At 59.1% G+C, this 57,202-nt stretch carries 52 protein-coding genes, 1 other RNA gene and 1 riboswitch (2 of these 54 cut by a window edge); of the genes, 23 read left to right on the top strand and 30 right to left on the bottom strand.

The window, feature by feature from the left end:
• From rsmH to AC13RC_RS11860, 7 genes are all read right to left on the bottom strand, one after another.
• Positions 1 to 705 carry the 5' portion of a 16S rRNA (cytosine(1402)-N(4))-methyltransferase RsmH gene (gene rsmH / locus AC13RC_RS11830; RefSeq protein ID WP_488557231.1) on the bottom strand. It extends 321 nt beyond the left edge of the window, so the window shows 705 of its 1,026 coding nt (coding positions 1-705); it begins with the start codon at positions 703 to 705; the stop codon falls past the left edge of the window.
• 14 nt (positions 706 to 719) lie between these two features.
• Entirely contained in the window at positions 720 to 1,160 is a 441-nt protein-coding gene (mraZ, locus tag AC13RC_RS11835; protein ID WP_488493599.1) for a division/cell wall cluster transcriptional repressor MraZ, read from the bottom strand.
• A gap of 430 nt (positions 1,161 to 1,590) precedes the next feature.
• An RNA gene (rnpB, locus tag AC13RC_RS11840) (RNase P RNA component class A) lies at positions 1,591 to 1,990 on the bottom strand.
• 67 nt (positions 1,991 to 2,057) lie between these two features.
• Positions 2,058 to 3,251, bottom strand: coding sequence for an NAD(P)/FAD-dependent oxidoreductase (locus tag AC13RC_RS11845; RefSeq protein WP_488557232.1), 1,194 nt, complete (start codon positions 3,249 to 3,251; stop codon positions 2,058 to 2,060).
• A gap of 78 nt (positions 3,252 to 3,329) precedes the next feature.
• Complete coding sequence (locus tag AC13RC_RS11850; RefSeq protein ID WP_145316710.1) at positions 3,330 to 3,887, bottom strand: lytic transglycosylase domain-containing protein; 558 nt, start codon at positions 3,885 to 3,887, stop codon at positions 3,330 to 3,332.
• Between the two features lie 267 nt (positions 3,888 to 4,154).
• On the bottom strand, positions 4,155 to 4,916 hold the full coding sequence (locus AC13RC_RS11855; RefSeq protein WP_113332899.1) for an N-acetylmuramoyl-L-alanine amidase: 762 nt from the start codon (positions 4,914 to 4,916) through the stop codon (positions 4,155 to 4,157).
• Entirely contained in the window at positions 4,913 to 5,623 is a 711-nt protein-coding gene (locus AC13RC_RS11860) for a J domain-containing protein (RefSeq protein WP_113332898.1), read from the bottom strand. Before AC13RC_RS11860 ends, AC13RC_RS11855 begins: the two co-directional genes overlap by 4 nt.
• Positions 5,624 to 5,897: 274 nt before the next feature.
• On the opposite strand from AC13RC_RS11860, the gene AC13RC_RS11865 reads away from it, so the two are divergent.
• The 3 genes from AC13RC_RS11865 to AC13RC_RS11875 all read left to right on the top strand — a co-directional run bounded on the left by AC13RC_RS11865 (position 5,898) and on the right by AC13RC_RS11875 (position 9,163).
• Positions 5,898 to 7,109 carry a pyrophosphate--fructose-6-phosphate 1-phosphotransferase gene (locus AC13RC_RS11865; RefSeq protein ID WP_488557233.1) on the top strand — a complete coding sequence of 404 codons (1,212 nt, stop codon included), beginning with the start codon at positions 5,898 to 5,900 and terminating at the stop codon, positions 7,107 to 7,109.
• 120 nt (positions 7,110 to 7,229) lie between these two features.
• A complete protein-coding gene (locus tag AC13RC_RS11870) occupies positions 7,230 to 7,865 on the top strand; it encodes a LysE family translocator (protein WP_069612548.1) in 636 nt (211 codons plus the stop codon).
• A gap of 134 nt (positions 7,866 to 7,999) precedes the next feature.
• Positions 8,000 to 9,163, top strand: coding sequence for a transglycosylase SLT domain-containing protein (locus AC13RC_RS11875; RefSeq protein ID WP_488557234.1), 1,164 nt, complete (start codon positions 8,000 to 8,002; stop codon positions 9,161 to 9,163).
• 28 nt (positions 9,164 to 9,191) lie between these two features.
• Here AC13RC_RS11875 and AC13RC_RS11880 read toward each other — a convergent pair whose 3' ends face one another.
• Positions 9,192 to 10,580, bottom strand: a complete 1,389-nt coding sequence (locus AC13RC_RS11880; RefSeq protein WP_488557235.1) for a serine hydrolase domain-containing protein — start codon at positions 10,578 to 10,580, stop codon at positions 9,192 to 9,194.
• 192 nt (positions 10,581 to 10,772) lie between these two features.
• Between AC13RC_RS11880 and AC13RC_RS11885 the strand changes: the two genes are divergently transcribed.
• The 5 genes from AC13RC_RS11885 (at position 10,773) to AC13RC_RS11905 (ending at position 16,091) form a co-directional block, all read left to right on the top strand.
• A complete protein-coding gene (locus AC13RC_RS11885; protein WP_488557236.1) occupies positions 10,773 to 12,020 on the top strand; it encodes a BtaA family protein in 1,248 nt (415 codons plus the stop codon).
• On the top strand, positions 12,017 to 12,691 hold the full coding sequence (locus AC13RC_RS11890; RefSeq protein WP_113390593.1) for a class I SAM-dependent methyltransferase: 675 nt from the start codon (positions 12,017 to 12,019) through the stop codon (positions 12,689 to 12,691). Before AC13RC_RS11885 ends, AC13RC_RS11890 begins: the two co-directional genes overlap by 4 nt.
• A 214-nt stretch (positions 12,692 to 12,905) precedes the next feature.
• A complete protein-coding gene (locus AC13RC_RS11895; RefSeq protein WP_488557237.1) occupies positions 12,906 to 13,697 on the top strand; it encodes a glycoside hydrolase family 25 protein in 792 nt (263 codons plus the stop codon).
• Between the two features lie 79 nt (positions 13,698 to 13,776).
• Positions 13,777 to 15,021 carry a lytic murein transglycosylase gene (locus tag AC13RC_RS11900; protein WP_488557238.1) on the top strand — a complete coding sequence of 415 codons (1,245 nt, stop codon included), beginning with the start codon at positions 13,777 to 13,779 and terminating at the stop codon, positions 15,019 to 15,021.
• A gap of 143 nt (positions 15,022 to 15,164) precedes the next feature.
• Entirely contained in the window at positions 15,165 to 16,091 is a 927-nt protein-coding gene (locus AC13RC_RS11905) for a DMT family transporter (RefSeq protein WP_488557239.1), read from the top strand.
• A gap of 413 nt (positions 16,092 to 16,504) precedes the next feature.
• Here the strand turns inward: AC13RC_RS11905 and metF are convergent, their stop codons facing one another.
• The 4 genes from metF to AC13RC_RS11925 form a co-directional block, all read right to left on the bottom strand.
• The gene (metF, locus tag AC13RC_RS11910; protein WP_113390590.1) at positions 16,505 to 17,407 is read right to left on the bottom strand and encodes a methylenetetrahydrofolate reductase [NAD(P)H]; all 903 of its coding nucleotides are present in this window, start codon (positions 17,405 to 17,407) and stop codon (positions 16,505 to 16,507) included.
• A 1-nt stretch (position 17,408) separates the two neighbouring features.
• Positions 17,409 to 18,434, bottom strand: coding sequence for an ArsR/SmtB family transcription factor (locus AC13RC_RS11915; protein WP_145316689.1), 1,026 nt, complete (start codon positions 18,432 to 18,434; stop codon positions 17,409 to 17,411).
• A 193-nt stretch (positions 18,435 to 18,627) separates the two neighbouring features.
• Positions 18,628 to 20,277, bottom strand: coding sequence for an energy-dependent translational throttle protein EttA (gene ettA / locus AC13RC_RS11920; RefSeq protein ID WP_488557240.1), 1,650 nt, complete (start codon positions 20,275 to 20,277; stop codon positions 18,628 to 18,630).
• A 125-nt stretch (positions 20,278 to 20,402) separates the two neighbouring features.
• Positions 20,403 to 21,149, bottom strand: coding sequence for a ribonuclease T2 family protein (locus AC13RC_RS11925; protein ID WP_183814420.1), 747 nt, complete (start codon positions 21,147 to 21,149; stop codon positions 20,403 to 20,405).
• Positions 21,150 to 21,314: 165 nt separating this feature from the next.
• Here AC13RC_RS11925 and AC13RC_RS11930 point away from each other — a divergent pair, with 165 nt between their 5' ends.
• From AC13RC_RS11930 to AC13RC_RS11945, 4 genes are read left to right on the top strand one after another with little or no spacing between them, the layout of a single operon-like run.
• On the top strand, positions 21,315 to 22,247 hold the full coding sequence (locus AC13RC_RS11930) for an alpha/beta hydrolase (RefSeq protein WP_488557241.1): 933 nt from the start codon (positions 21,315 to 21,317) through the stop codon (positions 22,245 to 22,247).
• 19 nt (positions 22,248 to 22,266) lie between these two features.
• Positions 22,267 to 23,226 carry a DMT family transporter gene (locus AC13RC_RS11935; protein ID WP_488557242.1) on the top strand — a complete coding sequence of 320 codons (960 nt, stop codon included), beginning with the start codon at positions 22,267 to 22,269 and terminating at the stop codon, positions 23,224 to 23,226.
• Positions 23,227 to 23,244: 18 nt separating this feature from the next.
• Positions 23,245 to 24,447: a succinate--glutarate CoA-transferase gene (gene caiB, locus AC13RC_RS11940; RefSeq protein ID WP_488557243.1), complete on the top strand. Its 1,203-nt coding sequence runs from the start codon at positions 23,245 to 23,247 to the stop codon at positions 24,445 to 24,447.
• A complete protein-coding gene (locus AC13RC_RS11945; RefSeq protein WP_488557244.1) occupies positions 24,444 to 26,102 on the top strand; it encodes a thiamine pyrophosphate-binding protein in 1,659 nt (552 codons plus the stop codon). Before caiB ends, AC13RC_RS11945 begins: the two co-directional genes overlap by 4 nt.
• A 40-nt stretch (positions 26,103 to 26,142) precedes the next feature.
• Here AC13RC_RS11945 and AC13RC_RS11950 read toward each other — a convergent pair whose 3' ends face one another.
• The 3 genes from AC13RC_RS11950 to AC13RC_RS11960 all read right to left on the bottom strand — a co-directional run bounded on the left by AC13RC_RS11950 (position 26,143) and on the right by AC13RC_RS11960 (position 27,822).
• Positions 26,143 to 26,487, bottom strand: coding sequence for a RidA family protein (locus AC13RC_RS11950; RefSeq protein WP_113332882.1), 345 nt, complete (start codon positions 26,485 to 26,487; stop codon positions 26,143 to 26,145).
• An 84-nt stretch (positions 26,488 to 26,571) separates the two neighbouring features.
• Complete coding sequence (locus AC13RC_RS11955) at positions 26,572 to 26,910, bottom strand: protein tyrosine phosphatase family protein (protein ID WP_488557245.1); 339 nt, start codon at positions 26,908 to 26,910, stop codon at positions 26,572 to 26,574.
• Positions 26,911 to 26,982: 72 nt separating this feature from the next.
• The gene (locus AC13RC_RS11960) at positions 26,983 to 27,822 is read right to left on the bottom strand and encodes a DUF4432 family protein (RefSeq protein WP_488557246.1); all 840 of its coding nucleotides are present in this window, start codon (positions 27,820 to 27,822) and stop codon (positions 26,983 to 26,985) included.
• 216 nt (positions 27,823 to 28,038) lie between these two features.
• Here AC13RC_RS11960 and AC13RC_RS11965 point away from each other — a divergent pair, with 216 nt between their 5' ends.
• Positions 28,039 to 29,499, top strand: coding sequence for a L,D-transpeptidase (locus AC13RC_RS11965; RefSeq protein WP_488557247.1), 1,461 nt, complete (start codon positions 28,039 to 28,041; stop codon positions 29,497 to 29,499).
• A 117-nt stretch (positions 29,500 to 29,616) separates the two neighbouring features.
• On the opposite strand, the gene AC13RC_RS11970 is transcribed toward AC13RC_RS11965, so the two are convergent.
• The 5 genes from AC13RC_RS11970 to AC13RC_RS11990 form a co-directional block, all read right to left on the bottom strand.
• A complete protein-coding gene (locus AC13RC_RS11970) occupies positions 29,617 to 30,765 on the bottom strand; it encodes an iron-containing alcohol dehydrogenase (protein ID WP_488557248.1) in 1,149 nt (382 codons plus the stop codon).
• A complete protein-coding gene (locus AC13RC_RS11975; protein ID WP_488557249.1) occupies positions 30,762 to 32,147 on the bottom strand; it encodes an aldehyde dehydrogenase family protein in 1,386 nt (461 codons plus the stop codon). Before AC13RC_RS11975 ends, AC13RC_RS11970 begins: the two co-directional genes overlap by 4 nt.
• A gap of 154 nt (positions 32,148 to 32,301) precedes the next feature.
• On the bottom strand, positions 32,302 to 33,672 hold the full coding sequence (locus AC13RC_RS11980) for a glutamine synthetase family protein (RefSeq protein ID WP_145316668.1): 1,371 nt from the start codon (positions 33,670 to 33,672) through the stop codon (positions 32,302 to 32,304).
• A gap of 148 nt (positions 33,673 to 33,820) precedes the next feature.
• Positions 33,821 to 35,392 (bottom strand): amino acid permease, encoded by a 1,572-nt coding sequence (locus tag AC13RC_RS11985; RefSeq protein ID WP_113332878.1) that lies wholly within the window; start codon positions 35,390 to 35,392, stop codon positions 33,821 to 33,823.
• Positions 35,393 to 35,518: 126 nt separating this feature from the next.
• Positions 35,519 to 36,286 carry an N-formylglutamate amidohydrolase gene (locus tag AC13RC_RS11990; protein ID WP_113390581.1) on the bottom strand — a complete coding sequence of 256 codons (768 nt, stop codon included), beginning with the start codon at positions 36,284 to 36,286 and terminating at the stop codon, positions 35,519 to 35,521.
• A gap of 180 nt (positions 36,287 to 36,466) precedes the next feature.
• Here AC13RC_RS11990 and AC13RC_RS11995 point away from each other — a divergent pair, with 180 nt between their 5' ends.
• The 7 genes from AC13RC_RS11995 (at position 36,467) to AC13RC_RS12025 (ending at position 42,683) form a co-directional block, all read left to right on the top strand.
• A complete protein-coding gene (locus AC13RC_RS11995; protein WP_095435308.1) occupies positions 36,467 to 37,339 on the top strand; it encodes a MurR/RpiR family transcriptional regulator in 873 nt (290 codons plus the stop codon).
• Between the two features lie 188 nt (positions 37,340 to 37,527).
• Positions 37,528 to 38,631, top strand: a complete 1,104-nt coding sequence (locus tag AC13RC_RS12000; RefSeq protein WP_113332877.1) for an ABC transporter substrate-binding protein — start codon at positions 37,528 to 37,530, stop codon at positions 38,629 to 38,631.
• Between the two features lie 73 nt (positions 38,632 to 38,704).
• Positions 38,705 to 39,595, top strand: a complete 891-nt coding sequence (locus AC13RC_RS12005; protein WP_113332876.1) for an ABC transporter permease — start codon at positions 38,705 to 38,707, stop codon at positions 39,593 to 39,595.
• Positions 39,592 to 40,380, top strand: a complete 789-nt coding sequence (locus tag AC13RC_RS12010) for an ABC transporter permease (RefSeq protein ID WP_015340397.1) — start codon at positions 39,592 to 39,594, stop codon at positions 40,378 to 40,380. The genes AC13RC_RS12005 and AC13RC_RS12010 overlap by 4 nt, the downstream gene beginning before the upstream one ends.
• An 11-nt stretch (positions 40,381 to 40,391) precedes the next feature.
• Complete coding sequence (locus AC13RC_RS12015) at positions 40,392 to 41,453, top strand: ABC transporter ATP-binding protein (protein ID WP_113390578.1); 1,062 nt, start codon at positions 40,392 to 40,394, stop codon at positions 41,451 to 41,453.
• A 106-nt stretch (positions 41,454 to 41,559) separates the two neighbouring features.
• A riboswitch (FMN riboswitch) is annotated at positions 41,560 to 41,706 on the top strand.
• Between the two features lie 89 nt (positions 41,707 to 41,795).
• Positions 41,796 to 42,272, top strand: coding sequence for a 6,7-dimethyl-8-ribityllumazine synthase (locus AC13RC_RS12020; RefSeq protein ID WP_113332874.1), 477 nt, complete (start codon positions 41,796 to 41,798; stop codon positions 42,270 to 42,272).
• 60 nt (positions 42,273 to 42,332) lie between these two features.
• Positions 42,333 to 42,683 (top strand): VOC family protein, encoded by a 351-nt coding sequence (locus AC13RC_RS12025; RefSeq protein WP_113332873.1) that lies wholly within the window; start codon positions 42,333 to 42,335, stop codon positions 42,681 to 42,683.
• 39 nt (positions 42,684 to 42,722) lie between these two features.
• On the opposite strand, the gene phnF is transcribed toward AC13RC_RS12025, so the two are convergent.
• From phnF to AC13RC_RS12045, 4 genes are all read right to left on the bottom strand, one after another.
• A complete protein-coding gene (gene phnF, locus AC13RC_RS12030; RefSeq protein WP_488557250.1) occupies positions 42,723 to 43,451 on the bottom strand; it encodes a phosphonate metabolism transcriptional regulator PhnF in 729 nt (242 codons plus the stop codon).
• A gap of 1 nt (position 43,452) precedes the next feature.
• A complete protein-coding gene (locus AC13RC_RS12035; protein WP_113351936.1) occupies positions 43,453 to 44,139 on the bottom strand; it encodes a class I SAM-dependent methyltransferase in 687 nt (228 codons plus the stop codon).
• Positions 44,140 to 44,258: 119 nt separating this feature from the next.
• On the bottom strand, positions 44,259 to 44,654 hold the full coding sequence (locus AC13RC_RS12040) for a VOC family protein (RefSeq protein WP_113390575.1): 396 nt from the start codon (positions 44,652 to 44,654) through the stop codon (positions 44,259 to 44,261).
• A gap of 69 nt (positions 44,655 to 44,723) precedes the next feature.
• Positions 44,724 to 45,170 (bottom strand): tautomerase family protein, encoded by a 447-nt coding sequence (locus AC13RC_RS12045; protein ID WP_113332869.1) that lies wholly within the window; start codon positions 45,168 to 45,170, stop codon positions 44,724 to 44,726.
• A gap of 120 nt (positions 45,171 to 45,290) precedes the next feature.
• Here AC13RC_RS12045 and AC13RC_RS12050 point away from each other — a divergent pair, with 120 nt between their 5' ends.
• Positions 45,291 to 45,896 carry a TetR/AcrR family transcriptional regulator gene (locus AC13RC_RS12050; RefSeq protein ID WP_145632598.1) on the top strand — a complete coding sequence of 202 codons (606 nt, stop codon included), beginning with the start codon at positions 45,291 to 45,293 and terminating at the stop codon, positions 45,894 to 45,896.
• A 66-nt stretch (positions 45,897 to 45,962) separates the two neighbouring features.
• Here the strand turns inward: AC13RC_RS12050 and AC13RC_RS12055 are convergent, their stop codons facing one another.
• From AC13RC_RS12055 to AC13RC_RS12075, 5 genes are all read right to left on the bottom strand, one after another.
• Positions 45,963 to 46,967, bottom strand: coding sequence for an ABC transporter ATP-binding protein (locus tag AC13RC_RS12055; RefSeq protein ID WP_113390572.1), 1,005 nt, complete (start codon positions 46,965 to 46,967; stop codon positions 45,963 to 45,965).
• 12 nt (positions 46,968 to 46,979) lie between these two features.
• The gene (locus AC13RC_RS12060; RefSeq protein WP_488557251.1) at positions 46,980 to 48,044 is read right to left on the bottom strand and encodes a Gfo/Idh/MocA family protein; all 1,065 of its coding nucleotides are present in this window, start codon (positions 48,042 to 48,044) and stop codon (positions 46,980 to 46,982) included.
• Complete coding sequence (locus AC13RC_RS12065) at positions 48,041 to 48,880, bottom strand: carbohydrate ABC transporter permease (RefSeq protein WP_488557252.1); 840 nt, start codon at positions 48,878 to 48,880, stop codon at positions 48,041 to 48,043. The genes AC13RC_RS12060 and AC13RC_RS12065 overlap by 4 nt, the downstream gene beginning before the upstream one ends.
• A gap of 12 nt (positions 48,881 to 48,892) precedes the next feature.
• Positions 48,893 to 49,846 carry a carbohydrate ABC transporter permease gene (locus tag AC13RC_RS12070; RefSeq protein ID WP_145316658.1) on the bottom strand — a complete coding sequence of 318 codons (954 nt, stop codon included), beginning with the start codon at positions 49,844 to 49,846 and terminating at the stop codon, positions 48,893 to 48,895.
• Between the two features lie 201 nt (positions 49,847 to 50,047).
• On the bottom strand, positions 50,048 to 51,307 hold the full coding sequence (locus AC13RC_RS12075) for an ABC transporter substrate-binding protein (RefSeq protein WP_113351930.1): 1,260 nt from the start codon (positions 51,305 to 51,307) through the stop codon (positions 50,048 to 50,050).
• 543 nt (positions 51,308 to 51,850) lie between these two features.
• Here AC13RC_RS12075 and AC13RC_RS12080 point away from each other — a divergent pair.
• Positions 51,851 to 52,735, top strand: coding sequence for a glucosamine kinase nucleotide-binding domain-containing protein (locus AC13RC_RS12080; protein WP_488557253.1), 885 nt, complete (start codon positions 51,851 to 51,853; stop codon positions 52,733 to 52,735).
• A complete protein-coding gene (locus AC13RC_RS12085) occupies positions 52,732 to 53,496 on the top strand; it encodes a GntR family transcriptional regulator (RefSeq protein WP_069612582.1) in 765 nt (254 codons plus the stop codon). Before AC13RC_RS12080 ends, AC13RC_RS12085 begins: the two co-directional genes overlap by 4 nt.
• 129 nt (positions 53,497 to 53,625) lie before the next feature.
• Here AC13RC_RS12085 and metH read toward each other — a convergent pair whose 3' ends face one another.
• Positions 53,626 to 57,202 carry the 3' portion of a methionine synthase gene (gene metH / locus AC13RC_RS12090; protein ID WP_488557254.1) on the bottom strand. The gene runs 200 nt beyond the window's last position, so only the last 3,577 of its 3,777 coding nucleotides appear in the window; its start codon lies beyond the right edge, outside the window — the gene reads right to left on this strand; it ends in the stop codon at positions 53,626 to 53,628.

Genomic DNA, 57,202 nt, shown 5'->3' on the forward strand with positions numbered 1-57,202 from the left:
CTCGGCTGCAAACAATGCCTGAGCCAGCTCACCGAGCTCGTCATTGACGAAAATCCGCAGGGCCTGAAAGACCCGCGTCGCCGGATGAATCTTGTCCTTCGCCTTTCGCGGCGTCACGATCTCGATCAGACCGGCCAGATCGCGAGTGGTCACGAAAGGAGCTTCCGCACGCCGCTTCTCGATTGCATGAGCGATGCGCGGCGCCTGCTTTTCCTCGCCCAGAAACACGAAGATACGAATGAGATCGGCAAGCTTGGCGCGATTGACGACATCGGCGGCCGAGACACCGCTCGCCGACATACGCATGTCAAGCGGGCCGTTTTTGCTGAAGGAAAAACCGCGCTCGGCCTCATCGAGCTGCATGGAGGAGACGCCGATATCGAGCACGACGCCATCGAGACCGCCTTCAGGAGCATGCTCAGCCAGCTGAGAAAACTGCGATTGAATGAGCTTGAGATGGCCGTCATGAGCAGAAACCAGCGCCTGCCCTGCAGCAATCGCTGTCGGATCGCGATCGAGCGCGATCACATTGGCGCCAGCCTTAAGGATGGCTGAGGTATAGCCGCCAGCCCCGAACGTTCCATCGAGGATGACCTTGCCAGGCGCCGGAGCCAGCGCCTCCAACACCTCGCGAAGAAGAACCGGAATGTGACGAACCGGTCCGCCACCGGCATCAGAAGAACCTCCGCCTGAATTCGCCGCCATTCCGTTTCCCCGCTTTATTCCGAGCGCCCGCCCGCCAGCCTGCGCTCCTCTCGTGCCTGCGACTGCAAGGCCAAGAAGGCCTCCGGTCGCCACAATTGAAAATGATCCGCCCGACCGACGAAGGTTACTTCGCTTGCGATGCCGGTGAAGTCGCGAATGAAATCCGTGACCATCAGCCGCCCTTCCGCATCGAGCTTCATGAAGACCCCGCCCCCGTGAATGAGGAGCGACATCTGGTTTGCCGCCGGCGAAAACGGATCGTCCGTCGCAATCTGCCGCTCGAAGCGATCGAGCAGATCGAGACCACCGACGCTGATCGCCGGAAACACAAAATCCTGAAAGCAGTACAGCTCCTGGATATTGCGCTCGACCAACACAGAACGAAACGCCGCCGGCACGGAAACCCGCCCCTTGGAATCGATCCGGTTGGTCGCATTTGACAGGAAGCGGTTCATGACGCGAAACACCCGTCCCCCATGACCCGCAAGCCGCTACTCGCTTACAGGCACAGCCAAAATCGGACACAGCTTCGCAAGCCGAAAGAGCCGACACCCCTTCGACACTCCCAGAACGGGAGCAATCATGGCTTTGCGATAATTGGGCTCTGATTTGCCCTTGTGCAGTGTTCTTTTGGGATACCATGGGACCATATGGGCGTCAATGGGATGAAGCCACGTCAGACGTGGCCGCAGCCTGAATATTCATAAGACGTTAAGTTTAACGAAAGGTTAGGATCGGCTTCAGGATACGTCCCGAAACGGATTGTTTTCACAGGTTAAAACCCTCGCCTATCGAGGGCTGAAAGCCTTGAAATGCAGGGCATTCGGCAGCTTCGAAAATTATTTGGCGGAAGCGTTGAACGCGCCGCCCGAAGTGACGCGATGATTTGCCAGTTGGCCTGTAAGCCGGGTTCTGTATGGCTCCGGCCAAGACCGGAACGTGGCAGCCATTCATCTGGGACGCCGCTTGCGCGACGCCTCTTGCAACCCACCCGGATGACCGGCCCGGAAACAGGCTGGAGCGCTTGCGCGCTCCGTGTCATCCCTATTCGGTTTTGCTCCCGGTGGGGTTTTCCGTGCCGTCGCTGTTGCCAGAGACGCGGTGGGCTCTTACCCCACCCTTTCACCCTTACCCGATCCGAAGATCGGGCGGTTTGCTTTCTGTGGCACTTTCCCTGAGGTTGCCCCCGCCGGACGTTATCCGGCACCGTGTTTCCGTGGAGCCCGGACTTTCCTCACCCCATCGCCTTTCGGCATTGATGAAGCGCGGCTGCCCGGCCAACTGGCACAGGCTCATTAACCGAGACCGCCCGCAATTGCCACCGAAATATGCTGGTTTGCGAAGAGCGGATGTCAGTTGCGGAAATGCGCTGAGAAATCCGTGCTGTAGCCTTCGTCCTTGATTCGGCCTGTAAGCAGCAGTTCCGCCCCGAGCCGTCCGATTTCATCGGAACTCTTGGCGGCCGTACCGCAGCCACCCGTCAGAACCGCAACACGCAGCGAAGAGGTATAGCCGATCATGGGATAGCCCGTTGGCGAATAGGAGACGGCACAGGAATTAGTGAAAACCGGTGGCCGCCTCAGGTCGGGAACGAGCCCATGGAATATCCGCACCAGATGCTCGCGAGCCTTGTCGCGGCCGGCGGTGCGGAACCAGGCACGCAGTTCCGCCTCGGTCGTGAATTGCAAATCATCGGGATCGCCACCGATCTTCATGTAATATTTGCCGTCCGGATAGCGGATCGGCGGCAGCATATAGATGCTGTCCAAATCATCAGCCGCCTTCGATATTAGCGATGGCATGCCGGAGAGGGCTTGAGCTTCCGCCTCGCTCACCTCGAAGAAAGTGATCGTGCGGCCATAAACCTTCATCTCAACAGGTCGCGGCAAGAGATTCTCGGCAATGGAGAAACCGCCGGCAGCGAGCAATATCTTTTCGGCGCTGAATGTCTCGCCCTCGGCGGTCGTCACGACAGCTAGGCCGCCCTCGTCGCGGATCGACAGCGCCGTCTGCTTGATGACGCGCGCGCCTGCCTTTTCCGCCAGCAGGGATTGTGCCTTGACCAGCCGGCGCGGGCTGATATGGCCGGCCCCATGCGGTTCGAAGACCCCTTCGCTTCCCGATGCGAAGGAGAAGAAGGGAAACTTCACCTTGAGCTCGGCATCATCGAGGATATCGGTTTGCACGCCGAGCCGCCTGGCCGCTTCCACGACATCGCCGACATAAGCTATTTCACCGCCCCGCTCCGGCCCGACAACAAGGCAGCCGACCGGAGCATAGAATTGAATGCCGCTATCCCGTTCGATATCCGCATAGCGGCTGATCGAACGGTTTGCGAGACGGGCCCAGTTCGTGTCCGGATCGATCGTGCGGGTGATGCGGCCCTCGTCGTAATGACTGCCGAAGACACCCTGATGGCTGGCGCGATCTTCAGGTTCATCCGGTCCGATGACGGCAACGCCGTCCGTTTGGTTTGCCAGGTGACGGGCAGCGGCTGCCCCCATCATGCCCCGGCCAACGACGATGAACCTGAAATCCGCTGCCATGCTGTAACCCTCATCCATAGCCGCGATTTCGATAGCACGGAAAACGATTCCGCCCTATCCGAAATCCTGGCATGAATGTCAGTCCAGAAGGGCAAGCACCTTGCCGCAATAACGCTTCGAGATCGGGTTCATGCGCGTGGCGCCGTGGCCGGCATTGTATTTGAGGATGGTGTTGCAGGTCGGCCCGCCGCCAAGGTCCTGCGCCATGGCAAGATATTTCATGCCGAACTTGATGTTCGTTTCGGGATCGTAGAGACCCTTGCTGCGGCCGGTATAGCCCATCAGCTTGGCGGTCGCCGGCTTGATCTGCATCAGGCCGATTTCGCCTGCACTTCCACGAGTTTTCGGATTGAAATTGCTTTCGATCTGAATGACGGCAGTGGCGAGTTCAACTGCAACGCCGTTCTGCTTGGCATATTTGGCAATCAGTGCGGAATAGCGATTTTGCCGTGCGAAGGAGGTCTCGGCGTCGCGCAATTCGGCGGGAACATTGGGAACCGGAAAGCCGGTGGTGCGGCTGACGATCTTGAGAGGAACCGTTTTCTGCTTCGCATGGCGCTCGCCTGCAGAGGCAGAATCATATCCCGCCAGCAGCACGCCCACGCATGCCACAGCCGCAACAATCAAATTTTTCATGTAGTCTTTTGTCTCCAGGGGCGGGACCGCGGATAGCGCAAGCCATCACGTCCGGCTGGAGGCAAAAAGAGCCGCCGGAATGCACAGTCCCCATTAGTCGTCTACGGTCGCGCGACACACAAACCCAGACGGCGCGACCGCCGTTCAGCGAGCGTCGTTAGACCAATGCAATGCGGAGATAATAGGGAAAAGCTGTGGCGCAGCAGGGCGTTACGCGTTTTCGCATCTATAGCCGGCTATAAACACCGATGACAGAACGGAACGAATTCAGGAATAGCGCGGCAGCGCGGCCAGCAGGCGATGCAGCGTATCGATCGTCGAAAAATCGGCAATGCCGTCCACTCGCTCCTGCCGGAAATGGCGCTGGAAGGCTTCAACGTCGCCCTTCAGTTTTTCCGAGAATTCGCCATTTATTTCAGTGCTGTAGCCATAGAGCGAGAGCATCGACTGCAAGGCCTCGATCGGCTGACCGACATCGCCCTTCTGGAAGAAGCGACCGCCGGTGATCGAAGCCGGCTCAACCCAGTGCCCGACACCGGCCGCAGCCAGCCGCGCCCAGGGGAATTTCTCGCCCGGATCGACCTTACGCACAGGGGCAACATCGGAGTGTCCAAGCACCCGTTCAGGCGCGATTGCCCAGCGTTGGCCGCAATCGCGACACAGTTCGATCACCGCTTCGATCTGCGCATCGGGGAATTCAGGCAGTCCGCCGGGATGGCCGGCATTGGCGATCTCGATGCCGATCGACGATGAATTGATATCGGTCTCGCCATGCCACGAACTCTTGCCCGCATGCCACGCTCGGCGCTCTTCGGGAACAAGCTGCATGATCCGCCCGTCCTCGAAGACGAAATAATGGCTCGACACTTGGCTCTCCGGACGACAGAGCCAATCGAGAGCGCCCTCAGCCGTGCCCATACCAGTATAGTGCAGAAGGATGATATCAGGCCGACGTCCATCCCGCCTCTCGCCATGGTTCGGCGAAGGCTGCACATGGGCGCGAGCGAAATCGGCCTTGAATGCACTCATGCTGCGCGGCGTTCTTTCTCGATCTCGGCATAAGCCGCATTCAGAGCCGCCATGCGTTCGTTCGCAATGGCATGGAACTCTTCCGGCACCCCACGCGACACGAGGCGATCCGGATGGTTCTCGTAGACGAGGCCATGGTAGCGACGGCGGATCGTCGGGAAATCGTCCTGGCGCGAGACGCCGAGCACCTTGTAGGGATCGCGGCCGCCAACATTCACATGGCGCGCCATGATCTGCTCGAACCGCTCTTCGCTCATATGGAAGATTTCGGCCACATGCTGAAGGAAATCCATTTCCTTCTCATGGATCAGGCCATCTGCCTTGGCGATATGGAAGAGACCGTCGAGTACGTCTTCCAGCACGGGGCAATTCTTCGTGCAGGTCGCGCAAAGGGAGGACAGCCGCTCCGCATAGGCTTCGTAACCGGCCACGTCCTGGCGCGCCAGATTATAGAGACGGGCGACGTTTTTCGCCTGATCGGGCGGAAATTCGAAGATCTCGCGGAACGCGTTGACCTCGTTTTCCGTCACCACACCGTCTGCTTTCGCCATTTTGGCGGAAAGAGCGATTATGGCGACGGAAAATGCCACCTTACGGCGCGTTTCCGGATCGCCTTCAAAGACGGTGCGAATAGCCTCGACCACCGCCGACAGGGCATTGCCGGCAGTGCTACCGATAGCATTCAGCAATTTTTCCCAGAACGACATGCCGGTCTCTATATCCTACTGAAACAGTAGAACACCTTGATCAAATAATGGTTGCCATTGCAAGCAGTCCATTCGTCGCAAGCCCGAAAACACTTTTCACAATTTGGTAATGATGCTGCAAATGCGAACTATCGTCCAATCGCCCCGCCCCGCTTTTGAAGACGGAACAAACCGCCGCTTTCTTAAATTCTTTACTTTACACCCTTGCCTGCCTGTCGCATCCATTCCACCGCAACCATTGAAATGAAGCAGCTTGTCTGCAAGGAGGATCCCCATGGCCAAACAGAAAGTCGCAATGCTCACTGCCGGTGGATTGGCGCCCTGCCTTTCGTCTGCCGTTGGCGGGCTGATCCAGCGCTATAGCGATGTGGCGCCCGATCTCGACATCATCGCCTATCGTTCCGGCTATCAGGGGGTTCTGCTGGGTGACAGCATCGAGGTGACGCAGGCCATGCGCGAGCGCGCCTATCTGCTGCATCGCTATGGCGGCTCGCCGATCGGCAACAGCCGCGTCAAGCTCACCAACATCGCAGACTGCGTCAAGCGCGGCCTGGTCAAGGAAGGCGAAAACCCGCTGCGCGTCGCAGCCGAGCGACTGGCGTCCGACGGTGTGACCATCCTTCACACGATCGGCGGCGACGACACCAATACGACGGCGGCCGATCTTGCTGCCTATCTTGGCGCCAACGGCTATGATCTGACCGTCGTCGGCCTGCCGAAGACTGTTGATAACGACATCGTGCCGATCCGTCAGTCCCTCGGGGCCTGGACAGCCGCCGAAGTCGGCGCTCACTTCTTCGACAATGTCAGCAACGAACAGACCGCAGCGCCGAAAACGCTCGTTATTCATGAAGTGATGGGCCGCCACTGTGGCTGGCTGACGGCGGCAACCGCGCGCGCCTATATCCAGAAGAGCAGCGCGAACGAATATGTCGAAGGCTTCATGATGAACGCCGAGATGAAGGGCATCGACGGCCTCTATCTGCCGGAAATGGCATTCGATATCGAGGTGGAAGGCGAACGCCTGCGCAATATCATGGAGAAGACCGGCCAGGTGACGCTCTTCGTATCGGAAGGTGCCGGCCTCGACGCCATCGTTGCCGAACGGGAAGCCTCCGGCGAAACCGTCAAGCGCGACGCCTTCGGCCACGTAAAGATCGACACGATCAATGTCGGCGGCTGGTTTCAGAAACAGTTCGCAGCGATCATCGGCGCCGAACGCTCGATGGTACAGAAGTCGGGCTATTTCGCACGCTCCGCCCCCGCAAACGGCGAGGACCTGCGCCTGATTCAGGGGATGGTCGACCTCGCGGTGGAAAGTGCCCTCAATAAGGTGTCCGGCGTCACGGGACATGATGAAGGTCAGGGCGGTAAGCTGCGCGTCATCGAATTCCCGCGCATCAAGGGCGGCAAGGCCTTCGATATCTCCACTCCCTGGTTCACCGAAGTCATGGACCATATCGGGCAGAAGTACTCACAAGCCTGACCGATCGGCGATCAATCGGCTTAATCGGTGGTCAATCCGCCTGATTGGCAATCAGGCGGATTGACGGATCGCAAATCCAATGTCTTTGCTGACGGCGGAAGAGGAATAGAGGAGGATTCTATGTCCATCGAAACCTGGCTCGCTTTCGCCGCCGCATCCTGCATCATGCTGGCCATACCGGGTCCGACCATTCTCCTTGTCATATCCTATGCGCTCGGCCACGGCCGCAAGACGGCCCTGGCAACGGTGACGGGCGTGACGCTTGGCGATTTCACCGCGATGACCGCGTCGCTAGCCGGTCTCGGCGCCCTCCTCGCCACATCAGCGACACTATTCACGATTCTTAAGCTGATCGGCGCAGCCTACCTCGTTTTCCTCGGAATCAAGCTCTGGAGAGCCCCGATTGTGACGGGTCCTCTCGGCGACAATGACAATCTCCCAGAGGAAAAACCGTTAAAAATTCTCTTACACGCATATGTTGTAACGGCTCTCAACCCGAAGAGCATCGTCTTTTTCATTGCATTCGTTCCGCAATTTCTCGACATGTCGAAGCCATTTCTTCAGCAAACGCTTATTCTGGAGGCAACTTTCCTCACTTTAGCGGCGCTGAACTCACTCATTTACGTGTTCGTCGCCGACCTGGCGCGCGGCTTCATTCGCAAGGCAAGCGTGCAGCGCGCCGTTAACAGAACGGGCGGAACCCTGTTGATTGCAGCCGGCGCAGTGACCGCCGGATACCGCCGGATGGCCGCCTGAGCCGGTGCAGGGTTGCGAGGCGATCACGGATAGGTTAATGGGGATTCATAATTTTATCGATCCTGTGACCGAATTTGGCGGTCCTGTGGCCGAATTGCATCGAAATTAGGTTTGGTTTTTTCGAAAGTGACAGAATGGTAACGATCGGATTTCCCAGCCTGAAGCGCAGCGTTGCCTTATCGGCAATGATGTGCGGCGCTCTCGCCGGGTGCGCAAGCACTCAGCAGCAGCAGACGTCTCAGGCAGAACTCCCGTCGGCACACGCCAACGTGCCGCATCCGAATACGACCCTGACCGCAACTGGCGCAGCAGCACCTGCAGGCGCCGCAATGGTCGCAGCAGCACCGGGCTTCATCGGCCCGCAGCAGCCGCAACAAATGGCAATGGCAAAGTCCGGCCGCCTTGCTCCGGGCACTGCAAACGTGGCAGCAGCAACGGTAAGCCAGCAGCAGATGGATGCCGCACAGGGACGCTTCGGCGCGCCTGTGGCGAACGCTGCCAATCAGGGAACCGCCGCAATTGCTGCAGCAACGGGCGCGCCCGCCGGCAGCACGTCAGCCGCAGCGGCCTATGCAGCATCCGACGTGCCCCTGGTGCCTTCCGTGGTCGCGATCCCCATGCCCAATCCGGCACGTCCCGGCGATGCTGCCCTCACGCCAGTTTCCGCCTCCGTGGCTCAGAGCGAGCCGACCATTCCGATGACATCGGATGTGGCAGCCATTCAGGTTGCCGTGCCGACGCCGCGTCCGAATTCGATGGCACAGGCAGAGGTCGCCTTCGCCACGCCCGCCCAGATGGGCATTCCGCGCTATGCGGACAACCGCATGCATTATGACTTCAATTTCGACAGCAGCGGCCCGACGGTCGTTCCTGCTGTCATGACCACCACCAACACTCCAAATTACGATTCCGATGTCCCGGCGGCGGAGAAGGGCTACGTTTCGAAGCTCATCCAGAAATACGCCAAGCTTTACGAAATTCCGGAATCCCTGATTCATCGCGTCGTTCACCGCGAAAGCCGTTACAATCCGAAAGCCTATAATCGCGCCGGATATTTCGGCCTGATGCAGATCAAGTACAATACGGCCAAGTCCATGGGCTACGAAGGCCCGCCGTCCGGTCTCCTCGACGCCGAAACCAACATCAAATACGCCGCCAAATATCTGCGCGGTGCCTGGATGACGGCGGACAGCAAGGCTCAGAACAAGGAAGCCAATGCCGTGCAGCTCTATGCCCGTGGCTATTATTACGACGCCAAGCGCAAGGGCCTGACGGACGTCGCCAACGGCAATTACTGATTTTACCAAAACCTTATGAGAAGCCGGCCTAGTTCGCGGCCGGTTTTATTATATCCATGATCCGCTTCACCAGGATTTGCGGTCGATAATACGCCCAGGTCGGCGTCAACCCCATCCGCACGACAACGAGATTGGCCGACGGGACGATTGCGATCGTTTGGCCGTCGTGGCCGGTCATCCAGAAGGTATCTGCAGGCAGGCCAAATTGCACATTGGAGCCGCCGGGGCCTGCAAGCCAGGCCTGAACCTGCGAGTAAACGCCCTCGGAAGCCTTTGTCGGCGTGCGCATGGCGCCGACAAAGCCTTCCGGCAGCAGGCGATGCCCATTCCAGACCCCATCCTGCAGCAGAAAGAGACCAAAGCGCGCCCAGTCCCGGGCATTGGCATAGAGATAGGAGCTGCCGACGAAGGTGCCGCGCTCATCGGCCTCGAAAACGGCGCTGTACATGCCGAGCGGCCCGAAAAGCGCCTCGCGCGGATAGGAGATGGCAGCGCTCAGATTGGGCAGTCGGTTCATCCAGAGGCGCGAAAGCAGCGCTGCCGTACCGCTGGAATAGCTGAAACGCTCGCCGGGCGCAGCCAACTGATGCGCGTTGGCTGCGATACTGGTCACGTCCGGATCGAGATAGAGCATGCGTGTAACGTCCGATACGGTGCCATAGGATTCGTTGAAGGCAAGGCCGCTCTCCATGGCAAGAAGATCGCTGAGCTTGATATCCTTGCGTGGGTCCACGCTCCATTGCGGCAGAAGATTCTGATCGTCGAAGGACATACGCCCGGCCAGCATGAGCCGGCCGATGATGGCGGCATTGACCGTCTTGGTCATCGACCAGCCGATCAGCGGCGTTGCCTTGCTGAAGCCATCGCCATAGGACTCGGCGACAATGCGCCCGTCCTTGACGACAACGATCGCGCGCATGGCAGGCCCGGCGAGATCCAGATTCGATACGATATCGGCGAGCTTCTTCCCGACATCGCCCTGACCGAGGTTTACCGTATCCCCATCCGGCCACACAGCGTCGCTCTTCGGCGCCTTGACCTTGTTGAGGAAGACGGCGCTGCGGGCCGCCTGCAGATCACCGTCCGGCACCAGCGCGCAGCCGAGCGCCCCCCGATAGAGCGCACGGTTCGGCGCAAACAGTCCAAGGAAGCGGGCCGTGACCACGCCCTCGTCCCGGTCGACATAGACGCGAATGAGCTTCAATGCCGGATTGCCGGGAGCCTGCACATCCTCCTCCATCACTTTTTCCGGGTCCCGTTTGGCCACGAACGTATTGGAGCAGACGATCTTTGCCGCGTAGCCATCGCCAACCTTCAGCAATTCCGGCGGGTAAAGAGAGAGCCAGACGGCCCCGCCGGCGACAATGATCAGCAGCAGAACAACCAGAGCCGCGATCACTCTCGATATCAAACGCATATTACATACCCTCCAGAAAGGTAGGCGGAGACAATCAGGAAACGCAGCAAGATGAAAGACCTATGATGGTCAGGGCTCCTTAAATATGTGCAAGGATGCTTTTCCGCCGGATCTGCCAACAGCCCGCGTCATCAGACTGTAGCATTGCCGGGTTAAACGCCCTGATCTTCACAAATCGGTGACAAGACTCAGATGACGGAATTCGCCCCGGATGCCGGTCTCCAAAAGAACCGGAAACTCAAGGACGCTCTGCTGCAGCACAAGGCATTGTCCAAAGCGGGTCTCTCCGAGCGGTTGTTCGGAATGCTGTTTTCCGGCCTTGTCTATCCGCAGATCTGGGAGGATCCGGATATCGATATGGAGGCGATGGAGCTGCAGGCGCATCATCGCATCGTCACCATCGGTTCGGGCGGCTGCAACATGCTCGCCTACCTCTCGCAAAATCCCGCATCCATCGATGTCGTCGATCTCAATCGCCACCACATTGCCCTGAACAAGCTGAAGCTTGCAGCCTTCCGCCTGCTTCCCGGCCATGCGGACCTGGTGCGCTTCTTCGGAACGCCCGGCATCGCGGCCAATAGCCAGGCCTACGATCAGTTCATCGCGCCTCGCCTCGACGCGGCAACGGCGGACTACTGGAATGGTCGCGATCTCTATGGCCGCCGCCGCATCACGGTCTTCAACCGCAATATCTACAAGACCGGCCTTCTCGGCCGGTTCATTGGCGCCGCCCATATACTGGCACGCCTGCACGGCGTCCGCCTCGACAAGATGACGGAAGCCCGCACGATGCGCGAGCAGCGTCAGTTCTTTGAAGAGGAGATCGCTCCGATCTTTGACAAGCAAGCGGTCCGCTGGCTGCTCGGCCGCAAAAGCTCGCTCTTCGGCCTCGGCATCCCGCCGCAGCAATATGACGAGCTTGCAAGCCTGGCCGGTGACGATTCCATTTCCGCCGTGCTGAAACACCGCCTGGAAAAGCTAGCCTGTCACTTCCCGATGCGTGACAACTACTTCGCCTGGCAGGCATTCTCGCGACGCTACGCTGCCCAGCACCAAGGCCCCCTGCCCACCTATCTCAAGCCGGAGCACTATGCGGCGATTCGCGCCAATGCCGATCGTGTGAGCGTCCATCACGCCAATTTCACCGAGCTTCTCGCTTCGAAGCCGGCAGCCTCGCGCGATCGCTATGTCCTGCTCGATGCGCAGGACTGGATGACCGATGAGCAGCTCAATGGCCTCTGGGCGGAGATTACCCGCACGGCGCGCGAAGACGCCCGCGTCATCTTCCGCACGGCCGCCGAAAAGAGCATCATTGAGGGCCGCCTCTCTCCAGCGATCCGCGATCAGTGGGTCTATTTCGAAGAACGCTCACAGGAACTCAACACCCGTGACCGTTCGGCCATCTACGGCGGCTTCCATATCTACGGAAAAAAAGCGTGAGCCAGGCGGATACAGGCATAGAAACCAGCGCGAACAACCACGCCAAGCTGATGGACGGCATGTACCGCTATCAGCGTCACATCTATGATCTGACCCGCAAATATTACCTGTTCGGCCGCGATCGGACCATCGAACAGCTGAATGTGCCCGTCGGTGGCTCCCTCCTGGAAGTGGGCTGCGGCACAGGCCGCAATATGCTGCTCGCCTATCGGCGCTTCCCGTCCGCCCACCTCTATGGCCTCGATATCTCGCAGGAAATGCTGATCTCGGCACGCAGCAATTTCCGTGGTTTGAAACAGATGCCGGATTTTCGCGTCGCCGACGCTACAGCCTTTTCACCCGCCGATTTCGGCACCGATGGCTTCGACCGTGTGATGATCTCCTACGCGCTCTCGATGATTCCCGACTGGACAAGGGCTATCGACGCGTCGCTCGACGCAGTCGCGCAGGGCGGCGAGCTTCACATCGTCGATTTCGGCCAGCAGGAGGGATTGCCGGGCTGGTTCCGCGCCATGCTCAAAGGCTGGCTGAAGAAATTCCACGTCACTCCGCGCGCCGATCTTCTGACGGTGCTCGAAGAGAAGGCTGCAGCGCGAAGCATGTCGGTGAAAACCGAAAGAATCGGCCGCGGTTACGCCTGGCGAGCCGTGGCGGCACGGCACGCCGCCTGAGTGCCGATGGATTCCAGCGCAAAATCCGGCCTCGTAAGACACCAAGCATAAGAATTTGCTTGAAGATAACGCATTTTTTACGTTGATATGGTGAATAAAGTGGCAAGACCAGCTGGCAACGGTATGGTCTGCCGCTCTTTCGGATTCTCGGGGACCATATTACGGAAGCCAAGTCTTGGGGCAGCAAGATCACTCGCGCCATAACAGGATATCTATGCGCCGGCTTCTGGCATGCCTACTGCCGCTCGCTCTTGCCTTGACTGGCTGCACGACGGGCTATGATGCCCTGTCGACGGCGGCCCTCCCCAAGACCAGGTTCGCCGATACGAAGCCACAGGATTTCGGCCGCGATCACCCGCAGCGCCATCCCATCCATGGCATCGATATTTCCAAGTGGCAGGGCGATATCGATTGGAAAGCCGTCAAGGGTTCCGGCGTCGCCTTCGTCTTCATCAAGGCGACCGAGGGTAAGGATCGGATCGACCCTCGCTTCACTGAATATTGGAATGAAGCGAGCGCCGCGGGACTTCTGCATGCGCCCTATCATTTCTTCTATTTCTGCTCGACGGCCGATGAGCAGGCCGATTGGTTCATCCGCAACGTGCCGAAGGATGCCATGGCGCTTCCACCCGTCGTCGACGTCGAATGGAATCCTGGCTCCCCCACCTGCAAGACCAGACCAGCGCCTGAAACGGTACGCAGCGAGATCAAACGCTTTATGGATCGCCTGCAGGCCTATTATGGCAAGCGCCCGATCATCTATACTTCGGTCGATTTCCATCGCGAAAATCTAGTCGGCTATTTCAAGGACTATCACTTCTGGGTTCGCTCCGTTGCCAAGCATCCGAAAGAGACCTATGCCGACCGCAACTGGGCCTTCTGGCAATATACGTCTACGGGTGTCATCCCCGGCATCAAAGGTCCGACGGATATCAATGTTTTCGCCGGTTCCGAACAAAATTGGCACAACTGGGTAGCGGCAGTAGAGAAGCAAGGAAATTCTTGAGACTGCACCCAATTCTCTCTTGCTTATGTCACAATCTTCTGTGAAAGCGACCCTATTCTATCACTGGAAAGGATCGCTCATGGATCGTCACACCATTCGACGCGGCGCTGTTGCGTTGCTCTTCGCCTCAGCCATGACCGGTGCGGCATTGGCTCAAAGCGCGGCTCCGGCCACAGTGCCGCCCGCGAGCAGCGATGCCACTCCAAAAGTAGCCTGCGGCGGCGATCTCACGACATTTCTGGCCGGCATAAAGGCCGAAGCGATTGCGGATGGCGCGGATGCTGCAGCCGCCGACAAGACGCTCGCCGGCGCCCAGATCGACCAGAAGGTTCTTGCCATGGACCGCAGCCAGGGCGTCTTCCGTCAAACCTTCCTCGAATTCTCCCAGCGCACCGTCAGCCAGGGTCGCCTCGACATCGGCCGCCAGAAGATGAAGCAATATGCCGACGTCTTCGCCAAGGCCGAACAGGACTATGGCGTGCCTCCCGGCGTCATCACCGCCTTCTGGGCGATGGAAACCGATTTCGGCGCCGTCCAGGGCAATTTCAACACCCGCAACGCGCTGGTCACTCTCTCGCATGATTGCCGCCGGCCGGATTTCTTCCGCCCGCGCCTGATCGCGCTGATCGAGCTCGTCCAGCGCGGCGATGTCGACCCGGCAACGACGACGGGTGCGTGGGCCGGCGAAATCGGCCAGACACAAATGCTGCCGCCCGATATCATCGCTTATGGCACGGATGGCGATGGCGACGGCCATGTCAACCTCAAGACCAGCGCACCTGACGTCATTCTGACGACAGCGCGATTCCTCCAGCACCTCGGCTTCCAGCGCGGTCAGCCCTGGCTGCAGGAGGTGACGGTTCCGGACAATCTTCCCTGGGAAAAATCCGGCATCGGCGGCCCGCTGACCGCGGGCGATTGGTTCAAGCTCGGCGTCAGCCCCCGCGACGGCAATACGAGTTTCGGCTCCCTGCCGGCTGCCCTCATCCTGCCACAGGGTCGCAAGGGGCCTGCCTTCCTGACCTATCCGAACTACAATACCTATCTCGGCTGGAACCAGTCGTTTATCTACACGACCTCGGCCGCCTATTTCGCGACGCGCTTTGCCGGCGCTCCGCCCTATAACAAAGGCAATCCCGAACCGGGCCTGAACGATGTAGACATGAAGGCACTTCAGACCAAGCTCGTGGCCCGCGGCTACGATGTCGGCAAGATCGACGGCATCCTCGGCTCCGGCACGCGTGTCGCGATCCAGAAGGAACAGTTCCGCCTGGGTATGCCGGCCGATGGCTGGGCAACGACAGCACTGCTTAACGCACTCTGATTTCCTCCATATATCGATCGAAAAAGGCGGCTCCAGGCCGCCTTTTTGTATCTGCTCCCCTGACGCCCATGGGCAAAATAGCAAGAAACGGGTGGAGAGCCCGCACTCTTCCGGTTTAAATGCATCGAAAGAGGAGAGATGCCATGAACGGCGAACATCGAATGAGCGCCTCGACCTGGGGACTGCTGCTGTTGCTCGGATTGATATGGGGTGGTTCGTTCTTCTTCGCCCGTATCGCCGTTCACCACGTGCCGCCCTTCACGCTCGTCTTTCTGCGCCTGTCGCTGGCAGCCGTGGCATTGCATCTCTATCTGGCTGGTCGCCTAAACATCTATCAGTCCCTGCGCCGTTATTGGCCGCAATTTCTGCTACTGGGCTTAATCAACAATGCGATACCGCATACGCTGATCTTCTGCGGCCAGACGCAAATGGGTGCCGGGCTCGCATCCATCCTAAACGCGACGACGCCGATGTGGACCGTGTTGATCGGCAATCAACTGACAACGGATGAGCGCCTGACATCGGCCAAGCTGGTCGGCTGCCTCACCGGCCTTCTCGGAACGATCGTGTTGCTCGGACCGAGCGTTACCAGCGGCGGCTCGGTACCCTTCTGGGCACTCATATTGCCGATCTTGGCGGCAATCTCCTACGGATTCGCAGCGATTTATGCCAAACGCTTCAAGGGCATCGCGCCGCCGGTTGTGGCAGCGGGCCAGTTGACAGGCTCCTTCCTCATCATGCTGCCGGTTGCGCTGGTGATCGATCAACCTTGGATGCTTGCCACCCCGCCGGTGACGGCAATTGCCGCGATTCTCGGCCTGGCGCTGCTGTCGACCGCTTTCGCCTACATCCTCTATTTTCGCATCATCGAGCTTGCAGGCGCCACCAACACCTCCCTCGTCACTCTGCTCGTGCCGCCGAGCGCGTTATTGCTCGGCTTCCTCTTTCTCGGCGAGCGAATGGGGCCGACCGAAATCGCTGGCATGCTGCTCATCGCCGCAGGTCTGCTCGTCCTCGATGGGCGGCTTTTCATGTGGATGAAACGCGGCGTCAAAACGCGGGAAATATGATCTCCTGCTCCATTCAGATGGTCCGCAGTCACAACATATTAATATTTATTCACAGCCCGTCATTGAGCCAGCAATCGACATTTATAACGCAATATCAAAATGTTGCCGAAAGCTCATGAATCACACCGCGAATTCGATACCGCGCCGCAGCATCGAATGTTCTTTCCAAGCAACACATTTTCGACATAAAATTTAACGGCTGACTGAGGAGGAAGACATGGGATTAACGCGATCCATCAACGTCCTAGTGGTCGGTGCGGCCTTCGCTTTCGTCGTGACGATGCTCTTCATCTGACGGCTTCGGCGAAATACGCAAACGACCAAACTCCGAAAAGCTAACAAAACCTCTGTTTCATTAGAAAAGCGCATGCCCCGCCGGACATGCGCTTTTTCATGAGTTCGCGCGACGTACTTTAGGCGGCCGCCCCGGCCCGCGCATCCACCTTGCGCTCAAGGCCCAGCCGTTCAAGCACGGCGGAAACCAGTGCCGAACGGTTCATTGTATAAAGATGAAACTCGTGAATACCACGGCGCACCAGATCCTGGATCTGCTCGGCGGCGACATCAGCTGCGACCTTGGCGCGCTCCTCGACATCCTCGTCCAAACCATCAAAACGCTCGTCCAGCCAGGCCGGAATATTCGTGCCGCAGGCGCCGGCGAAGCGCTTGAGTTGCGTCAGGTTCTGGATCGGCATGATGCCCGGCACAACGGGAATCTTGATGCCGGCGGCGCGAACGCGATCGTGATAACGCTCGAAGGCATCATTATCGAAGAAGAACTGCGTCAGGGCCCGGTCGGCACCATTGTCCGCCTTGCGCTTCAGCATATCGATATCGGCTGCCGTATCGCGGCTTTCCGGATGCTTTTCAGGATAGGCAGAGACGGAAATATCGAAATCGCCGCGCTCGCGCAAAGCCTGCACCAGTTCCGCAGCATTGGCATAGCCGCCCGGATGAGGCTGATAGGCCGCGCCGACACCACCCGGCGGATCGCCGCGCAGCGCGACGAAACGGCGAACGCCGGTAGCCAGAAACTCGTCGATCACCCGATGCGTGTCCTCACGCGTGGCACCGACGCAGGTCAGATGCGATGCGGTCGTGAACGGCGTCTCATGGATCATCTTGCGCACGGCAGAAAGCGTCGGCGCTTTGGTCGAACCGCCTGCCCCATACGTAACCGAAACAAACTCAACGTCCCAATCGCTGAGCTCGTCAACGGTGTTCCACAGTTGCTGCTCGGCCTCCTCCGACTTCGGCGGAAAGAACTCGAAGGAGATGCGGATACCCGCGTTATGGCTTTCTGATCTCGAAGACATGTCAAACTCTCCCGGCAAGAATGGGGGATGACTGGTGGCCCTGGTCGGACGCAATCAGCAACCGCGGGTCGCGCGCCAGCCAGATGGTCACGGTCAGCGCTTGACCGCCTTCCCTCCCCGAATGAAGATCCTGCACGCGCTCCACATCCAGCCCCGCCAGTTTCAGCCAATCCGAAATGGCCTGATGCGAGAAGCCGAGACGCAGATGCGCATGTTCGTCACGCAGATATTCAAGCCCATGCGGCGCGAGGTCGATGATGACAAGCCGGCCGCCGGGCCGCAGCATTCGCGCCGCCTCATTAATGGCAACCTCCGGCTGATCAAGGAAGTGCAGCACCTGATGGATGGTAATGAGATCGAAATCCTGCTGCTCGAGCGGCAGGTTGAAAATATCGCCGTGCCGCACCGAGGCAGCGGTGATATTGGCCCGGTCGAGATTGGCACGCGCAACGGCCAGCATGTCACGACTGGCATCGATGCCGACGGCGCGACGATAGTGGCCGGCCAGGAGCTGCAGCATCCGGCCCGTACCCGTGCCGAGATCGAGAAAGGAGTCGATCGGTTGCGGACCAATGAGATCGATCAGCGCCTTGTCGACATCCTCATCCGCGACATGGAGACGACGCAGCTCATCCCACTCGGCGGCATTCCGGCTGAAATAGGCCTGCGCGCGTTCGGCGCGGATACGCTTTACGGAGGCGAGACGTTCCCCGTCACGCAGCAGCACCGTATCCTTTTCGGCGGTATGGCGCAGAAGGCTGCGGGCGAGCGTCACGGCCTTGCCCTCCTGCTTCAGGCGGAAATAAGCCCAGGCGCCTTCCTGATAACGATCGATCAGACCGGCTTCGCCGAGCAGCTTGAGATGCCGGGAAATGCGAGGCTGCGACTGACCGAGAATTTCGGTAAGATCGGTCACTGTGAGATCGCCGGCCGCCAGTAGCGCCAGAAGACGCAGCCTGGTCGGCTCGCCGACCGCCTTCAGCACGTCTACTACGTCATCCAAGCCGAGTTTAACCAGATCCGTCATTTCACACCCAATCAAGATATAAAGATATCTTTATGTGATTTGAATAGACTCTGCAAGGGCTAATCACCGAAGACGCCGGCAGGGCGTCGGAAATCTGTTATTTTTTGTCGGCTGGGGAATATATGCGTCCTGCCCCAAGACAAAGAAAAACCCCGGACGTGCCGGGGTTCTCCATGACGGAAAGATAGCAAACTTACCGTGTCAGACGCTTGTGTGCCTGGCTGCCCGGATTGAGAGCATCGGGGCCGAGGCGGCGGACCTTGTCCTGTTCGTAATCTTCGAAATTGCCTTCGAACCATTCGACATGGCCGTCACCTTCAAAGGCCAGGATATGCGTGGCCAGGCGGTCGAGGAACATGCGATCGTGGCTGATGATGATCGCGCAGCCCGCGAAGTTTTCGAGTGCGCTTTCCAGCGCCCCCAGCGTTTCCGTATCGAGGTCGTTGGTCGGTTCGTCGAGCAGAAGCACGTTACCGCCGGACTTCAGCATCTTGGCCAGGTGCACGCGGTTGCGCTGACCGCCAGAGAGACTGCCGACCTTCTGCTGCTGGTCGCCGCCCTTGAAGTTAAAGGCGCCGCAATAGGCGCGCGAGTTCATGTCGAACTTGCCGAGCTTGATGACTTCGGCCCCGCCGGAGATTTCCTCCCATACCGTCTTATTGCCGTCAAGCGCGTCGCGGCTCTGGTCGACATAGCTGAGATGCACCGTCTCGCCGATGCGGATCGAGCCGGAATCCGGCTTTTCCTGACCGGTGATCATCTTGAACAGGGTCGTCTTGCCGGCGCCGTTCGGCCCGATGATGCCGACGATGCCGCCGGGCGGCAGCTTGATCGACAGATCGTTGATCAGGGTGCGGCCTTCGAAACCCTTGGTGATGCCCTCCATCTCGATCACCACCTGGCCGAGACGCTCGCTGACCGGAATGATGATCTGCGCATCACCAGGACGCTGATTTTCAGCAGCATCGACCAGCTGTTCGTAAGCGTTGATACGCGCCTTGGACTTGGCCTGACGAGCCTTGGGGCTGGAGGCGATCCATTCCTGTTCGCGGCTGATCGCCTTCTGGCGGCCAGCTTCTTCGCGGGCTTCCTGCAGCATGCGCTTGGCCTTGGCCTGCAGATAGGCGGAGTAGTTGCCTTCGTATGGAATGCCGCGGCCGCGGTCGAGTTCGAGAATCCAGCCGGTAACATTGTCGAGGAAGTAGCGGTCGTGGGTGATCATCATCACTGCACCCGGATAGTCGCGCAGGTGCTTTTCCAGCCAGGCAATGGTCTCGGCGTCGAGATGGTTGGTCGGTTCGTCGAGCAGCAGCAGGTCCGGCTGCGAGAGAAGCAGGCGGCAAAGCGCGATACGGCGGCGCTCACCGCCGGAAAGGCTGGTGACTTCGGCATCGCGCGGCGGGCAGCGCAATGCGTCCATCGCCATTTCCACCTGGCTTTCCAGATCCCAGAGGTTCTGGCTGTCGATGATGTCCTGGAGCTTAGCGCCCTCTTCCGCCGTCTCGTCGGAATAGTTCATCATCAATTCGTTGTAGCGATTGAGGATTTCGGTTTTCTTGGCAACGCCTTCCATGACGTTTTCGAAAACCGTCTTGTTGGGATCGAGCTGCGGCTCCTGCGGCAGATAGCCGATGGTGGCGCCTTCGGCGAGCCAGGCTTCGCCGGTATATTCCTTGTCGAGGCCGGCCATGATGCGTAGCACGGTCGACTTACCTGCACCGTTCGGACCGAGAATACCGATCTTGGCATCGGGGTAGAAGGAGAGATGGATATTCTCGAGAATTTTCTTGGCGCCATAGGACTTATTCAGACCGGCCATATGATAAATGAACTGACGTGCCATAGCTTGGGTTGCTCCACGGACGAATAGCGTTGCGAGTTGTGCCGCTATGTAGGGGAAACCCCGCCCTCGGGCAACGGCGAAACCTCGTCCGAGGGCATTATCCGCGTCAGAAAAGCCGTATTTTCTCAGAAGCCGGCCGCGTCCACCACGCCCCGGTCGCAGCCGAAGGAGGTGCTGCCGGCACCTTGGATCAGTTTGGCGAGCCGCGGCTCACTGCCTTGTTGCGGATCGATCGCATCCTCCGAAAGGCCGATGGTCAGCTCTGAAATCATCCTGACATCGCCAACACGGCGGCAGCTCATCTTGATGCGCGCATTGGCGCCCTCGCCGAAACTCTGGTCAAAAGCAGCCTTGATGCTCTCGGCATCCAGCTCCTTGCCGATATTTTGCGCGAAGAGATCGCGCACAGCAGATGTATTGAGCTCGGCGATCAGGCCAGCGGCGATGGAGAAATATTGATCCGCACTCAGCTTCGTGCAGGTGCCGTGCTTGATCCATTCATGCCTTTCCAGGCCCGACTGTGTGCCCGGCATTACCTTGTCAAGCTTTACCTTCACGTCTTGGGAAAGCTGTACCGCCGGCAGGTCCTTCCAGTCGCGGCCACGATCCGCCTGTTTCAGATCCTCGGAAACATCGCAATATTCCTGCCGCATCGGCCAGAGACCATGCAGGGAGAAATTCGTCGCGTCATGATTGTTCGACGACTGGTTTCGGCATTCCGCCTTCTTCTGGTTCGTCTGACAAAATGCCGGCTCCCAGCTTGCCGCCAGGATAAAGCGCGTCCGTCCACGGCTATGCTCCTGCGCCATAGCGCTTGCCGCCGCTCCGACCGAAACGAGCACAACCGTAAATACCCGAAGCCACTGCTTCATGCGTACCTCCAACTAGAACATTATAGGAACAAATAAGCAGTTTGAGCGAGCGGGCGCAATCCTGAATCGCAGCGCTCGGAAAGATTTATTTCTGTGAGCTTTACCACCTATCCATTGCAATCGGGCGGATGATAACCTTTCGTCCAACTGGGGAGGAACGAATATATGTTCGCCGAGACGAAGCGCCTGAAAAGTCCGACGGGCGCAACCCTTGCCTACCATCATTTGCCGGCGGCAACCGATGCTCGCGGCGTCCTGCTGATATCGCACGGTCTTGCCGAGCATTCCCGCCGATACGAGGCCTTTGCCGATGCGATGGCAGGCCAAGGCTTCCATGTCTATGCCCACGATCATCGCGGCCATGGCGAGACCACCGCCCCTGACGCGCCGATCGGCCGCTTTGCCCAAAGAAATGGTGTCGAACTGGTGATCACCGATGTGCTCGCCATGCGCGAGCTTGCCGCAAGTACCCATCCCGGCCTGCCGATCATCCTGTTCGGGCATTCCATGGGTGGATTGATCAGCCTGAACGCGGCCGTCACGCATCCGGACAAGTTCGATGCGGTCACCGTCTGGAATTCCAATTTTAATCCAGGCCTCGCCGGCCGCGCCGCCCAGCTCATCCTGAAAACGGAGCGCATGTTCAAGGGGTCGGACGTCCCGAGCGGGCCGCTGCCGAAACTGACCTTCGGCACCTGGGGTAAATCGATCAGCAACCGTCGCACGGATTTCGACTGGCTCTCGCGTATTCCTGGGCAGGTGGACAAATATATCGCTGATCCGCTTTGCGGCTTCGATGCCTCGGTCTCGCTCTGGCTCGACCTGTTCGAACTTACCTTCCGCGCACCACAGAAGGCGCATCTCGATCGTCTCCGCCGCGATATGCCGATTCATCTCGTCGGCGGCGGCAAGGATCCGGCAACCGACAATGCGAAAGCGATTTCCTGGCTGGCAAAGCATTTGAAAAAAGCCGGCTTCTCTCGTATCACCACCGAGATCTATCCCGACATGCGGCACGAGACGCTCAACGAAATCGGTGCCGAGGACGCCATCTCCCGCTTTGCCGACTGGTGCAGAACGGCGGTGGCAAAGACCTGATTCTCAAGGAAATTCTGCAATGAACACCTCCAGCGGCTCCTCGGTCCGATTGCCGCAATCGGAGCTGGCCTTCGGCCTGTCGATGATGTTTCTCTCCGTCATCCTCTCACCGGTCATTGATATCTTCTCCAAGCTTGCCGCAGCCACCATCCCACCCGGCGAAGTGACGGCCGCCCGTTTCATTTTCCAAGCCCTCTTTGCGTTGCCGATAATGGCGATGCGCTGGCAGTGGGGCGTTTGGACGTGGCGACGCAGCGGCGTTCATGCTATACGCGCCGCCATGCTCACGCTGTCCATGGTGTCGTTCGTGACCACGCTGCAGGTGATGGAAGTCGCCGATGCCATCGCCATCTTCTTCGTCGAGCCGATGATGCTGACAATCCTCAGCAGTATCTTCCTGAAGGAAACCATCGGCTGGCGGCGCTATACTGCTTGCGCCGTCGGCTTTTTGGGCGCGATGCTGATCATCCAGCCAAGCTTTCAGGAAGTCGGCTTCATCGCCCTGCTTCCCGTCGTCACCGCGCTTTGCATCGCCATCTACGTGATGATCACGCGCGTCGTCTCCCACAGCGAGGATGCTTGGTCGATGCAGTTCCAGACCGCCATATGGGGCACCGGCTTCAGCCTGATCCTGCTTGTCATCGGCCGGGCGACGGGCGCGGTAGTCCTCGATCCGGTCATACCGGATCTGACCGCCATGCTTTATCTGCTCGGCGTCGGCGCCACCGCGGCGGCCGCTGGTATCCTCACAGTTTACGCTTACCGCGCCGTGCCGGCCTCGACGCTCGCACCGCTGCAATATTTCGAGATCGTTTCGGCAACGATCTTCGGCTGGCTCGTCTTCGACAATTTCCCGGATATGACCAAATGGCTCGGCATTCTCATCATCATTGGCTCTGGGCTTTACATTCTCTGGCGGGAGCGGAGCTTTGCTTCCAAGCTCGTATCCGATACATCTGAAACTGCATTCACGCCCTAAGCGGGAGAGCGGATCGACATGACAGACCAGAAAACCAAGAAACCTCCGCTTTCCGGTATTCGTGTCATTGAGCTTGCCCGCGTGCTTGCCGGCCCCTGGGCGGGGCAGATGCTTGCCGATCTCGGCGCAGATGTCATCAAGGTCGAAAATCCCGACGGCGGCGACGACACGCGCCAATGGGGGCCGCCCTTCGTCGAGGGCAAGGATGGTGAAAATCTCTCCGCTGCCTATTATCACTCCGCCAATCGCGGCAAGCGCTCGGTAACCGCCGATCTCAAGGCCGAGGAAGGTCAAGAGCTGGTGCGCCGTCTGGTGAAGACGGCCGATGTGGTGATCGAGAATTTCAAGCTCGGCGGCCTGGTCAAATACGGGCTGGATTATGACAGCCTGAAAGCGATCAATCCCCGCATCGTCTATTGCTCGATCACCGGCTTCGGCCAGACCGGACCCTATGCCAGCCTCGCCGGCTATGACTATATCGTCCAGGGCATGTCCGGCTTCATGTCGATCACAGGCGAACCGGACGGACAGCCGATGAAAGCCGGTGTTGCGATCGCGGATATCTTTACCGGCATCTATGCCGTCTCGGCAATCGAAGCCGCCCTGATCCACGCTCTGAAGACAGGGGAAGGACAACTCATCGACATGGCGCTGCTCGATGTGCAATCGGCCGTGCTCGCCAACCAGAACATGAACTATCTGATCTCCGGCAAGCCGCCCGTGCGGCTCGGTAACGCCCATCCCAATATCTCGCCCTATGAAGTCGTGCCCACCGCCGACGGCTATCTCATCCTTGCTGTCGGCAATGATGGACAGTTCCGCCGCCTGTGCGCCATTCTCGGGGTGGAAACCCATGCCGATGACGAGCGCTATGCGACCAACAAGGCCCGCGTCGCCAACCGCAACGAGGTTCGGGTTTTCATCTCGGCGGAGACGCTGAAGTGGAACAAGGCGGAGCTGCTGAAAGCCTGCGCGGCCAACGCCGTTCCGGCCGGTGCCATCAATACGATCGAGGACATGTTCGCCGATCCGCAGATTGTGGCACGCGGCCTGAGGATCGATCTGGAGGATAGCGCCGGCACCGTCATTCCGAGCGTGCGCACGCCGATCGTGCTGTCGGAAACGCCGTTGGTCTATACGCGGCCAAGCCCGCGCCTCGGCGAACATCAGGAGGAAGTTCTGGCTGAATTGGCCGAACTGGAGGGAAAGGCGGGGACATGAAGCGAACGGGCGGGCAACTCATCGTCGAGGCTTTGAAGGCCAATGGCGTGCAGCGCATTTCCTGCGTACCGGGCGAGAGCTTTCTCGCCGTGCTTGATGCCCTGCATGACAGCGATATCAAGGTGCTCGTCTGCCGCCAGGAGGGCGGCGCGGCGATGATGGCAGATGCCTGGGGTCGGCTGACCGGCGAACCCGGCATCTGCATGGTCACCCGCGGCCCAGGTGCCACAAACGCCTCCGCCGGCCTTCATATTGCACGGCAGGATTCGATCCCGATGATCCTGTTCATCGGTCAGGTTCAGCGCGATGCCCGCGAACGCGAAGCCTTTCAGGAAGTGGAGTTTCGGAGAGCCTTTACCGAATTCGCCAAATGGGTCGGCGAGATCGACGATGCCGCCCGCATTCCGGAATTCGTCACCCGCGCCTTCGCTGTAGCAACATCGGGTCGCCCCGGTCCCGTGGTGCTGACCCTGCCCGAAGACATGCTGCGCGATGAGGTCGACGCGCCGCAAGCCATGCCCTATGCCCCTGTTGCCGCTCATCCGAGCCGCGGCCAGCTTGCAGAGCTTAACCAGCGCCTTGCGGCTGCGCAGCGGCCGATGGTCATCCTCGGCGGCACGCGCTGGAACGAAGCGTCCGTTGCCGGCATCAGGCAATTCGCGGAGCGTTTCAAGCTGCCGGTCGGCTGCTCCTTCCGCCGGCAGATGCTGTTCGACCATCTGCATCCCAATTACGCCGGCGATGTCGGCATCGGCATCAATCCAGCGCTGGCAAGGGAAATCAAGGAAGCGGACCTGCTGATCATTCTCGGCGGCCGCCTCTCCGAAGTGCCGTCCTCCGGCTACACACTGGTCGATATCCCCTACCCGCGCCAGCAGCTTGTCCACGTCCATCCCGCCCCCTCGGAACTCGGCCGCGTCTATCGTCCGGACCTGGCGATCTGTGCCAGCCCGGCGGATTTCGTTGAGGCTCTCGCGGAGCTCGATGCGCCAACCGCGACACCATGGGCCGAGCGTACGGAACACATGCACGCGGCCTATCTCGGCTGGTCGAAGACACCGCAAGAGTGCCCCGGCACCGTCCATATGGGCCGCATCATGGATTGGATCGAAGCCAATACGGCCGATGATGCGATCTTCACCAACGGTGCCGGCAATTATGCCACCTGGCTGCACCGCTTCCATCGCTTCCGCCGTTTCAACACGCAGGCGGCGCCGACATCAGGCTCGATGGGCTATGGCCTGCCGGCTGCGGTTGCCGCGAAACAGCTCTTTCCTGAGCGCGAAGTGATCTGCTTTGCCGGCGACGGCTGTTTCATGATGCATGGCCAGGAATTTGCGACCGCCGTTCAATACGGCCTCCCACTTATCGCCCTGGTCATCAATAATGGCATGTACGGCACCATCCGCATGCATCAAGAGCGGGAATATCCCGGCCGCGTCAGCGCCACGACACTCGACAATCCTGACTTCGCGGCCCTTGCCCGCGCCTATGGCGGCCACGGCGAGACGGTGAAAGCGACGGAAGAGTTTGGCCCGGCCTTCGAGCGGGCGCGAGCGAGCGGCAAACCGGCCATCATCGAGATCGCGCTCGATCCGGAAGCGATCACACCCTCACGCACACTGACAGAAATCGCGCAAACAAAAGGCCGATGAGCGCGAGCCCACCGGCCTTTCAAAAATACGCCGGCCCGACTTAGTCGAGTGCTGCCGTTACGATGAATTCGACCTTGTACTTCGGGGCAGCGAGCTTGGCTTCGCTGGTCGCACGGGCCGGCGTGTTGGCCGGATCGACCCACGCTTCCCAGGCGGCGTTCATTTCGGCGAAGTAGGAAATGTCGGAGAGGTAGATGAGTGTCTGCAGGATCTTCGACTTGTTGGTGCCGGCAGCACCCAGCAGGCGGTCGACTTCGGCAAGTGCCGACTTGCACTGATCGGTGACGCTTTCGCCTTCACCAACCTGACCGGCGAGATAGACGGTGTTGCCATGGATGACAGCGCCGCTCATGCGGGCGCCAACGTCGATGCGCTTGATGCTCATGGTTTTCTCCTGGTGTTGTTCTTCGACAGGTAAAAGGCATGACCCAGGGTCTGCCCTCAATCAAAAGGCCCGGGAAGGACCCGTTCAGCCGCGAATGTGATGCGTCTTCTGATAGATCGCCGTCGAGCGTGCACCCGAGCGGCAGTAGCCAAGCATCGGGCGCGGAAACTCGTCCAGCGCATCGACCATGCCCTGCACTGCCTCTTCGGTCACGCCCATCGGACCGACAGGCACCTGGGTGATCTCCAGACCGAGTTCCTTGGCGCGGACTTCGATGACTCCGAACGGCGTCTGATCCGGGCTTTCGCCATCGGGGCGATGGCAAACGATGGACTTGAACCCCAGAGCCTTGATCTGGTCGAGATCCTCAACGGTAATCTGGCCGGATACCGAGTATTCATCGTCGATCGGGCGGATATCCATGGTTCATGTCCTCTCTAAAACCGTGGCCTTGATCTACGCCGCCATAGGGCGAGCGTCAACCGCGGCACACTCTCAAACAAAGGCAAAGTTGAGCATGAAATTGCGGGTTTCACCGGGCTGGAGAATATTGAATTCGCCCGCCTCCTCAAGTTCGGACCGCGAGACCCAGCGATGCGAAACCGGCTCGATGCCAAGCACATGGGCAGGCGCGCGCTGATTGCGCCAGACCTGCAGAAACGGCAGCGTGTCCGTTCCGAACCGCACCCTCAGAGTCTTCCCACCAATGGCCGCGATGGGTCCGAGGCTGATCTCTGCCCAATCCTCGCCCTTTTCCTGCGCCGGCACGCAGAAGATATCACCGCCCTCTTCGCCGAAGGTCCAGGGAAAGCCGCCATTCTCCAGCATCTGTCCGGCAAGGCGCGTGCCGCTATCGAACCATTTACCGCCGATATTCATATGGTACATCAAAAAGACCGGCATCGCCTCGGTGCTCGTATTGACGATGCGGTCGGCAAGCGAGACTTCGCCGGTTGCGCCATCGATCCGCCAAAGACGTTCCAGCCTTGCGGTGCGGCGTTCGGCTGTGATGACATCGATATCGGCGCGGCATTCCGCGTTACCATTCTCGAATTTGGTCCAGAGAATTTTGGCTGGATGAGACGAGAAGGAACCATGCAGCGGATAGCGCTTGCCTTCATAGGCGCCGGACATCGGCTCTGGATGGCGGATATGATCCGGCCCGCAGGTGAAGAGGAAGCCTTCCACGGAATGACTGATACGCGGATCGCCATCGTCGGGAACGGCACTTCCGGGCGCGAGATTGTTGCCCTCGACGATGCAGGCGCCGATATCCAGCACAGAACCCTCGTCCAGCGTCAATTTCGGCCCCTTGGCCGCAGAAAAATCCATCATCCCTAAAGTCCTCCCTGATCGGCGCCGAGCGCAGGTGCTGTCCCAAGGTGGCGCGCGACTGAAATAAACGGTTATTTGGCTTACCAAATCTTAACTTGAAGCCTTGATCACATAAATTTTTATATTTTATTCAGCATGATAATCTAAATCTCCATACTGGCGTCAAAATTGCCATGTGTGTGTCAGCCGAACGACTATCCCGAGGATTCGACAGACGTGAACCGGTTCGTAAAATTGAGTTTTGCCCTGGCAACGACTGCCGCTGTATCTGCGCTCGCCCTCACCGATGCGCAGGCGCAATATTATCGCAGCGGCAACGGCAACACGGTTCTCGTCACTCCCGACGGCCGGATTCTTGATCAGTATCCTTATGGTGGTGGATATTCCATGGCGCGCGACGGACGCGGTCGCCGGGTTCTGATCGATGCCTATGGCAATATCGTCGCCACGGAGATGAAGGCCAGCACCTATTATCCCCGCGCGCCCACTCGCGACAGCTACGCTGATAACGGCAGCCGCTATGGCGATACGCAGCTTTCCAACAACGGCAACTACCAAGACTATCGTCAGTATCGTACCGACAGCTACGGAAATTACGACGGCGCTCCCAACAATGGTTACGATCAGCAGGATCGTGGCGTGATCACCGGCGGCATTCCGCGTGACAGCGATATCCAGCGCCAGCCGCTCGACAATCAGCCATTGCCAGGCAAGAACCAAGGCCAGGCGAACCAGAACGGCAGTGATTACGCGTCAATCGATCCGCAACAGGGCGCACCTGACATCGTCAACAAGCCGGCACCGGCCGAACCCGTCATCACGCTCAAGGGCAAGTCGAAGATGGAGATTACCGCGCTGGAGGTCTTCCTCGCGCGGCAGGGTATTTCGCCTGGTGCGATCGACGGCCGCATGGGCGCAAACGTCACCAAGGCCATCTATGCCTATCAGCAGATGACCGGGCAAACGCTCGACCCCAACAATACCGACGCGATCCTTGAGCAGCTGCGCATGTCCGGCGGCATGCCGATCGTCAACTATACGATCACCGCAGCCGACGCCGCAGGCCCCTATGTCGCTTCGATCCCTGAGGACTATGCCGCGAAGTCCCAGATGCCTTCCCTCGGCTACACGTCGACGACCGAAATGCTGGCGGAGCGCTTTCATATGGATGAAGGCTACCTGAAGGCGCTCAACCCCGGCGTCGATTTCACCGTGCCCGGCAGCATCATCAAGGTCGTCAATACAGGCCCCAGCAAGACCGGCACAGTTGCCAAGATCCTGGCGGATAAGGGCCGCAAGCAGGTTTTTGCCTATGATGCCAACGGCACGCTGATTGCAGCCTACCCGGCCAGCATCGGTTCCGCCGACACACCCTCGCCGTCAGGCACTGTCACAGTCGAGCGCGTCGCCTTCAATCCTGGCTATACCTACAATCCAAAGATCAACTTCCAGCAGGGCGCCAACGACAAGATTCTGAACATTCCGCCTGGCCCGAACGGCCCGGTCGGTACGGTCTGGATGGCCCTGTCGAAACCGACCTACGGCATCCACGGTACGCCGGATCCCTCGCGGATCGGCAAGTCGCAGAGCCACGGCTGTGTCCGTCTCACCAATTGGGATGCGACTGAGCTCGCGAAAATGGTCAAGCCCGGCGTCGTCGTCGAATTCGTAGACTGATTGCCAGACATGCTTACGCAAAAAGCCGCCGAGTTTTCCCGGCGGCTTTTTCTTTGTCTTGAAATATCAAACGCACCGCTATTTTTCATCCGGCGCGTCAGGTAGTTCGGCGGCGTATCAGAAGCAGTCGCGGAACAAAGCCTTCGTGTTTTCGAGCGTCATCGGCACCGGATTGCCGCCGGCACTCGGATCCTCGATTGCCATGGCGGAGAGTTCGTCGATCCGGTCAGGTGCAATGCCCATGGCCGAGAGGCTTTCCGGCACGCCGAGTTCCGAGCGTAGCTTCAGCACATAATCATAGAAGCCATCGAAACCACCCGAAATGCCGAGATAGGCGGCGGCGCGCGCAATCTTTTCTTCGATGGCTTTGCGGTTGAAGCGCAGGACAGCTGGCATGACGACAGCATTGGTCATGCCGTGATGCGTGTTGTAGACGGCGCCGATCGGATGCGAGAGCGCGTGGATGGCGCCGAGCCCCTTCTGGAAGGCGACGGCGCCCATGGCGGCAGCACTCATCATGTTGGCCCGGGCTTCGAGATCCGTTCCCTCACGATAGGCGCGCGGCAGGAATTCCTTGACCAGGCGCATGCCTTCCAGCGCGATGCCGGCCGACATCGGATGGTAGAAGGGTGAGGAATAGGATTCCAGGCAATGCGCAAAGGCATCCATGCCAGTGCCGGCGGTGATGATCTTCGGCATGCCGACGGTCAGCTCCGGATCGGCAATGACGACACCCGGGAGGAACTTCGGATGGAAGATGATCTTCTTCACATGCGTCGCGGAATTGGTGATGACGCTGGCGCGGCCGACTTCCGAGCCGGTACCGGCGGTCGTCGGCACCGCGACGATCGGCGCAATGCCTTCGACGCTGGCGCGGGTCCACCAGTCGCCAATATCTTCGAAATCCCAGACCGGGCGTGTCTGGCCGACCATGAAGGCAACGCACTTGCCGAGATCGAGGCCGGAACCGCCGCCGAAGGCGACGACACCATCATGGCCGCCCTCCTTAAACGCTTTTACGCCGGCTTCGAGGTTCTTCTCGTTCGGATTCGGATCGACGTCAGCGAAGATGGCGCGACCGAGACCTGCATCCTCCAGAATATCCAAGGCCGTCGCCGTGATCGCCATCGAGGCAAGTCCCCGGTCGGTGATCAGGAGCGGCTTCTTCATGCCCAGGCTCTTGCAGGCGTCCGCGAGCTCCTTGATGCGGCCGCGGCCGAGCTTGAAGGCGTTCGGATAGCTCCAATTGGCTGAGATAGTGCTCATGCTGTTACTTTCTTCAGATGATAGGATTTCGGGCGCGTCAGATTGTGGAAGCCGATGATCGACAGCGAGCCGCCGCGGCCGGTTTCCTTGACGCCGGTCCAGCACAGAGCCGGATCGAGATAATCGGCGCGGTTCATGAAGACGGTGCCGGTTTCGATTTCGCGGCCGATACGTGAGGCGCGCTCGACATCCTTGGTCCAGAGCGAAGCCGTCAGACCGTAGGGACTGTCGTTCATCAGTTCCAGCGCTTCCGCATCGCTCTTTACCTTCATGATGCCGACAGCAGGGCCGAAGGTTTCCTCGCGCATGAAGGCCATGGAATGATCGACATTGACGAGGATCTGCGGCGCGAGATAAGCGCCGCCATCATCAGCCGGGAACAGCTTGGGGTCGACCAGCGCCTTGGCGCCCTTGGCAACCGCATCGGCGATCTGTTCACGCACGACCTTGGCAAAGCGCTTATGCGCCATCGGCCCGAGCGACGTCTCAGGATCGAGGGGATTACCGAGCTTATAGTTCGAAACCCAGGCAACCGACTTCTCGACAAAATTGTCGTACAGCGATTCATGCACGTAGATGCGCTCGATGCCGCAGCAGCACTGGCCGGAATTATAGGTCGCGCCATCCATCAGCGTATCGACGGCAGCGTCGAGATCAGCGTCTTCCATGACATAGCCCGGATCCTTGCCGCCAAGCTCAAGGCCGAGGCTGGTAAAGGTACCGGCTGCCGCACGCTCGATCGACCGGCCGCCTTCGACGGAGCCGGTGAAATTGACGAAGTTGAAACTGCCGGCGGCAATCAGCGCCGAGGTGGTTTCATGATCCAGGAAGACATTCTGGAAAACATCGGCAGGAACGCCGGCCTCGACGAAAGCCTGCACCAGCCGCTCGCCAACGAGCAGCGTCTGGCTTGCGTGCTTGAGAATGACGGTATTGCCGGCCATCAGCGCCGGGGCGACCGTGTTGATGGCCGTCATGTAGGGATAATTCCACGGAGCGATGACAAAGACCACGCCATGCGGTTCGCGCTCGATGCGGCGGGCGAAATTGGCACTATCCTCGACGACCAAGGGTGCCAGTGCGTCGGCCGCGATCGAGGCTACATAGTTCGAGCGCTCGTTGAAGCCGCGATATTCGCCGCCATACTTAATCGGACGGCCCATCTGCCAGGCAAGCTCCGGCACGACGACATCGGCCATCTCATTGAGCCGAGCCACACCCTTCAGCACGAGCTGGACACGATCCTCCAGCGGACGACGCGCCCAATCCTTCTGCGCCTTGCGGGCGCGTGCGACGACTTCCTTGCCAGCTTCCAGCGACAGTGCCGGACGCTCGGCATAAACCTCTCCGTTCACCGGAGAGACGCATGTGATCATGGTCATGATCGAATTCCTGTTTTCCTGGTCATCCATTGATTGCCCGGATGTTGCGCAAGCAGCAGCCGCATTCAAAGGAGAAACGGCGGACCGACATAACATCCCAGCGCCCTGCCCGATCATAAAATGAAAATCGGGCAGGAGGCAGATCGCAAAAGCCTTACGCTCTTTCGAATCCGCGCGCCACTTCCCAATCGGTCACACGACGATCGTATTCCTCCTGCTCCCATTCGGCGGCGCGGGTGTAGTGATCGATGACATCATCCCCGAAGGCGGCACGCAGCATCTTCGACGTCGTCAAGGCAGTCGTGGCATCGCGCAGCGTGCGCGGTATCTCGCGAACTTCGCGCGCGCCATAGGCGTCGCCGACAAACGGCGCCTCGAGTTCAAGCTTGTTTTCGATACCATCGATACCGGCGGCGATCAGAGCCGCAAAAGCCAGGTACGGATTGAGGTCCGAACCCCCGACACGGCATTCGATGCGGATCGATTTCGTATCCTCGCCGCAGAGGCGGTAACCGGCGGTACGGTTATCCTTGCTCCAGATCGCCTTGGTCGGCGCGAAGGTGCCGGCCATGAAGCGCTTGTAGGAGTTGATGTAGGGCGCCAGGAAATAGGTGATCTCGCTGGCATGGGTCAGAAGCCCGGCAACATAGTGCTTCATCATCGGCGACATGCCGTATTTGCCGCCTTCTTCGAAGAACTTCGGGCTCTTACCGTCGAGGCTCCAGAGGGATTGATGGATGTGCGAGGAGCTTCCGGCGGCACCGTAATTCCACTTCGCGAGAAAGGTGATTGCCTTGCCCTTCGACCAGGCGATCTCCTTGCAACCATTCTTGATGATGGCATGGCGGTCGGCCATGGTCAGGGCGTCAGCATAGCGGACGTTGATTTCCTCTTGCCCCGCCGAAGCCTCGCCCTTCGAATTCTCCACCGGGATGCCTGCGCCCTGAAGGCCGGTGCGGATCGCCCGCATCACCTCTTCCTCCTTGGTGGTCTGGAAGATGTGGTAGTCCTCGTTATAGCCGCTGGCGAGCTTCATGTTGCGATAGCCGGCTTCGCGCGCGCTGTCATAGCTCTGGTCGAACAGGAAGAATTCGAGCTCCGAAGCCATGTAGGCCTTGAGCCCCATGGCTTCCAATCGCTTCACCTGCTTCTTCAGAATGGCGCGCGGAGAATGCGCAACTTCCTCATGTGTATGATGGTCAAGCACATCGCAAAGGACGAGCGCCGTGCCTTCCAGCCAAGGAATGCGGCGCAGCGTGGCAAGGTCTGGCTTCATGGTATAGTCGCCATAACCCTTCTCCCAGCTCGTCGACTTGTAGCCGGAGACGGTCTCCATCTCGATGTCGGTCGCCTGCAGATAATTGCAGCTATGCGTTTCCTTCCAGGCGCTCTCGATGAAGAATTCCGCTTGGAAGCGTTTGCCCATCAACCGGCCCTGCATGTCGACCTGGCATGCCAGAACCGTATCGATGAGCCCTTCGGCCACATCTCGCTTGAGGTCGTCGAACGTATAGCTGCTGCTCATAATTTGGTCCGCCTGAACAATGAATTGAAACGTCGGCCTGCCGAACGATACCGCCTTGCGGGATAATCCGCGCGCGGGCCGCCGTGTCGCTACCGGTGAAAAGGGTCGCAGGTCTGCGACCCCATTGCTTGCAAAGATTGGACTTCGCTTACGTCTCGCCGACGGCGGCTTCCGCTGCCGCGATCTCAGCCTTGCGCTTGGCAATGGCATCGCCGATGGGCGGGCCCTTGAAGCGACGGCGCTCGAAGCCGAACCAGACGATGGCCGTCAGAACCAGGAAGCCGACGGTGATAATGCCCGCCCAGTCGTTCGGCGGCTGAATGCCGAGAACGAAGATGATGATCATCGCGATGATCGACAGCACGGCAAACAGCTTGAACAGCCCTTCCCCGAGGTTCCAAGGGCCCATCTTGTCCCACTTCGCCGTACCCCATGCGAAAAGGCCGAGCGTGATCGGGATCGCAAAGGAGAAGAACAAGAAGATGACGGTGCACGAGACGACGATGGTGTAAACCGGCGTATCGCCGATCGATACCAGCGACGACCCCCAGACGAACAGGACGGAAAGAATCGACCCAGTCCAGATCGCCGAAACCGGCGTGCGGTATTTCGGGCTGACCCGAGACAGAGCCTTGGATCCCGGCAGACCGCCGTCACGCGAGAAGGCGAAGATCATGCGCGAAACCGAGGTTACCGTTGCGAGACCGCACAGCCACTGGCTGATGAAGATCAGCAGATAGAGAATGTCCTTCACGATGGGATTGACCTGTGCGTCCATTGCCCAGAAGAACACGTTCCAGCCCTGCTTGGCGGCATCGTCCATATTCGGCAGCATCAGCACGAACGAGCAAAGCATGATGTAGCCGAAAAGCGCCGACCACAGAACCGACGACACCATGCCGCGCGGAACGGAATGGGCGGCTTTCACTGTCTCTTCCGACGTATGGGCCGAGGCATCGTAGCCGGTGATCGTGTAGATCGGCAGCAGAAGGCCGAGCGCGAAGACCCAGAAGGTCGAAACCTGCGGCCAGACCGGGGCACCGGTTGCCGAGCCGTCGGCAGCAATCGTCGCCAGACCGGAATAGTTGGTGAAGGTGAAAAGCCGCGCAAAATCATAGGACGGCGCAGCGATCAGGCAAACAGCCGCCAGAAGGATCGAGGTTGCGAAGATCAGATAACCGGAGAAGTCGGTCAGCTTCGCCGTCAAGCCGATACCCATGTGATTGACCAGCGCCTGCAGACCTGTGATGACCACCAGGAACACGATGCGCACCAGCGTGGTGTCGGTCATGTTGAAGTAGCCGCCGAATGCGCCGACGAAGAAGTAATAGGTGCCGACATTGATGGCGCCGAGGACGGTGACGAGGCCGAGCAGGTTGAACCAGGCCGTCAGCCAGCCGGTGAAGCGATTGCCGAGGATCGAGCCCCAGTGGTAGAGACCGCCGGCCGTCGGATAGGCCGAACTGATCTGGGCCATCGCCACAGCGAAGACGAGCGATATGAAGCAGCCGACAGGCCAGCCGATACCAATAGCGGCACCGCCCGCACCCGATGTCGCTTGAGCCAGCGAATTGATGCCGCCGGATAGAATGCAGATGATCGAGAAGGACACGGCGAAATTCGAGAATGAACTCATCCGCCGTTCCAACTCCTGAGCGTAGCCCATGGAGTGCAGGATCTGGACATCCTGCTTCTTGTCTGACTCTGTATAATCAGCCATGCCATTCCCCCTAAAGCCCGGTCGTCCGCGGGATTGCGGAGAACCATGTGTCACATTGACCGCTGACATTTCGCCATGCGGCCCGATCGCAGTTGAACTGCTCCCCGGGGTCTTTTTCTTTTATGCTCAGGCTTCCAGACTGCTCTGGAGAAGCCCCGTCAGATAATCGGCCATGACCCCTTGACCGACGTCATCTCGAATGAGGTCGTTGCGGACCTCGATCATTACGTTATGCAGACCATTGGCGAGCCCATGCAGCTTCAACGTATGGGTGACACCGTCTTGAGGACCGTAAGGCTGATTGCGCTCTGTCTGATAGAGCGGTGCCTCAGCTGCTGCATCAAGCATGCGATCGGCCAGCCAACGGTCTTCATCATGCAGAATGCCAAGCTCCACTGCCCGCGGCTTGCCATTATAGACCGGCGTGAAGCTATGGATTGTCACGATCACGCTTTTTTGTCCGCGCGCCGCCCGCTCCTTCAAGAGCGCCCGAATGCGATCGTGAAACGGGATGTAGAGCCCTTCCGTACGCGCTTTTCTATCCGCCTCGCCCAGGTGCTGATTTCCAGGGATCGTATAGATCTCGCTCGTCTCCGGCATGGCACCGGCGCTTTCGGGGGGCCTGTTGCAATCATAGATCAGCCGGGAGAAGCGCTGAAAAACCAAGGTGGCATTCAAGCCGGCGGAAATTCCCCTTGCAACCGCGAGTGCGCCTGGATCCCACGCGATATGGCTGGAAAGCGCCTCAACGGAAAGCCCGAGGTCGCCGAACCGTTCTGGAAGCGCGCGGGAGGCATGCTCACAGACGAGCAAAACCGCACTGCTTCCGTCCGGTCTTTCGACCGCAACGCAATCGCCGTCTGCCTTCGTCAAAATACCTTGCTGCGCGAGCATCGGAGACGCCCCATTGCCGATTAACAAAATGTTTATAAGAAAAGAATTCTTCAGGTTTTCGCCGCTGTCAACTGGAAACTGAAATTATTTCTTCATTTGTGACATTGACTCGAAATGTGACAGCGTTGTTATATCCTGCAAGGAAAGCGGCATCAGACCGTTCCGGGGAGCTAAAATCGAGTGAACAATGCGTCGAAAACAGTTTCAGACGTAATCAATGCGCGCTTTGACACGCTGACGCGCGCCGAAAAGCAGCTCGCCAAGAGCCTGCTCGACAATTATCCCGTTTCCGGGTTGGGCAGCATTACCACCGTCGCCGAGAATGCGCGGGTTTCGACCCCGACAGTCGCACGCATGGTGCAGAAACTCGGATACAAAGGCTATCCGGACTTCCAGGCCCATCTTCATCAAGAGGTCGAGGCAACGATCTCCAACCCCCTGACGAAGCACGATCGCTGGGCATCCAACGCGCCAGGCACGCATATCCTCAATCGTTTCGCCGACGCCATCATGGGCAACCTGCGACAGACCCTGTCGGATATCGACGTGGCGACCTTCGATGGCGTTGCCGCGCTGCTGTCGGAAAGAAAACGCGGCCTTTATTTCGTGGGCGGGCGCATTACAGGGGCGCTTGCCGAGTATTTCTTCACCCATATGCAGGTCATCCGCCCCAACACAACGCTGCTCTCCTCCAATTCCAGCACCTGGCCACAATATGTCCTGAACATGAATCCGGGCGATCTGCTCGTCATATTCGATATCAGGCGTTACGAGCAGGAAATGGTCAATCTGGCCGCCGCCGCCCGCCGGCGTGGCGCGGAAATCATCGTCTTCACCGACCAGTGGGCAACGCCCGCCGCCAAGCATGCGAAATACACGTTCCGCGTGCAGATCGAGGCGCCGTCCGCCTGGGATTCATCGGTTGTCACCCTCTTCATCGTCGAAGCCCTGATCGAAGCCGTACAAAGCTCGACATGGGACGAGACAAGCGAGCGTATGAAGACACTGGAAGGTCTTTTCGAGCAAACCAAGCTGTTTCGCAAGCTAAGTTGAAGGGGAATGAAAACAGAAAATAACGGTCCGTGAAGGGTGTGAAATACAGCGACTGTCATACTTGTCGATTAGAAGCAAAAATCGACTGCGTTTTCAGCAAACGCAACACTTTGAAGTCGTCACACAACCTTCATGTAACGTCATTAACAGCAACGCCAGACACTGAAAACCCAAAAGGAGGAAATGCAGTGATCTCGAAAATTCATCGTCTTCTGACAATTTCTACGGCGATGCTCGTCGCTTCGACGGCTATCGCGGCCGCAGAACCGAGCGCCGATCTCATCGCTGCCGCTAAGAAGGAAGGCACGCTGACCACGATCGCCCTGCCCCACAACTGGTGCGGTTATGGCGACCTGATCGCTGCGTTCAAGGCGAAATACGGCATCGAAGTCAACGAACTGAATCCGGATGCCGGTTCGGGCGATGAAGTCGAGGCAATCCGCGCCAACAAGGGCAACACCGGCCCGCAGGCTCCCGACGTGATCGACGTCGGTCTCTCTTTCGGCCCGACGGCCAAGAAGGAAGGCCTGCTGCAGCCGTACAAGGTTTCCACCTGGGATTCCATTCCGGACAGCGCCAAGGATGCCGAAGGCTACTGGTACGGCGACTACTACGGTGTTCTCTCTTTCGTCACCAATAAGGACGTCGTGAAGAACCCGCCGAAGGACTGGGCTGACCTCCTGAAGCCGGAATATGCCAACACCGTTTCGCTCGCTGGTGACCCGCGCACGTCGAACCAGGCAGTTCAGGCCGTCTACGCCGCCGGCCTCGCAGCCGGCGAAAAGGACGCCGCCAAGATCGGCGCCGCCGGTCTCGATTACTTCGCGAAGCTCAACAAGGCCGGCAACTTCGTTCCGGTCATCGGCAAGTCCGCCTCGCTGGCTCAGGGTGCAACCCCGATCGTCGTCGCCTGGGACTACAACGGTCTCTCCTGGCGCGACAGCCTGAACGGCAACCCGCCGGTCGACGTCACTGTTCCGGCTTCCGGCGTTATCGCTGGTGTCTACGTCCAGGCGATCTCGGCTTTCGCTCCGCATCCGAACGCTGCCAAGCTCTGGATGGAATTCCTCTATTCCGACGAAGGCCAGATCGGCTGGCTGAAGGGCTATTGCCACCCGATCCGCTTCAACGACCTGGCGAAGAACAAGAAGGTTCCGCAGGAACTTCTCGACAAGCTGCCGCCGGCCGCCGCTTACGAAAAGGCCGTCTTCCCGACGCTAGAAGAACAGGATGCCGGCAAGACCGCCATCACAACCAAGTGGGATTCTGTCGTCGGTTCGAACGTACAGTAATCCGACCTGACATGACCTCCCCGCTTCGGTGGGGAGGTTTTCCATTTTTCTGACGCCGCGGATTGGGTCAATCATGAGCATCGTCACAACATCGACAGTCAGTTCCACTCCCATGATCAACAAGCGCGTGGTTGTCGACTGGCTGGGCATAGCGCCCTTCCTAATTTTCGCGCTGCTGTTTCTGATTTTGCCGACGATCTATTTGGTCGCAGGCGCGTTTCTGACGCCTGACGGCAGCCTGACGCTGAAGAATATCGGCGACTTGTTCACGCCGACGATTATGAGCGCCTATTGGATCAGTATCAAAATCTCGGTCGCTTCGGCGCTCGGCGGCGCGATCATCGGCTTTTACCTGGCTTGGGCGCTGGTCCTTGGCGGGCTTCCCAGCTGGATCCGTCACGCCTTCCTGACCTTCTCAGGGGTCGCATCGAATTTCGCCGGCGTGCCGCTGGCCTTCTCGTTCATCGCCACCCTGGGCCGCCAGGGTCTGGTCACGATATTGCTCGCTCACTTCGGCTTCAACCTCTACGGCACCGGCTTCAACCTGCTGAGCTTCTTCGGCCTGACCATTACCTACATGTACTTCCAGATCCCGCTGATGGTGCTGATCATTACACCTGCGCTCGACGGCATGAAGAAGGAATGGCACGAAGCGGCTTCCATTCTCGGCGCAACCAATGGACAATATTGGCGGATGGTCGCCCTGCCGATCCTCTGGCCGAGCCTGCTTGGCACGACGCTGCTACTGTTTGCAAATTCGTTCGGCGCCATCGCGACGGCAATTGCACTTACCGGCAGCTCGCTGAATATCGTTCCGATCGTGCTCTATGCGCAGATCCGCGGCGACGTGCTGCACAATGCCAATCTGGGCTATGCGCTTGCGCTGGGCATGATCGTCATCACCGGTATTTCAAACGTCATTTATATCTTGATGCGCATGCGCGCTGAACGGTGGCAGAAATGAAGCTGCAAAAATTCTTTGCCTGGATCGCCGTTGCCATCGGCCTCATCTACTTCCTGGTGCCGCTCATCGGTACACTGGAGTTCTCGCTGCGCATGCGGCGCAACGCTTACAGTTTCGACGCCTATGCCTCCGTCTTTTCGGATTTCGGCTTCATAACGGCCTTTGGCTTCTCCATGTTGATGGCGCTTCTGACCATCATCTTCGGCATGTTGCTCGTTGTGCCCACGGCCTATTGGGTGCGGTTGCGGTTGCCTCAGCTTCGGCCTGTCGTAGAATTCATCACCCTGATGCCGCTGGTCATTCCGGCCATCGTCATCGTATTCGGCTATCTGCGACTGTATAATTCGTCGTCGATCCTGCCGCTGACCGGCTATAATTCGACGACGAACATTCTGCTCGTCTGCTCCTACATTGTATTGTCATTGCCCTATATGTATCGTTCGGTCGATACGGCGATGCGTACCATTGATGTCGGCACGCTGACGGAGGCTGCCGAAAGCCTTGGTGCAAAATGGACAACCATCATGTTCAAATGCATCTTTCCAAATGTCATGAGCGGTGTGCTTTCCGGAGCTTTCATCACCCTTGCGATCGTCATGGGCGAATTCACCATGGCATCGCTGCTCAACCGTCCGGCATTCGGGCCCTACATGCAGCTCATGGGCGCCAATAGAGCTTACGAGCCCTCTGCCCTAGCCATTATCGCACTTGCCGTTACCTGGCTCAGCATGGGCTTGCTGCAGCTCGTTTCCCGTTTCTCAAAATCCGCTCCGATTAAGGCGTAAGGCTTCTCACCATGGCTTTTCTCGAACTCACCCACATCAAGAAGTCCTTCGGCGACATTCAGGTCGTGCACGATTTCAATATGCAAATCGAAAAGGGAGAATTCATCTCCTTCCTTGGACCGTCGGGCTGCGGCAAGACGACCGTGCTGCGCATGATCGCCGGTTTCGAAACGCCGACCGCCGGCACCCTGTCGATCAACGGCAAGGATCAGCGGGCGTTGAAACCGAACCAGCGCAACATCGGCATGGTGTTCCAGGCCTACGCGCTGTTCCCGAACATGACGGTGCACGACAACGTCGCTTTCGGCCTCAAGGTGGCCGGCATGGCAAAGCCCGACATCGACAAGCGCGTCAAGGAGATGCTGGCTCTCATCAAGCTCGATCATCTGGCCGGCCGCTATCCCTATCAGATGTCCGGCGGCCAGCAGCAGCGCGTGGCGCTCGCCCGCGCCATCGCCGTCAAGCCGCAGGTCCTCCTGCTCGACGAGCCGCTCTCGGCCCTTGATGCCAAGATCCGCATTTCGCTGCGCGAAGAAATCCGCGCCATCCAGCAGCAGCTCGGCATCACCACCGTTTTCGTGACCCACGATCAGGAAGAAGCCCTGTCGATCTCCGATCGCATCGTCGTCATGAATGCCGGTCGCGCCGATCAGATCGGCACGCCTTTCGAGATTTACAACACGCCGGCAACCCGCTTCGTCGCTTCCTTCGTCGGTACGCTAAACCTGATCGAAGGCAAGGTCGTCGATCCCGATAGCAACCGCATCATGATCGGCGATCAGGGTGTGACCCTGAAGCAGTCGGTGACGGCCTATAAACCGGGCGACACCGTATCACTCGCCCTGCGTCCGGAAGCCGGTTCGCTGGCGGAATCGGCCAAAGGCGATACGGCTCTCACGGGCGAAGTCTCTTCGGCACACTTCCTGGGTTCGGTCATTCGCACCCGCATGAACGTTGCTGGCAACACGATTTCCTTCGACATGTTCAACAGCCCCGGGATGATGCCTCCGAGCGTCGGCGAGAAGGTGACGCTGCGCTTCGCCTCCTCCGATCTGCTCGTGATTCAGGATTGAGAAAGCACCGTGCGTCGCAGGGTCATTTTGGAAAATTATTCGCGGACGCCGGGTCAGAAACCCGGCGTTTTTCTTTGATTTTCATGAGAGAAAGCATTTATAGTCCGGACGTTCTCAGGGCGGGGTGCAATTCCCCACCGGCGGTATGGGGAGTTTCCTCGAGCCCGCGAGCGCCTTCCGAGCTTTCGGAAGGGTCAGCAGATCCGGTGAGATGCCGGAGCCGACGGTATAGTCCGGATGGAAGAGAGCAAGCAGGATCGCACCTCCTCCGCGCGAGGGATGCCGCGATGTTGCGTGTTCGCCCAAGGGATATTTGACAACAACCCTTGAAAGGCAAAATTCATGACCATTTCGATTTCTACCCAGCCGAGCCGCGTCGCGATCATTCGGGCTCGCTGGCATGCCGATATCGTCGATCGCTCGGTCGACTCCTTCGTTGCCGAATGGCAGACGACGGAAGGTGCGTCGCCGATCGATATCTTCGACGTGCCCGGCGCCTTGGAAATTCCGCTGCATGCTCAGACGCTCGCCCGCAACGGCCGTTATTCCGCAATCGTTGCCACCGCTTTCGTTGTCGACGGTGGCATCTATCGCCATGAATTTGTCGCCAATACGGTTCTTGATGCTATGATGCGCGTCCAGCTGGACACCGGCGTGCCGATCCTGTCGGCAGTCCTGACCCCGCATCACTTCCAGGAGTCGGAAGCCCACATCCAGTTCTTCAAGGAACATTTCATCATCAAGGGCCGGGAAGTCGCCAGCGCCTGCCGCCATATTCTCGCAGAACGCGCCAAGCTGCTGCCCGCTGTCACAGTTTAAGCTTAGCATAGTGGAGGCGCGGCATCTGCCCGCCTCCATGTCCACCAGGGAGAAACGTCAGTGACCGTCCTACGCATCATCCCGAACCTGTCCGCCGCCGATCCCGCCACGGCCCGTCTTTTCTACCACGACCTGCTCGGCCTCGACATCGTCATGGATCACGGCTGGATCCTGACCTTCGCCTCTGAAGCGGCAACAGTGCCGCAGATCAGCGTCGCCAGCGAGGGCGGTTCGGGAACGCTCGTCCCCGACCTTTCCATCGAAGTCGACGATGTCGATACGCTTTATCAGCGCGCCACCTCCATGGGCTTCGGCATATTGTATGACCTGACGGACGAGCCGTGGGGTGTGCGCCGCTTCTACGTCCGCGACCCCTTCGGCAAGGTGGTCAATATCCTCTCCCACCGCTAGTTCAAGCTCACGAAGAGCCTCAAGGGCTCTCCGGCGCTCTCATCGCAGATCGAGATTGAATGTGGTGCGCTCGGCCGGCCAGACCGATTCCGAATAGGTGATCGGCACTCCGTCGGTATCCGCATCCACCTTGCGCGTCACCAGCAGCGGCGCGGATTTCAGCTGGCGCAGGATCCGCGCCTCGTCGGCCGTCGGCATGCGCGCCTCGATCTCCGTCGACAAGCGCTCATAGTCGGTGACGCCATAGCTGGCGAGCGCTGCCGAGATTGTCGGATGCCTCAATCTAGCCTGATCGAAATCGGGAAAACGTTCGGCCGGATAATAGGAATCCCCCAATTCCACTGGAATACCGTCGGCCGTCATGACACCGCGACGATGGATGACCGACGCGCCGATTGCGATCTTTAAATGGGCCGCGACGCGTTCGGTCGCCGGCACGATCTCGTGAACGAGCAGCTCGCCGCCCGGTTCAAAACCTTGCTCGATCAGATTTTTGTGGAAGCGGGTGCGTTTCGACAGCGTATAGTCGAGCACGCCCCTATGAACGAAGGTTCCCCGCCCCTGTTCGGCGCGGACCAATCCGCGTTGCTCCAAGTGCCCCAACGCCTGGCGCACGGTGAAACGGCTAACGCCGAACCGCTGCATCAGTTCGGGCTCGGTCGGCAATTTCTCTCCGGGCGCGAAAGTCCCGGCGGCAATATCGGCCGCCAGGATCTCGCCGATCTGATGCCAGAGCGCGGTGCCGCCCTTTCGGTCGATCGTCTCCATATCAGATACGCTTCTCCAGCCGGAACAGCAGCTTGTATTCGGCTGGATAGCTCAACGCATCGAGAATGCTCGGATAATATTTCCGATCCTTGGTGGCACGCACAAAACCATCATAGCCGAAACGCCTGACCGAAACATCGAAGCCAGCGGCCGTGAAGGCTTCGATATAATCCTGTGGCGAGCGATCCTGCATGGGCGCGTTGCTGTTGTTGCCGATCAGCTCGAGCCACTTCGGCCAAAGCGGCATTTCATTGTGGCACCCGGTCACCGCGTAATAGACGCCCCCATTGCGCATGGCCTGGAACATTCCCTCGGCATGCTCTCGCAACTGCGGCAGCAGATAGATCACCTCATAGCTGAAAGCCACGTCGAAGCTGTCGGCAAAGGGCGCCAGGTCGGTCGTGACATGAAACTGCAGCGGCATGTTGCCTGCGGCTTCGACAGCGGCAGCCACCGATTCCGAAGCGATATCGATGCCGACACCGCGTCGGAACGGTCGCATGGCATAAAGCAGCCGCAGAAAGCCGCCACGGTTGCAGCCGAAATCCAGGACGGTCTTCGAGGAGAAATCCCGCTCCGGCACCGTCTCAATGAAGTGGCGCCAATAAGGGCTATGCGATTCTGCCATGGCGGCGTCGCCCTGCGGTTCCTTGTGCCATGTCGCGTAAGTCGTTGCTGCGCTTGTCATCATGCTCTCGCTGTTGGAGTGAACTGAACCCTTTATAACTCCACCTCATGACAGTCGCATGAATTCGTCCGGACGACTGGACTAATAATGATAATCTTTCGCGCGTGATCAGTTAGCTCCTATTGCAGGCAGTCTACCATCCATTGCACGCCGAACCGGTCCGTCAGCTTGCCGTAGTAGCTGCCCCAAGGCTGAACGGCGAGTGGCGTCGTCACCGCGCCGCCCTCAGCCAATCGAGCAAAAATCCTCTCGGTGCTCTCTCGGTCATCCATCATGAGCATATGAGCGGAACCTCTCATCGGCTCGGCATCGTGATTGTCGGAAGCGAAGAACGAGACGCCTGGCCCCTCAAAGCGAGCGTGCATAACCCTGCCCCGCATCGCTTCGTTGGCAAGCGGCACCCCATCAGCACCATGACGAACCAACAGCGTCACTTCGCCGAGCCCGCAGACTGTATAGAAGGCAAGCGCTTCCTCGCAATGCGTCGTGAAAAACAGATAATTGGCGAGTTGCATCTCCTGCCTCCCTTGTTGTCGGACGAGCGGCCCACGCAGCCGCCCGGTATCAATGCCAATTATCTCATCTCACGCGCGATGAGCTTCAACCTCAGGCGCTGCGGCGCTCGCAATAGCGCCAACCAGATCGGCATTGCTGTAGCTTTGTCCCGCAATGCCCCAAGCACCCTCAGGCGCATAGACGATGTTCGACCAGATATGCTCACGCTTGATCCGCCCTTCGGCCGCCTGCTCGACGACATCAGTCGCCCTTGCAATGAAAGCGCGCTTGGCTTCGGTGGTCGCAAGCGCGATTTCGGGCAACTTGAGTTCGATGAAGGCCGCAGCGACGGGCTTTCCGGCTGCCAGCACATGTGCGGCCGGAAGCACATTGATCGAGCCGATGACATTGGCCGTCATAAATTCATTCCCGGTCAGGCCGGCAACATCGAGGACTGCACCCGTAAGTCCGGCAAAAGCTTTTGCCTGCGCTTCGGATGAAAGCAGTCCTTCGGACACGGTAAGTGTAATGGGCATGGGGTATCTCCTTGTTGGACCTATGACGGCAATTGATATATACCGATCACTCTTTAACGATACATACCGATCGCTCTCTATGCAAGCAATAAAGAGAGATCGCTCTCAATGGAGATAGCAATGCGCTACAGCGCCGAACATAAGGAAGAGACCCGGACGCGGGTGGTCGCTGCTGCAGGGCAAGTCTTTCGCAGGGAAGGCTATGGCGGCGCAGGCATCGATGCACTGACGAAAGCGGCCGGCGTTACCAACGGCGCCTTCTACGGACACTTCAAGTCCAAGAGCGAAGCGTTTCGCACTGCAGTCGTGGAAGGATTGGAAGAATTGCGCCAAGCGATCCTGACGCTCAGGCAAAACCAGCCGAAAGACTGGTTGAAGGAGCTCGCCAGCTTTTACCTCGGCTACAAGCGGACTTGCGATCTCGGTGACAGCTGCACACTGCCAAGCCTTTCCCCCGATGTCATGCGTGCCGATGAGGAAACGCGCCGCGCCTATACGGTGGAATTGAAAAAACTCATCGCCGATGTCGCCGCCGGCCTGCCGGGGAGCACAAGCTCTGGTGAAACGACGGCAGAGGATCGTGCCATCGTTCTTCTCGCTACGCTGAGCGGTGGTCTGACGCTTGCCCGCGCCGTCTCCGATCCCGCCCTTTCCGTCCACATAGCCGAAGTCATTGAGCGGGCTGCTCTGACAGCGGGCGATCCTCCGCGGCCGCAAAGCGAATGACGATGCAACTCAAGCGGACGAGATGCAGCCGAGACGGAGCCTATTGCCTCGTCTCGGTGGGGCCATTCACGCCCGGATCGCCTTGTCGTTCACATCGAAACGATGCATCTGGTTCGCATCCGGCGTCGCATAAACCATTTCGTCCGGCTCGTATTTGTGTTCACCGAAGAGACGCGCGGTGAGTAGACCGGTGGCCTCCGACTCCAGATAGATGATGGTGTCCGCACCGAGATGCTCGACGTGGATGACTTTGGCGGCCCATGTGCCCTGATCGCGTGATAGCGTGATATGCTCGGGGCGGATGCCGACGGTCTTGGCGCCGCTTTCGCCGAGACGCTCGGCCGCGATGAAATTCATCTGCGGCGAGCCGATGAAGCCGGCAACGAAAGTATTGGCCGGGCGGTTATAAAGCTCCATCGGCGAGCCGATCTGCTCGATCGCACCGGCATTGAGCACGACGATCTTGTCGGCAAGCGTCATCGCTTCGACCTGATCGTGGGTCACGTAGATCATCGTTGCCTGCAGGCTGCGATGCAGCCGGGCGATTTCGAGGCGCGTCTGCACACGCAGCGCCGCATCGAGATTCGACAGCGGCTCGTCGAAGAGGAAAAGCTCCGGTTCGCGCACGATGGCGCGGCCAATGGCGACGCGCTGGCGCTGGCCGCCGGAAAGTTCCGATGGCCGGCGGGCGAGATAGGGCGCAAGTGAGAGCATGCCAGAGGCCTTTTCGACGCGGCTGTCGATCTCGGCCTTCGGCGTGCCGGCCTGCTTGAGGCCCAGGCCCATATTGTCCTTGACGGTCAGATGCGGATAGAGCGCATAGGACTGGAAGACCATCGAGATGCCACGCTTGGCGGGCGGCGTCACAGTCACATCCTGGCCGTTGATCAGCACGGCACCGGAGGTCACGTCTTCGAGACCTGCGATGCTGCGCAGCAGGGTCGACTTGCCGCAGCCGGAAGGACCGACGAAGATGACGAACTCACCATCCTTCACCTCGAGGTCGATGCCCTTCAGCACGTCATGCGTACCATAGGCCTTGCGGATGGATTTCAGTTGAAGCGATCCCACAGTCTTTTGTCCTTATAGATAAACGGGCTTGCCGGTGCGCACGCTCTCATCGGCAGCGAGGCATATGCGCAGAGATTGAACGGCATCAGTCATATGACGATTGAGGTCGAGATCCTCGCGGATGGCCTTCAGCATGAAGGCCTGCTCGAAGTTGCACAGTTCCTGGTGACCCGGTTCGCCGTCCATATGCAAGTCCTGATCCGGCCGGATGAACTGGCCGTCGGGTCCCGTTTCAGCGCTATGCAGCCGGATGACGGATGTCTTCGTATGCATGTCGATATCGTCGGACTTGGCGTTCTGATCCATGGCGATCGAAACCGAGCCGTTCGGCGACATGACATCCTTCACGAAGAAGGCCGTCTCCGAGATCATGGGACCCCAGGCGGCCTCGTACCAGCCGACGGAACCGTCTTCGAAGATCACCTGCAGATGGCCGTAATTATACATGTCCGGCTTGATCTCCTGCGTGAGCCGCAGGCCCATGCCGCGCACCTCGACGGGCTTGGCATCGGTGATCTGACACATGACGTCGACGTAATGCACGCCGCAATCGACGATCGGCGACGTCATCTGCATCAGCGCCTTGTGTGTCGCCCAGGTCGGGCCGCTCGATTGCTGATTGAGATTCATGCGGAAGACATAGGGGCCGCCGAGCTTGCGCGCTTCGGCAATCAACCGCATCCACGAGGGATGATGGCGCAGGATATAGCCGATCGTCAGCTTCTTGCCGGCTTTCTTTGCCGCCGCGACCACACGCTCGGCATCTTCGACCGTCGTGGCCAGCGGCTTCTCGACGAAGACGTGGCAGCCGGCTTCGAAGGCCATGACGGCGAAATCGGCATGGCTGTCGGAATAGGTATTGATAGAGCAGAGGTCCGGCTTCAGCTCCTTCAACGCCGTCTCGAAATCCGGATGGACCGTATATCCCCGCAACTCCTCGGGCAGCTCCCGCTTGGAGCGGTTGACGAGGCCGACGATCTTGAAGCCCGGATTGTTGTGATAGGCCAGCGCATGGCTGCGGCCCATATTGCCAAGGCCGGCAACGAGAACGCGGATCGGCTTTTCATATAGGCTCACTTGACTGCTCCGGAGGTAATGCCGCGAATGAGTTGGCGCGAAAAGATGACGTATAGGATGAGGATCGGCAGGATAGCGAGCGTCAGCGCCGCCAGCACCGCATTCCAGTTGGTGACGAACTGGCCGATGAAGATCTGCGATCCGAGCGTCACCGTCTTTGTCGCCTCGCTCGGCGCCAGGATCAACGGGAACCAAAGATCGTTCCAGATCGGGATCATGGTGAAGACGGCAACCGTCGCCATCGCCGGGCGAACCAGCGGCAGGACGAGGCGGAAGAAGATCGCATATTCGCTGAGGCCGTCGATGCGGCCGGCATTCTTCAGGTCGTCAGAAACCGTCCGCATGAACTCGGACAGGATGAAGATCGCGAGAGGCAGACCCTGTGCCGTATAGACAAGGATCAGCGCCGTCAGCGTGTTGACGAGGCCGGCGGCCACCATGCCCTGCAGGATCGCAACGGTGCCGAGGCGGATCGGGATCATGATGCCGATCGCCAGATAAAGGCCCATGACCGTATTGCCACGGAAGCGGTACTCCGACAGCGCGAAGGCGGCCATCGCGCCGAACAGCAGTGTCAGGATGATCGAGACGATCGTGACAATAAAGCTGTTCTGGAAATAGGTGAGGAAATCTCCCTGCTTCAGAACGGTATCATAGCCGATCATGCTGAAGGAGGACGGCGTCGGAACGGTCAAGGGCGCGCGGAAGATCGACGCACGATCCTTGAAGGAGTTGATGACAGTCAGAAACACCGGAAAGATGGCGACCAGCGTATACGCAATAAGTGCCAGATGGACGAAGCCGGTGCGGACAAGGGAAGTGCGTGCCTTGGACATGGAGCGCCCTCCTCAGAACTGGTAGCGGCGGATGCGCCGCTGCACGATGAAAAGATAGAAGGAAACGCCGGCCAGAATGATGAGGAACATCACTGTCGCGATCGTCGCGCCCATCGAGCGGTCACCGAGCTGCAGCTGGAAGCCGAAGAAGACTCGGTAAAGCAGCGTGCCGAGAATATCGGTCGAGCCATCCGGCCCCGCCAGTGCGCCTTGTACGGTATAAACCAGGTCGAACGCATTGAAATTGCCGACGAAGGTCAGGATCGAGATGATGCCGATCGCTGGTAATACCAGCGGCAACTTGATCTTCCAGAACTGGCTCCAGCCGGTGATGCCGTCACATTCGGCAGCTTCGATCACCTCTTCGGGGATGTTGAGCAACGCGGCATAGATCAGCATCATCGGAATGCCGACATATTGCCAGACCGAGATAAGCGCGACGGTAACCAGCGCCGTGCTCGGCCTGCCGAGCCACGGGGCGAAGAACGATTTCAGACCGATGACATTCAAAAGCTCAGGCGCAACACCCCAGAGCGGCGAGAGGATCAGCTTCCAGATGAAGCCGACGACGACGAAGGAAAGCAGCGTCGGCAGAAAGATGGCGGTGCGGTAGAATGCGACGAAACGCAGCTTCGGTAAGGACAGGAGTGCAGCCAGCGCCACACCGATCGGATTCTGCACGCACATATGGATGGCGAAAAAGATCAGGTTGTTGCGCAGCGCATTCCAGAAATCGTGAGACCAGCGGTCATCGCCGAACAGGACCTTGAAATTGTTCAGGCCGACGAAGACAGATTGATTGTCGACGACGTTGTAAAGCGACAGCCGCAAGGTCTCGATCAGCGGCAGGATCATGACCGCCGTATAGACGACAAAGGCCGGGAAAAGGAAAACGAGGATGTGCCAGCGCTTGGAGCGCCTGATCGGCGTTACGTCAAGGGCGTCTGATGTCGCGGCGTCGCTCATGGCTTTCTGCCTGTTTTTCTTGGCTGCCTGATGAGACGGCAGTGCAAAGGTTCAAATCCGCCCGTTGCCCCGGCTCTCTGGCCGGCTGGAAGCGACATCAGGCGTGTCGAATGTAACGGCGAAATAATCGCCAATCCAATTACTCAAGATAACGAAAAGGGCGAGGCGCCTGAATGGCCCCTCGCCCACATCATGCGATGCTTACTTGCCTGGCTTGTACCAGCTGTCGAGGCCCTTTTGGAGCTTCTCGGCAGCCTGTTCCGGAGTGTCCGTGCCGTTGATCACGTTTGCGGATTCGGTCCAGGTTTCATTTTCCAGGTTCGGCGTGCCGCGCGACAGGATCTGATAGGTGGAACGAACCGTCGATTTGTGATTGTCACGCCAGGAAACGAATTCCTGGGCGAGCGCATCGCTCATCTTCACCGGATGCGAGTTCAGGCTGAAGAAGCCCGGCAGCGAGTTGGCATAGATGGTTGCAAACTCGTCGGAAGCGACCCAGTCGAGGAACTTCTTGGCTTCTTCCTGGTGCTTGCTCTTCGTATTCAGGCCGACGCCGATATCCGGATGGTCGGAGATGTAGGCGGTGTCGCCAGCCTTTGCGACCGGCGGCGGGAAGGCGCCCATCTTGAATTGCGCTTGGGTGTTGAAGAGAGCAATTTCCCAGGAGCCGGCCGGATAGATCGCAGCCTTGCCGAGCGTGAAGAGGTTCTGGCTGTCGGCATAGCCCTGCGCTTCGAAGCCGTCGCCGAGATAGGGCTTCCACTTGGCCAGTTCCTTGTAGGGATCGACCCACGGAGCGTCCGTCAGCTTTTCCTTGCCCGCGATCAGGGCCTTGCGGCCTTCCTCACCCTTCCAGTAGTTCGGGCCGATGTTCTGGTAGCCCATGGTTGCGGCTTCCCAGAGGTCCTTCGTGCCCATCGCCATCGGAATGTAGGTGCCATCAGCCTTGATCTTGTCGAGAACGGCGAAGAACTCGTCACGCGTTGTCGGTACCTTCAGGCCGAGCTTGTCGAAAGCGTCCTTGTTGTAGATGAAGCCGTGGATGACCGAAGCCATCGGCACGCAGAAGGTCGACTTGCCATCATCGGTCGACCAGGCAGCCTTGGCGACAGCCGAGAAGTTTTCCATGCCCTTCAGCTTAGTCAGATCGACAAGATGCTTCTTGTTGAAGAGGTCAAGCGAGGCGTCGAACGGACGGCAGGTGATGATATCGCCCGCGGAACCGGCATCGAGCTTGGCGTTCAGCGATGCGTTGTATTCGGTTGGAGCGGTCGGCGAGAAGACAATCTTGATCCCCGGGTTCTTCGCCTCGAAAGCCGGGATGATCTTTTCCTGCCAGATCTGCAGGTCGTCGTTACGCCAGCTTTCGACCGTCAGCGTCACATCGGCCGCATGCGCCAGGCTGACGGAAGTCAGCAGGCTCGATGCAAGAAGCAAGCCTTTCAGAACATTGGTTTTCATTTCCCTCTCCTGTTTTCCGCGCCATGGCAAGGCGCTGTTCTCGATCTGAAAATCCGCTGGCCTGTCCGAGGAGACGGTCAGCGCTCCATAGGGACCGCCAATATTGCCGACCCCTCCATGCAAAAGGCTTCAGAGGCTTTGCCCGATCGGCCCAATCAATTGCCGTCGCCGCCACTAGACGGAGACACAGCAAGAACCACGCGGGAAAATTATGACGAACGTCGAAACGGGATCCTCCTGATCCCTAACGGCCTGGCGCAACGACGAGATGCGCGCCCTTCCGCCTCACTTACCGGCTGTTGTTTTTCTGCCGGCTTTGCCGATGTCCGTTCGCACTGTTCCCTTGGACCGAATTAAGTCCAAAAAAATACCAATTGTCCAGCCGAATTTAACTTTCGGATGCAAAAAGATTGGAGCTCATTAATTTAACAAGGCAATTCAATGGGATAAAAACAATCAAAAATGCCTGCCTTGCCTATTGGTAAATGGTATTTTTTTGGTATTGTATGGAAAAACGGGGAACAGGCGGCATCCGGAGGCGTGATGGGGCAGTTTGCAATTGGTATCGATGGCGGTGGCACGAGTTGCAGGGCGGCTGTCATAGACGCTGCGGGAAAGGTGCTCGGCACCGGCAAAGCCGGCGCGGCGAACATCCTCTCCGATCTGGAAAACTCGCTGATCCATATCGTCGCCTCGGCAAAGCAGGCCTTGATCGATGCGAACCTCGCCTCTGACCTGCTGCGGGAATTGCCTGCCGTTATCGGAACCGCCGGGGCCAATGTCGGCAATTATGGTAAGCAGGTCGAAGGCGCCCTGCCCTTTGCGAGCACGCGTGTTGTCACCGATGCGACCATTGCCCTTCAAGGCGCGCTTGGCGACGCCGATGGCGTTATCGGCGCCTTTGGCACCGGCTCCGTCTACAATGCCCGCCGCGGCGGCAAAAGCTGGGGCATCGGCGGCTGGGGGTTTGTCGTCGGCGATCAGGCAAGCGGCGCACGCCTTGGTCGCGATCTGCTCGAAAAAGCGCTTCTGGCTCATGACCGGGTGACACCCGGCTCAGCGCTGACGGCATCAATCATGGCGGAATACGGCAATGATCCCGAACGGATCGTCGAATTTGCGCACGCCTCCAAGCCCAAGGATTTTGCCCGCTATGCGCCTGTTATCTTCGAATATGCCGGAATGGAGGATGCGGTCGCCATCGACATCGTGAGAGCTGCGGCAAAATCGATAACCGAAAGCCTGGACGCGCTGCTTTGGCCGGAATGCCCTTCGATCTGCCTTCTCGGCGGCGTCGCTCAGGCCTATCGTCCCTGGCTCGACGAGCGTCACAGGGCGATTCTCGCCGAACCCAAGGGCGATGTCTTGCGCGGCGCCGTGGAACTGGCAGCAAAATTGCTGCGGGGCGGAGAGGAAAACAGGGCATGACCGAAGATTTGAGTGCAATCTTCTCGCCGGAGCGCCTTTCCGTGGGCGGCACAGGCCCGCTCTACGTCAAGCTGCGCCGCACGCTCGAGGAGGCAGTGAAGGTCGGGAGGCTGAAGCATGGGGATGCACTGCCGCCGGAACGTGACATTGCCGAATTTGCTGCGGTCAGCCGCGTCACTGTCCGCAAGGCAATCGACGACCTCGTCGCCGAAGGCATACTCGTCCGCCGCCACGGCTCGGGCACATTCGTCGCAAAACCCGTTTCAAAGGTGGAGCAGCGGCTGTCGCAGCTGACATCCTTTACCGAGGACATGGCGCGGCGCGGGATGACAGCTCGCTCCGAATGGCTGCATAAGGGGATCCACACGCCCTCCCCGGATGAGATGATGATCCTCGGCCTTGCCGCCGACACCAAGGTATCGCGGCTGAGCCGTCTCCGCATTGCAGACGACCAGCCACTGGCGATCGAGCATGCCAGCGTCTCCGGCGAATTCCTGCCGGATCCGTCTGTCGTGACCACATCGCTCTACGCAGAGCTGGAAAAGCGTCAGGTGCGCCCTGTTCGTGCGGTGCAGCGCATATCCGCGACCAACATGAAAGAGGCCGATGCGGGCTTGCTCGGCGTTCCCGTCGGCGCGGCCGGCCTTTCGATCGAGCGCATCTCCTATCTCGGTTCCGGCCGCGCAGTGGAATTCACCCGGTCGCTCTATCGCGGCGACGCCTATGATTTCGTCGCGGAACTGACGATTGGCGCGAATTAGCTTACGTCTGCAAGACAGTAAAAATCCCAGAATCAAAAAAGCGCCACCCCAACCGAATGGCTGAGGTGGCGCTTGTATAGAGAATCAAATTCTAAGCTAAACTCGGCAAGTCTTTGACATGACTCGCGATCAGGCCGCGTCGTCGACCGCGGCCTCGCGCTTCTCCGGCACATAATTGAGAACCGGACCCAACCAGCGCTCCACCTCGCCCACGGACATACCCTTGCGGGCAGCGTAGTCCTCGACCTGATCGCGCTCGATCTTGGCGACACCGAAATAGTAGGAAGACGGGTGAGCGATATAAATGCCCGAGACGGAAGAACCGGGCCACATCGCATAGCTTTCCGTGAGCTTTACGCCCGTTGCCGCTTCGGCATCCAGCAGGCGGAAAAGTGTATCCTTCTCGGTATGGTCAGGCTGCGCCGGATAGCCCGGTGCTGGACGGATGCCAGCATAGGCTTCTTGAACGAGCTCCTCGCTCGTGAAATTCTCATCCGCGGCATAGCCCCAGAACTCTCGACGCACCCGCTCATGCATCCGCTCGGCGAACGCTTCGGCAAAGCGGTCGGCCAGTGCCTTGACGAGGATCGACGAATAATCGTCATTGGCGCGCTCGAAGCGTTCGGCAATGGCCACCTCCTCGATACCAGCCGTAACAACGAAGCCACCGACATAATCACCGACACCGCTGGAAACCGGCGCGACGAAGTCCGACAACGCGACATTCGGACGACCGTCCCGCTTCGACAGCTGCTGCCGCAGCGTATAGAAGGTTGCAAGCTCCTCTTTACGGCTTTCGTCGGTGAACAGCCTGATATCGTCGCCGACCGCGCCCGCCGGCCAGAAACCGATGACGGCGCGTGGGCGGAACCAGTTTTCCGCGATGATCTTTTCCAGCATCGCCTGCGCATCGCTGTAAAGCTGGCGTGCGGCCTCGCCTTGCTTCTCGTCTTCGAGAATTGCCGGAAAACGCCCCTTGAGCTCCCAGGTCTGGAAGAATGGGGTCCAGTCGATATATTTCGCCAATTCGGCAAGATCGTAGCTCTCGAACACCTTGGTTCCGAAGAACTGCGGTCTGACCGGCTGGTAATCAGACCACTCCACCTTCTCGGCATTCTCGCGCGCCCTTGCGATCGGCAGGCGCACCTTCTCCGCCTCGCTGCGCGCGTGGGCGGCCGCGACCTTGGAATACTCAGCCCGAACGGTATCGATATAGCCCTGCCGCGCATCCTGCGATAGCAGAGCGGATACGACGCCAACGGCACGGCTCGCATCCGTAACATAGACGGTTTGCCCCCGGTGATAACCGGGATGGATCTTCACCGCGGTATGGACGCGGCTCGTCGTAGCGCCACCGATCAACAACGGTATATCGAAGCCCTGCCGCTCCATCTCGGAAGCGACATGCACCATTTCGTCCAGAGACGGCGTGATGAGCCCCGACAGACCGATAATATCGACCTTCTCTGCGATCGCAGTTTGGAGAATCTTGGTCGCCGGCACCATGACGCCAAGATCGATGATCTCATAATTATTGCAGGCGAGCACGACCCCGACGATATTCTTGCCGATGTCGTGGACATCACCCTTGACGGTCGCCATCAGCACCTTACCGGCCGACTTCCTCTCTCCGTCGCCGCCATTGGCGAGCTTCTCGGCCTCCATGTAGGGAAGCAGCACGGCAACTGCTTGCTTCATCACACGGGCGGACTTCACCACCTGCGGCAGGAACATCTTGCCCGAACCGAAGAGGTCGCCAACAACATTCATGCCGGCCATCAGCGGGCCTTCGATGACATGCAACGGCCGTTCAGCAGCCTGGCGCGCTTCCTCTGTATCGGCCTCGATATATTCGGTAATGCCGTTGACCAACGCATGTTCGAGCCGCTTCTCCACCGGCCATTCGCGCCAGGAAAGATCCTGTGCCTTGGCCTCCCTACTGCCGGAACCGCGGAAGCGTTCGGCAATCTCAAGCAGGCGCTCTGTGCTGTCCGGACGGCGGTTGAGCACGACGTCCTCGCAGGCTTCCCGCAGTTCCGGGTCGATATTGTCGTAGACGGCTAGCTGCCCGGCATTGACAATGCCCATGTCCATGCCCGCCTGGATGGCGTGGTAGAGGAATACGGCATGCATGGCTTCGCGGACGGGTTCGTTGCCGCGGAACGAGAAGGACAGGTTTGAGACACCGCCGGAAATATGAACGAGCGGCATCGTCTGGCGGATCGTCCTCGTCGCCTCGATGAAATCGACACCGTAGTTGTTGTGTTCTTCGATACCCGTCGCAATGGCGAAGATATTCGGATCGAAGATGATGTCTTCCGGCGACAGGCCCGCCACTTCCGTCAACAGCTTATAGGCACGCGAGCAGATCTCGACCTTGCGCTCGTAACTATCAGCTTGACCTGTCTCATCGAAGGCCATGACGACGACCGCTGCGCCGTACATGCGCATCAACCGAGCCTGCTTGAGAAAATTCTCCTCGCCTTCCTTCAGCGAAATGGAGTTGACGATCGGCTTGCCCTGAACGCATTTCAGGCCGGCCTCAATAATCGAGAACTTCGAACTGTCGATCATGACCGGAACGCGGGCAATATCCGGTTCGGCGGCGATGAGATTGAGAAACTCTACCATCGCCTTTTCAGAATCGATCAGGCCCTCGTCCATGTTGATGTCAATGACCTGCGCACCATTCTCGACCTGGTCACGAGCAACGGCGAGCGCCGCCGTATAATCGGCATTGGTGATCAGCTTGCGGAATTTCGCCGAACCGGTGACATTCGTGCGCTCGCCGACATTGACGAACGGAATATCCTTGGTCAACTCGAATGGCTCGAGACCGGAAAGCGACATGAACGGCCGATGTTCGGCAAGCTGGCGCGGCGGATATTTCGAAACCGCCTGAGCGATCGCCGCAATATGCTCGGGCGTGGAGCCACAGCAGCCACCAACGATATTGACCAGACCTTCGCGGGCGAATTCCTCGACCTGAGCGGCCATCATCTCGGGCGTCTCGTCATACTGACCGAATTCGTTCGGCAATCCGGCATTAGGATAGGCGCAAATGAAGGTGTCCGCGGCCGCGGAAAGCTCCTGCAGATGCGGTCGCATGGCATTGGCTCCAAGCGCACAATTGAGGCCGATCGTGAAGGGGCTGGCGTGGCGCACGGAATTCCAGAAGGCTGACGGCGTTTGACCGGACAGCGTGCGCCCGGAAAGATCGGTGATGGTGCCTGAAATCATGACGGGCAAACGGATGCCCTTGGCCTCGAAACGCTCTTCGCAGGCAAAGATCGCCGCTTTTGCGTTCAGCGTATCGAAAATCGTCTCGATCAGAATGATATCGGCACCACCATCGATCAGGCCATCGATCTGCTCGCCATAGGCAAGACGCAAATCATCAAAGGTAACCGCACGATAGCTAGGATTGTTGACATCGGGAGAGATGGAGGCGGTCCGATTGGTCGGACCGATGGCGCCCGCAACGAAGCGGCGCTTGCCATCCTCACGCTCTGCGCGGATCGCCGCTCGGCGCACAATTTCCGCGCCCTCCTTGTTGAGGTCGTAGACCGCACCTTCCATCTGGTAGTCCGCCTGCGCGATGCTGGTGGATGAGAAGGTGTTGGTCTCCAGAATATCGGCGCCCGCCTTGGCGTAGCGATAATGTATCTCTTCAATCGCACCGGGCTGGGTCAAAATGAGAAGGTCG

This window comes from Martinezella sp. CNPSo 3890 (assembly GCF_057784455.1).

Excerpts from the sequence above, each read along its gene's own strand:
- mraZ (WP_488493599.1), bottom strand. The coding sequence starts at position 1,160 with ATGAACCGCTTCCTGTCAAATGCGACCAACCGGATCGATTCCAAGGGG.
- AC13RC_RS11845 (WP_488557232.1), bottom strand. The coding sequence starts at position 3,251 with ATGGCAGCGGATTTCAGGTTCATCGTCGTTGGCCGGGGCATGATGGGG.
- AC13RC_RS11850 (WP_145316710.1), bottom strand. The coding sequence starts at position 3,887 with ATGAAAAATTTGATTGTTGCGGCTGTGGCATGCGTGGGCGTGCTGCTG.
- AC13RC_RS11855 (WP_113332899.1), bottom strand. The coding sequence starts at position 4,916 with ATGAGTGCATTCAAGGCCGATTTCGCTCGCGCCCATGTGCAGCCTTCG.
- AC13RC_RS11860 (WP_113332898.1), bottom strand. The coding sequence starts at position 5,623 with ATGTCGTTCTGGGAAAAATTGCTGAATGCTATCGGTAGCACTGCCGGC.
- AC13RC_RS11865 (WP_488557233.1), top strand. The coding sequence starts at position 5,898 with ATGGCCAAACAGAAAGTCGCAATGCTCACTGCCGGTGGATTGGCGCCC.
- AC13RC_RS11870 (WP_069612548.1), top strand. The coding sequence starts at position 7,230 with ATGTCCATCGAAACCTGGCTCGCTTTCGCCGCCGCATCCTGCATCATG.
- AC13RC_RS11875 (WP_488557234.1), top strand. The coding sequence starts at position 8,000 with ATGGTAACGATCGGATTTCCCAGCCTGAAGCGCAGCGTTGCCTTATCG.
- AC13RC_RS11880 (WP_488557235.1), bottom strand. The coding sequence starts at position 10,580 with ATGCGTTTGATATCGAGAGTGATCGCGGCTCTGGTTGTTCTGCTGCTG.
- AC13RC_RS11885 (WP_488557236.1), top strand. The coding sequence starts at position 10,773 with ATGACGGAATTCGCCCCGGATGCCGGTCTCCAAAAGAACCGGAAACTC.
- AC13RC_RS11895 (WP_488557237.1), top strand. The coding sequence starts at position 12,906 with ATGCGCCGGCTTCTGGCATGCCTACTGCCGCTCGCTCTTGCCTTGACT.
- AC13RC_RS11900 (WP_488557238.1), top strand. The coding sequence starts at position 13,777 with ATGGATCGTCACACCATTCGACGCGGCGCTGTTGCGTTGCTCTTCGCC.
- AC13RC_RS11905 (WP_488557239.1), top strand. The coding sequence starts at position 15,165 with ATGAACGGCGAACATCGAATGAGCGCCTCGACCTGGGGACTGCTGCTG.
- metF (WP_113390590.1), bottom strand. The coding sequence starts at position 17,407 with ATGTCTTCGAGATCAGAAAGCCATAACGCGGGTATCCGCATCTCCTTC.
- AC13RC_RS11915 (WP_145316689.1), bottom strand. The coding sequence starts at position 18,434 with ATGACGGATCTGGTTAAACTCGGCTTGGATGACGTAGTAGACGTGCTG.
- ettA (WP_488557240.1), bottom strand. The coding sequence starts at position 20,277 with ATGGCACGTCAGTTCATTTATCATATGGCCGGTCTGAATAAGTCCTAT.
- AC13RC_RS11925 (WP_183814420.1), bottom strand. The coding sequence starts at position 21,149 with ATGAAGCAGTGGCTTCGGGTATTTACGGTTGTGCTCGTTTCGGTCGGA.
- AC13RC_RS11930 (WP_488557241.1), top strand. The coding sequence starts at position 21,315 with ATGTTCGCCGAGACGAAGCGCCTGAAAAGTCCGACGGGCGCAACCCTT.
- AC13RC_RS11935 (WP_488557242.1), top strand. The coding sequence starts at position 22,267 with ATGAACACCTCCAGCGGCTCCTCGGTCCGATTGCCGCAATCGGAGCTG.
- caiB (WP_488557243.1), top strand. The coding sequence starts at position 23,245 with ATGACAGACCAGAAAACCAAGAAACCTCCGCTTTCCGGTATTCGTGTC.
- AC13RC_RS11945 (WP_488557244.1), top strand. The coding sequence starts at position 24,444 with ATGAAGCGAACGGGCGGGCAACTCATCGTCGAGGCTTTGAAGGCCAAT.
- AC13RC_RS11950 (WP_113332882.1), bottom strand. The coding sequence starts at position 26,487 with ATGAGCATCAAGCGCATCGACGTTGGCGCCCGCATGAGCGGCGCTGTC.
- AC13RC_RS11955 (WP_488557245.1), bottom strand. The coding sequence starts at position 26,910 with ATGGATATCCGCCCGATCGACGATGAATACTCGGTATCCGGCCAGATT.
- AC13RC_RS11960 (WP_488557246.1), bottom strand. The coding sequence starts at position 27,822 with ATGATGGATTTTTCTGCGGCCAAGGGGCCGAAATTGACGCTGGACGAG.
- AC13RC_RS11970 (WP_488557248.1), bottom strand. The coding sequence starts at position 30,765 with ATGAGCACTATCTCAGCCAATTGGAGCTATCCGAACGCCTTCAAGCTC.
- AC13RC_RS11975 (WP_488557249.1), bottom strand. The coding sequence starts at position 32,147 with ATGACCATGATCACATGCGTCTCTCCGGTGAACGGAGAGGTTTATGCC.
- AC13RC_RS11980 (WP_145316668.1), bottom strand. The coding sequence starts at position 33,672 with ATGAGCAGCAGCTATACGTTCGACGACCTCAAGCGAGATGTGGCCGAA.
- AC13RC_RS11985 (WP_113332878.1), bottom strand. The coding sequence starts at position 35,392 with ATGGCTGATTATACAGAGTCAGACAAGAAGCAGGATGTCCAGATCCTG.
- AC13RC_RS11990 (WP_113390581.1), bottom strand. The coding sequence starts at position 36,286 with ATGCTCGCGCAGCAAGGTATTTTGACGAAGGCAGACGGCGATTGCGTT.
- AC13RC_RS12005 (WP_113332876.1), top strand. The coding sequence starts at position 38,705 with ATGAGCATCGTCACAACATCGACAGTCAGTTCCACTCCCATGATCAAC.
- AC13RC_RS12010 (WP_015340397.1), top strand. The coding sequence starts at position 39,592 with ATGAAGCTGCAAAAATTCTTTGCCTGGATCGCCGTTGCCATCGGCCTC.
- AC13RC_RS12015 (WP_113390578.1), top strand. The coding sequence starts at position 40,392 with ATGGCTTTTCTCGAACTCACCCACATCAAGAAGTCCTTCGGCGACATT.
- AC13RC_RS12020 (WP_113332874.1), top strand. The coding sequence starts at position 41,796 with ATGACCATTTCGATTTCTACCCAGCCGAGCCGCGTCGCGATCATTCGG.
- phnF (WP_488557250.1), bottom strand. The coding sequence starts at position 43,451 with ATGGAGACGATCGACCGAAAGGGCGGCACCGCGCTCTGGCATCAGATC.
- AC13RC_RS12035 (WP_113351936.1), bottom strand. The coding sequence starts at position 44,139 with ATGACAAGCGCAGCAACGACTTACGCGACATGGCACAAGGAACCGCAG.
- AC13RC_RS12040 (WP_113390575.1), bottom strand. The coding sequence starts at position 44,654 with ATGCAACTCGCCAATTATCTGTTTTTCACGACGCATTGCGAGGAAGCG.
- AC13RC_RS12045 (WP_113332869.1), bottom strand. The coding sequence starts at position 45,170 with ATGCCCATTACACTTACCGTGTCCGAAGGACTGCTTTCATCCGAAGCG.
- AC13RC_RS12050 (WP_145632598.1), top strand. The coding sequence starts at position 45,291 with ATGCGCTACAGCGCCGAACATAAGGAAGAGACCCGGACGCGGGTGGTC.
- AC13RC_RS12065 (WP_488557252.1), bottom strand. The coding sequence starts at position 48,880 with ATGTCCAAGGCACGCACTTCCCTTGTCCGCACCGGCTTCGTCCATCTG.
- AC13RC_RS12070 (WP_145316658.1), bottom strand. The coding sequence starts at position 49,846 with ATGAGCGACGCCGCGACATCAGACGCCCTTGACGTAACGCCGATCAGG.
- AC13RC_RS12075 (WP_113351930.1), bottom strand. The coding sequence starts at position 51,307 with ATGAAAACCAATGTTCTGAAAGGCTTGCTTCTTGCATCGAGCCTGCTG.
- AC13RC_RS12080 (WP_488557253.1), top strand. The coding sequence starts at position 51,851 with ATGGGGCAGTTTGCAATTGGTATCGATGGCGGTGGCACGAGTTGCAGG.
- AC13RC_RS12085 (WP_069612582.1), top strand. The coding sequence starts at position 52,732 with ATGACCGAAGATTTGAGTGCAATCTTCTCGCCGGAGCGCCTTTCCGTG.